Here is a 57671-nt window from a genome sequence, read left to right as displayed (position 1 = left end):
ATAAGTCACAGAACACAAAATTCGCTAAAGGGCTTAAAATTCCTGCTCCCCAAAATAAAAATCACCAGCTTTTACGCTGGCGATTCTTTAGTGGTAGCGGCGCAGGGACTCGAACCCCGGACACAGCGGGTATGAACCGCTTGCTCTAACCAACTGAGCTACGCCGCCGCAATGAGAAGTGTGAGGTGAGAAGTGGGAAGTGAGAATTCAAGGCTGGAATTCGGCTTTGCTGAATTCCTTCTAATCTCACCTCTGACCTCTCGCCTCTCACTTCTCAAACTGGAGCCACTAACCGGGATTGAACCGGTGACCTCGTCCTTACCAAGGACGCGCTCTACCGACTGAGCTATAGTGGCATTGGTTGCGGGGGTAGGATTTGAACCTACGACCTTCGGGTTATGAGCCCGACGAGCTACCAGCTGCTCCACCCCGCGTCGGCAAGTTATATTATAACACAGAACCGGAACTTTTCAAACCCTTTATTTGAAGAAGTCCGGTCCTGAGTATAAGCTGGCATTTGGTGGAGGGGGCAGGATTCGAACCTGCGAAGGCGTCAGCCGGCAGATTTACAGTCTGCTCCCTTTGACCACTCGGGAACCCCTCCGTATGGGATGTGGGAGGTGAGAAGTTGGAGGTGAGATTTTAAGGCTGGAATTCGGCTGCGCCGAATTCCTTCTACTCTTCTCACTTCTAACTTCTCGCCTCTCACTTCTCAGCTGGAGCCGGCGATGGGACTCGAACCCGCAACCTGCTGATTACAAGTCAGCTGCTCTGCCAATTGAGCTACGCCGGCATGGCTCACTTGCTTCAGGCGCAGTTATTATAATAACAGAAAACCCCGGTCGTGTCAATACCCCCACCGCAGCCTTGTCACCGGACTATGATATTGTCACCCTGTAAGCGGACTGAGAAAATGTCACTATGGGAGGAGAAATCTTTTTGAGTGCTAAAGAGTCGCGCAGGGTGTTTGTGATTGAACAGGCCGTCAAAGGCAAGATTACCAACAGGCAGGCTGCTGAGGTCCTGGGCTTAAGTGAACGCCAGGTATACAGGCTAAGTTTAGCAGGTAGCCGATCTTCCCATGAAACACCTTTAAAACATAGTATAGCAAAAGAAGGCTGATGACGGAAGGTGTCGAAATTTTACTATATCAAAGGCCGGAATAATTCCTTATTTCACTGCCCAAGCTAATGCTAAGCACTTTTACTTATAAGGAGGAAAATCCCTTGTCCAGATATGCCAAAGCAACCGTGGCACTTATAATGGCTGTAATTGCCGGTGGATTTTACGCCGGCAAGATGTACCTGGCGACGGACAATCCAAAATCCACTGTCGCTGGGGTCTATTCTTCCCAACCTGCGGGGGAAAAAACAACGGCAAATATCCCCCCTTCACAGGGAGTAAAACCAGCAAGAAATGAGGCAAAGGTTCAAATCCCGGAAAATGTTAATGAAAAGAAAAGTGCCACCGGCGATAAAAAGACCGGCCAGACCACTACTTCCTTGTCCAACGCACGCCGCGGTTGGGGCATTAAACGCAATGACAACCACCAGCAACCGGAAATGCCCAAAGCAATCCGCGACACCCTGGCCCGGTATGACGCCTACTGGATTGGCAGTCCCGGTGAAAAGGTGCTTTACCTGACCTTTGACGAAGGTTATGAAAACGGCTACACGGCTAAAATACTGGACATTCTCAAAGCCAACAACGTCAAAGCCGCCTTCTTTGTGACCGGGCATTACATCAAAAGCCAGCCGGAGCTGGTCAAGCGCATGGTAGCTGAAGGACACATCGTGGGCAACCACACCATGAACCATCCCAGCCTGCCCGACATCAGTGACGATGAGATCAAGAAAGAGCTGCAATCGGTAGAAGAGCTTTACACCAGGCTGACGGGGAAGAAGATGAAATACCTGCGCCCGCCCAAAGGGGAATACAGTGAGCGCACCCTGGCCGTAACCAGACAACTGGGCTATTATAACATTTTCTGGAGCCTGGCCCTGGTGGACTGGATACCCATGCCCGGAGGTCCACAGGAAGCCTACCAGTCGGTAATGGATAACCTGCACAACGGGGCGGTAATATTGCTGCACGCCGTATCCAGGGACAACACCGAAGCCCTGGACCGCATCCTTAAAGATGCCAGGGCCCAGGGGTACACCTTTAAGACGCTGGATGATCTGGTAGCGAAAAAATCTTAGTGATTTGCCGGCACCAAAACAAGGGCCTGGCGTAACTTGAGGATCGCCAGGCCTTTTGTACGGCATTACCGCTTTAGATTCACCTGGTAATCATAGACCATCCGGGAAATCTCCGCGATGCGGGCAAATCCTTTATCAACATCCGTTTCCCCTTTGGACAGCACCACCAGGATGTAAGGGTGTTCGGCAAAAACAATCCCGGCATCGTTGGCCACACCCCAGACATCTCCTTCCTTATGGGCCACCCTTACCTCCGGCGGGAGCCTGCCGGGCAGACCCACGTGGTAAATGGGGTTGGCCATATCATCTAAAAGGCGCTCTCCCAGGGCAGGATGCTTACGGCTGAATTCCAGCACCGCCTCCATATACCGGCCCATGTCCCGGGCAGTGGTGATATTCTCCCCGCCCGGGAACACGGTTTGCCCGCCAAGGTCACGCATAAATTGGGCCACGTTATCCTTACCCAGGTGGCGCACCAGCATGCGGTAGGCAATGTTGTCGCTGATGGTTATGGACAGGTTGGCCAGTATCCGCAGGGAATAGCTATCGCCGTCCCGGGCAGAAAACTGCAGAATCCCGGCTCCCCCTTGATAATCCCGTTTGCTGTCATAAACCACCCGGTCATCCCACTCCAGCCTGCCCTGGGCCACGAGATGGTTCAAGTAGAGGACCACGGGCACCTTTACCGTGCTGGCGGCGGTTATGGGCTCATCACCGTTTATATCAAAGCTGGCCCCGGAGTGCAGGTCCTTAAAGTAGATGCCGTAAACTCCCGGCTGTTGGGCCAGGTAGTCTTTCAGTTGGTTTTGCAGTGGCCGGTAATCCGGTGCCTGCTGAAAAGACGAACCCTTTTCTCCGGTCGCTTGCGCCGGCGAAATGTCCAGGCCCGAACTGTTCCAGGCACCTCCCGTACCCGCGACCAAAAACGGCAGGGCAATTAAGAACATCATTATGCTTAACAAGCGACGTCTTTTCATCATTCACATCCTCCTTCCCGAACGCAAAAAATGAGCCGGCAAAAGCCGGACACACTTTTAAAACTCTTTTGAAGACCTATATTAAAGTATAATGAAAGCATGTTCGCAGGACAATGGCCAATTGATGGGAAGGGTGGTATTGACTTTACGCCTGGATACTTACTGCATGCCGGAGGGGTTTTCCGCTCAAAAAATTGACAATTTCCCCGGCAATTATTTTTGCCGCTCTCATTGGTGCAGCTTCCGTTTTGCCTCCCAGGTGGGGGGTCAGGACGACGTTGGGGAGGGTAAAAAAGGGATGATCCGGCGGCGGGGGTTCCGAAATTAAAACATCCAGCGCCGCAGCCCGGATCCTTTTTTCCTTTAAGGCGCGGTAAAGGGCATCCTCATCCACCAGTTCACCCCGGGCGGTATTGATTAAGCAGGCCGAGTTTTTCATCAGCGCCAGCTGGGGTGCGCCAATTAAACCTATTTTTTCCGGAGCGGGCCGGGTATGGAGGCTGACAAAATCGGAAGCTGACAGGAGTTCTTCCAGAGTCACGGGCCGGCCGCCCGCGGCAAGAATTTCAGCCGGCTCTACCTGGGGACTGTGCACGAGGAGGTTCATACCAAAGGCCTGCGCCCGTACCGCCACCCGCCGGCCAACCTGTCCGAAGCCGATAATGCCCAGGATCTTCCCCGCCAGTTCTACTCCCTCCAGCCGGCTGCGGCAGTCGTACTGCCAGGCGCCGGCCCCCAGGCGGCTTACCAAACGGCAGGTCTCCACCATATTGCGGGCTAGAAAAAGCAAAAGGGCCATGGTTAAATCAGCGGTAGAGTCGGCCGCCCGCCCCGGGGCATGCACCACGGGGATCCCCCGGCTTAAGGCCGCCCGGACATCCACATTCACCGGGTGTGCCCGGGCACAGGCAATCAGGCGCAACCGGGGCGCACTTTCAATCACTTCTTGAGTGACCGGGGCTTTATGCACCACCAGAATGTCGGCCCCGGCCAGCTTACCGGCCAGCTCCGCCGGAGATCCGTAAAACTCTTTGACTCCTTTTTCATGTCCCGGGAGGGGTTCAATACCTTCCTGCCCCAGTCCCATGCTCAGCACTGTTACGGTCACCGGCCACCCGGCCAGCGCCGCCGGCAATTCCCGGCGCAAAGCCCCCGCGGTAAGGGTCCCGTCATCCACAAGATACAGGTGCACGGTTGCGACCTCCCCTTTGATTGCTCCCGGTGTTGGAAATTCGTTTTCCAAATGATAAATCCTGCCAGTATTATTTTGTAGTGAAGTTAAAAAGGCGGCGGGAACCTTCTCCCGCCGCCTCCCTCCGGAGCCGGAAAATTTTTTTAGAACTACGCACTTTAGCAGCCGGTAGCCTTTTCAGCCGGCTGGAGCACTTTTTCTTCCGCAAACAGATTGGGAGTAGAGTCACCTTTGAAGAAGTTGCGTCCGTAGACCAGCAAGCACATGATTATTCCCGCACCGAAGGCGTAAGCTGCTCCCTTAGCCAGTAGCATGCCTCCCACTATGCCTGCAATACCCAGATCCTTGATATTTCTGGATTCTTTAACCCCCACATAAAGGGAAACAAATCCCTGGATGAGCATAGTCAGGGAGAGGGCCACCGGCAGAATTGGTCTTACCAGGCTGACTATAGGTAAAATGAAGTAACCCGTCAGAGTCCCGAACCGGAAAGCTCCCACCCCGCCAATGGAAGAATCCATGGCCGCCCGGCCATTTTTCCATCGTTCATAGGTAACCACGGTCATAGCCGCCCAGATTGGCCCGCACATGGAGATGTCGGGACCGAGAATGCTCATGCCCGTGTTACGAATGCCCACGATGAGGTGCGCCCGGTTGGGGTTATAATCCACCGGATCGTCAGACCGGAATTTTTGAGCATCCCGGATAATGGCCTGGCACTGGACGGCATCTCCAAATATCACTATATAAGCCGCCAAAACAAGGGGAAGAGCTTTAATGTAATAGTCAATTGACGGCCAGCCAAGTTTACCCCAGGGCACCCAATCGGTCCACAGGGTGGCAAAATCGGGCCGGGAAATACCCCACTCAATGGCCGGGAAGCCACTTTCCTTGACCAGAGCTGCTATAAATACCGCGAGCAAGATAGACGGTAAAATACCCAGGTTGGAAATGACACGGGCAATTTTGTTTCTTTCTGCCAGCTTTTTAAAGGATTCGGCATACATCATCCAGAAGGCCAGACCAATGGCGATGGTAATGGTAATGGGGAATTTTTCAAAACGCCCTCCTTTTTGGAAAATCATATAAATAGCTGAAATACCAGCTCCGATAATCACCCCCGATTTAATGGCGGGGGGAATGGAAGCAATTACCCTATTGGCCAGTCCCGTAATGCCTAAAAAGATGCACCATAATCCCAGCAAAAGTTCAAAGGCAATCAACGCGTGCATACGTTCCGGCCCTGCCGGATAGCTTGAAACATAGGCTATGAGGAGTGGTATGGCGGGAGTTACCCACCCGGGTACTACAGGGTCGCCCAACAGGGCATGCAAACAGTATAAGATACCGTTTAACACCACAATGGCCAGGGCTACTTCAAAGGGCATGCCCAGGGTATCCTGCAAAACGGGGATAATGGACAGGCAGACGGCACACATGACCAGTCCTTGAATGTAATCCGCCCACTCCCAGCGGTAGTGCACCCCAGGCAGTCTCATTTTAAAGGGGCCCAAAGGCCAGTACGGCACTTCGACACCATCGGGTCTTATAGCCCGCCAGTTTTTCATCTTTTTATTCCTCCTTTTGTTCTTAAAACTTGAAACTTGATTAGCTCCAACCCGGAGCACGGAGCGACGGGGTGCCCCGCCGCTCAGGCAGTTTTGCGGCAGTATCCACTAACAGAATTAAATGGTACCTTCAAGAGGGCGGCCTTCTTCATCCCACCCGCGCAGGCGGTAGTAATCGGCCAGCATCTGCCTGAAGTTTTCTTCCGGGAGAACATCACCGTTTTCCAGCGGTTCGTTAAAGAAGCGTGGCGGCAGGTTATCGTCATCCCTGGTCAAGCCCTGTAAAAGGTTAAATTGACGGGTGGCCGCAACTATGCGTGTGGCGATGCGGCGCAACTGTTCTTCGTCCACATCCAAACCCGTAGTGGCTTTGACCAGTGTAACCAGGTCCTCCCATAAAACCAGGTCCCGGTAAAAACGGCAGAGAATAAGGGCATCATAAATGGCCAGCCGGTCCTCATAATCAATAAACAGCTCTGCTTTCCCGTGAGTGGTTTTCGGATCGATGATCCCGGCCAGCTCGGGCTTATAAAATGTAGCGCGCAGGTGGCACGCACCCCGGGGAGAGGTAGCGTAGGCCAACCCCATGCCCTGCAACACCCGGGGATCGTAGCCGGCCGGCTCCATCCCTTTAACATGTATGGCGAGACCGGACAGGCCCAGTTTTTCCGCCGCCACCCGGATACCCTCGGCCAGCAGGTCACCCACGCCCTCCCGCCTGGCTATCTGGTGGAGTAACTGCGCAATACTATCTACGTCTCCGTAAGCCACTTTAATGTCCAGCGCTCCTCTTTGTGCCGCCTCTATGGCAAAGGCCGCCATGTTACCCGCACTGATTGTATCCAGGCCGAGCCGGTCGCAGATGTCGTTCAGGTAAATAATTTCGGCCAGGTCGTAGATGCAGCACAATCCGCCGAAAGAATAAATGGTTTCATATTCCGGACCTTCCACCATAAGCCCTTGGTGCCTTCCCCTGGTCACCCGCGTGAGGTTGCCGCAGGCCATGAAGCAGGGGCGGCAGGCCCGGGGCTGCACTTCAAAGTTCTCGATCAGGTAGTCGCCGGTCAGAGACTCCCAACCGGGCAGACTTCCTCTGAACCAGTATTCGGCCGGAAAGGCGCCAACCGAGTTCAATACCGACACAAGCTGGGGCGTACCGTACTTACGGTAGCCAAGCGTCCCGGGGTTATCCCTGGCCTTTTGAGCCAGCTTAGCGACATATTGTTTCAGGCCCGCCGGGTCGGCCAGCTCACAAGCGGCACGACCGTGAAAAACGATGGCCTTAAGTTTCTTCGACCCCATCACGGCCCCCATGCCGGTCCGTCCCGCGGAACGCCAGTAGTTGTTTTCAATGCAGGCATAGCGGACCAGGTTTTCGCCGGCCGGACCGATCACCACCGTCTGGGCATCATTTGCGCCAACCTCCGCCAGTGCTCTGTCTTCGGCAGCGTAGCAATCCAAGCCCCACAATTTCGTACCGTCCCGGAAAGAAACACCCTGATCGGTAACTTCCAATAAGGTAGGATTTTTTGCCTGGCCCTGAATGATAATAGCATCGTAACCGGTTTTCTTCATTGCCGCCCCCACATGGCCGCCTGAGTAGGACTCGCCGTAAAAACCGGTGAGGGGGGACCGGGCAAAGACTCCAAAACGGTTGGAACCCGGCATGGCCGTACCTGTTACAGGGCCGGTGGTAAAAATCAGGCAGTTTTCCGGACCCAGCGGGTCACATCCGGGCGGAATATTTTTGAGCATCAGGTAAGTGGCCAACCCTTTACCGCCCAGGTATGCGGCCAAAACTCCATCTGGAATTTCCTCCGCCTGCCACTGCCTGGTTGACAGGTCAATGCGGAGCAGTCGCCCGTAAAAGCTTTTCATGATTTAAGTCTTCCTTTCCTTGCCTTTAAAATGCCCTTTCGTAGATTTCCCTGATGTCGTCCACCGTGAGCTTCCTCGGGTTGTTGGCCAGCAGGCGGGTCACTTTAATGGCACCCTCGGCCATATCCGGTATGGCTTCGGCAGTTACACCGAGATCACGCAGATGTAAAGGAATTCTAATATCGGTGGACAGCTGCTTAATGGCCTCGATAAATTTATCGGCCGCCTCACGGTCAGGCAGTTCCTCCACCTTTTCACCCATGGCCAGAGCCATAATCTTAAACCTGGGCAGGGCTCCGAGCAGGTTTGATTCCATGACATAAGGCAGCAGGACGGCGTTTGCCACACCATGGGGGATATGGAACTGGGCACCCAGGGGATAGGCTAGCGCATGGACGGCAGCAACACCGGCGTTGGCGAAGGCAATCCCTGCCAGCAGGCTGGCCATGGCCATGTTCTCCCTGGCTTCCATATGCTCACCGTTGGCCACTGCCGTACGCAGGTGCCGGGCAATGAGTCTTATGGCCTCCAGAGCCAATGTATCGGTAATGGTAGTGGCATTAACGGAGATATACGCTTCCACGGCGTGGGTCAGGGCATCCATACCGGTGGCTGCAGTAATGTGGGGAGGCATGGTAACCGTTAGCTCAGGATCCACAATGGCCACTTTGGGGAGAAGGTACGGGCTGACCACTCCCTTTTTCAGCTGTTCATCAACATCGGAAAGGATGGCTATGGGTGTGACTTCGCTACCCGTGCCCGCCGTGGTCGGCACGGCAATTACCGGTATACCCGGATTGGGTACCAGGTTCACGCCAAGGTAGTCTTTAATGGTACCGGGGTTGGTCATCAAAATAGAAGCGGCCTTGGCCACGTCCATGGAACTGCCTCCACCCACCGCCACCAGCAGGTCATAACCGCCTTCTTTAATGGCCTCCTGGCATTTGGTCACCACCTGTAACCGTGGCTCGGGCTCCACTTCACTGAAAAGTCCGATTTCCAGGCCGGTGGGAGCTAGGGCCTCTTTCACCTTGTCCACCAGGCCGGTTTTTAAAAGTACGGGGTCGGTAACCAGCAGGATTTTGGTGGCGCCAAGGTTTTTAACCTCACCGGCAATCCGGCCGAGACTACCCCTACCGGTAATGATTGTGCCTGCCGTCCAGAAATAGGTTACTTTCACATCATGCACCTCCAGAATATTTTCTGTCGGTGCCACAATTTTTCAAAATTCATGCCTGTTTGAAAACTTCTGCTTAAATGGCCGCGAAGCCTTTTAATCTCGCGGCTTGATCCCTACCGCTCTCCCTTATATCCTCTCACACCCGTCTCTGGATGTAGCAAGAGTGCAACAAAAAACGCGCAACTCTGCGCGTTTTAAGAAAAATATTTTTTTATTTTCCGGGCCAGAGTACTCCGGTGAATACCAAGCGCCCGGGACGCCTCCTCTTGCGTGGAATATACCTGCAACGCATGTTTGATAAGGTCCTTTTCAAATGCTTCCAATGCCTTTTCCAGGTTTTCCGGAGTTTTAGGCGAAAGGCTAGTGGTGGATTGCTCCAAATGCGCCTCCAGTTCCCTGGCTACCATGCGGGCAGTAATCGTAACCCCGGAACTGAGAACCACCAGTCGCTCCATCAAGTTCTGCAGCTCCCGCACGTTTCCCGGCCACCGGTAACCAAGCAATTCCCGGCAGGCTTCCGGAGTAAGAATCTTTTTGATGTTGTAGCGATCCTGATAAAGGTTGAAAAAGTGACTGGCCAGGGGAATGATATCCTCCCGCCTGTGGGCCAGGGGAGGAACGTAAATTGGTATGACATTCAACCTGTAGTAGAGATCCTGACGAAAACGTCCCTCACGCATGAGCTGTGCCAAATCTTGGTTCGACGCGGCCACAATGCGTACATCGACTTTTTCCGGCCGCCCTCCGCCCAGAGGGTAGAATTCCTTGTTTTGGATCAACCGCAGAAGTTTCACCTGGGCGGGGAAAGGTACTTCACTAATCTCATCCAGAAACAGTGTCCCTCCCTCGGCTACCTTGACCAACCCGGGATAACCTTCCCGCCGGGCGCCCGTAAAAGCTCCCGGACGGTAACCGAATAATTCCGCCTCAAAAAGTTCCCCCGGAATGGCGGCCGCGTTTATCACCACAAAGGGTTTGTGCTTCCTCGGACTGTATTCATGGATGATCCTGGCCACGACTTCTTTGCCGACGCCGGACTCGCCCTGGATCAAGACGGTGGCGTCGGAATACGCGGCACGAATGGCCCTGTTCACTACCTGTTTCATGGCCTCGCTTTCCGCCACTACCGTCCCGATGCCTTCCAGTTCCACCAGGTGATTTGCCGGGGTCGGCGTGATTTTCTTTCCTTTATTGTTTCGCAACGGTTTCACCGTAGTAACTACCAGAAAAATTTTACCCTCTTCGTCAAAAACGGGATTTCCGGTTACCATCACTTTCTGGCCGGTTTTAAGCACATGCTGGGGAATGGTAACAGGGCGCCCCTGTTCAAGTACCATCAGGGAAACCGACCGGTCGAAGTAGCGGTTATCCACCAGTTCATTCATGTTGCGCCCGAACAGTTCTTCGCCATGCAAGCCGGTTAAACATTCGTAGGCGCTGTTCACGCCCAGGGTATAAGCTTGCCCGTTGGTGTAGTATAAACCGGTCTCAGTATTGGTAACACGCAACGACTTGCCCTGATAATTCCCCTTCCCTTTGCCTGATTCCGAAGCATTCGATTTTAGAAGATTTGTATTATGCAAAGCGAGTAGATGATCGCTTCCATCTTTCCAGCATTCCGGCAGGTAACGAGAAAGGCCTTCTTTGAAAAGCATTTGCTTTCTCCTCCCTCCCCGACAAGTTACGTTAAAATATTTAGACACTTCATGATTTCGACATTGCAATACGATCTCCTCCAGCTCAACCAGCGAAAAACAAAAGGCAGGTTATGCCTGCCTGTGGTCCGTAGATTATAGATGCATCATTTTACCTTCATATCTTCATAAAAGAAGGGAAGACAGGTTGCCGGCCAGAATGAATAGTACCAGAAAAAACCGTGAGGAAAGTAATAAGGTGCAGGTGTTCATAAAGCTTTTGGATTACGTTACGCGATAGTACCTTTGAGGAGGTTGCAAACAATTAAATTATGAATACTGGCTACTTGTTTACACTGATCAACGTGGCCGTATTTCTGGATACCGTGTTGTACGGTATCATCATCCCCGTGGTACCCTATTACGCCACCAGCGCAGGTGCCTCCACCACCGAACTGGGGCTAATTTTTGCCGCCCTTTCCGCCGGCCTCCTGCTGGCCAGCGTACCCGCGGGGCTGGCCTGTGACCGTAACGGCTACAGGCCGGTCATGGTTCTGGGTATGGCCGGCCTGACCATATCCACGCTAATTTTCATAATTTCCCGCTCGGTCTGGCTTCTGGTTATCAGCCGTTTACTCCAGGGAATAGCCGCAGCGGCCACCTGGTCCGCGGGCCTGGCCCTGGTGGCGGCCCTCTACCCCTCGCATTTAAGGGGACAAAAAATGGGGATAGTCATGACCAGCACCGGCCTGGGCACCATTATCGGCCCCGTGCTGGGTGGTACCCTTTACCAGTTCGCCGGTTACGCCTTCCCCTTTCTGGTAACGGCGGGCGCAGGGGCTTTGCTGACCCTTTTGTTGTGGTCTAGCCCCCTGCCCAAAAACAGCACCCCTACCGGTCGGGAGCAGTTGCCGTGGCAGCAGTTTTTATTTGACCGGAATATTTTCTGGGGGGTGGTAATTACCGTCGCGGGTAGCTTCGGCTTTGGCATGCTGGAGCCCCTTCTGCCCATCGACTTTCAAAAACGTTTTGGTCTCGGCAGTGCCGGCGTGGGGCTGCTCTTTGGCGCCTTGAGCCTCTCCTTCGCCCTGTTCCAGCCCCTTTTCGGGATCCTTTCCGACCGGCTGGGACGCAAACCCCTGATCGTGGCCGGATTGCTCGGCACGGCAGCCACTGTTCCGTGGCTGGTCGTGGCACCCAATGTAAAGCTGGTGACTGCGGCTATGGCCCTGCTGGGCCTTACCACCGGGGCCTACTCCACCCCCGCCCTGCCTTTGCTGGCGGAATCCATGGAGAAAATTCACCCCAAACACCCCACTGGCGGAAAGACAGGCCGGGCAAACGGCCTTTACGGCACCACCTACGGCATAGCCAATACCGCCTATTCCGTGGGGCTACTCACCGGTCCCCTGGCAGGCACTTTCCTGGCCCAGCGCTGGGACATCCTCACGGTCATGCTGCTCTACTCCGCCCTGCTGGGGGCCACTGCCATAGGAGTGACGGCCCGGCTGCAGGAAACGCTAAAGGCAAAGAAAATCCTGTCTTAAGCTTTCCAAAAGACTAATTCCCCGGCGGTTCAATGGCGGAAACAATCTCCGGTTTCAACTCGCGGTACTTGGCCAGCCACTGGCGGCGCTCCCGGCGCAGTTCTTCCACCAGCTGCCGGTAAACTTCCGGGCTATAGTAAGTAACGGGGTTATAGCGCTCCAGGTCCAGACCCGGCACCTGTAAAGGCACCTGGTAGCCCCAGTCGGGATCAGTTTGCCAGGTAATGCTGTCCCGGGCAATTTCCCGCAAGATGTGGGTGGAAACGGCAATGGTGATTTTTTCGCCGGGCAAGACGGGCCCAGCGCCCACGCTCCCGGTGTTTAACAGGTAGCATTCCATGTCCGGATTGGCCCGCAGTATTTCCAGCAGGCGGTTGCCTTCCTCTTCTTCAGGACCAATGATAAAGGGATTGGTGCCCACCTCTCTTTTCGATTGTCCGGCACGGGTGGGATCTCCCGCCGACGTTTCAATGGATTCCCCCAGCATAAAATAAGCCGCCGCCTGTTCCGCCGTCAACCTGGCCACGGGAGGGATAATGGTATTCCGGCGGGTGATAAAGATGAGCCGGTGGGCCTTGTCAAGATCAATGCGGTCATCGGTATTGAGCACGTCCCGGCGCAGGATCACTCCCCGGCCGTTGGAAGTAAGCCCGGTATCATCAAATAGAATCCGCCCGTCTTCCAGCACCTTCACGTTTTCAAAAACGGCCCCGGGAGCGGTGGCCGCCCGGTAAAGAACCTGCTGGGACTCATCTAGACCTTCCGTTTTAATATAAAAGCCGTTTTCCGTACCATAACAGTAACCCCGGCCATCCATCATCACCACGTCATCCTGGCGGATGACGACCCCTTCCTCCCCGGTCAAACCGTGATCATGCATGGTGAGGGTGGTTTTCCCTGTACCCGAAAGACCAAAAAGAATAAAACCAACCTCTTGTAACTGGCCGTCCCTGCCCCGCACCCTTAAAACCTTGCTCCCCGCATGCAGGCCCAGCCAGCCCCGCTTTTTCACCGCATACATGGCCATGCGCAAAAAGGATTTCTTGCATTCCCCGAAGTAGTCCGTTCCCAGAATGTAGGTCACACCGGCTTCGGGGTGGCAAAAAATAATCCGTTCAGGCCACTCCGGAACATAAATACTCATTAAATCCGGCTTTTTGTCCGGATCTTCCGGCTCAAAAAGCATCAAACGCCACTGCAGCGGGATGCGGGCATATTCGGCAGTGATATATAAACGGCAGTGCAGGTGGAAACCGGGATGGGTACCCATCTGCCTGTCCAACCGGATGATCGTTTTTTGCCCCAGGTAGGCATGCACCTGGTCCACCAGTTCCAGCGCCCGCTGCCGGGAAATGCCCTGCTGGTCCACCCCCAGCCTCACCCCGTCTTCCACAATATAGGTAAATTTGGCGCTGCGGTTGCGGACCCGGGTGATGTAATTGACGCTGCCATAGAGAGTGACCTGTTCCTCATGGGAGGCCAGTGCCCTTAAAATTTCCGGCGAAGGATTGGCTATTTCCCGGTCTGCTACAACCCTGCGGCGAAACTCTTCCATGCTCAGTCCACCTTCCGGTATTTTTCAAATTTATGTTAATAATTTTATTCAAGTAAATTTTTCATTTTCCTGCATGGTGCATACAAAATACAAAAGAAGATCCATTCGCCTCTATTCAAAATGATTGGTGAAGGTGATATAATATCACCGGCGGCACAACCACAAACGGAAAAGTTAAGGGGGGAAAACCGTGGCCAAAATTCCGTACATTGAATCGGAAGAATGCCTGGCCTGCGGCTCCTGCGCAGACGTTTGCCCGGATGTCTTCCAGATGAATGAAACCCTGGGCTTCGCCGAGGTGATCAATCCACAGGGGGCCAGTGAAGATGAAATTCAGGAAGCCATTGATATGTGCCCTGCCCAGTGCATCCACTGGAAAGAGGAATAGAAAGCATCAAAGCTAAAATCAAGGGGCGCCGGGAAAGGCGCCCCCTTATTTGCTGGAGGAATTGCATATGCGAACCGGAACGGCCAACCTGCCCCTGCACGGAGGGAAATGCCCGCCCTGGCTCTTTGAACGGATGGTCAAAATGAGCCGCGCCTTAATTGAAGTGATGGTGGTGGAAAGCGGCCCGGACGGGATCCTGGCCAGGCTGGCCGACCCCTTCTGGTTTCAAGCCCTGGGTTGCGTACTGGGATTTGACTGGCATTCTTCCGGTTTAACCACCACCGTCTGCGGTGCGTTAAAGGAAGCCCTGCGGGACCGGGCCGGCCAGCTGGGGCTTTTTGTGGCGGGCGGCAAGGGAAAGACTTCCCGCCAGACACCTGGCGAAATCCTGGCCATAGGGGAAAAGTTTCCCCTCGCCCGGGATCCTCAAGAACTGGTTTTTGCGAGCAAGATGGCCGCCAAAGTGGACAACGCCGCCGTCCAGGACGGATACCAGCTCTACCACCATACCTTCTTTTTTACTTCCTCCGGACAATGGGCTATCATCCAGCAGGGTATGAATGAAACTACCCGCTGGGCCCGCCGCTATCACTGGTTGAGCACCACGGTAAAGGATTTTGTCTGTGAACCCCATACGGCGGTATGCTGCGATTACAGGGGTGAAACCCTTAACCTGGTGGCCCTGGAAAGTGACCCCGCCCGGAAGGTGATTGCCGAACTGGCCAGGGAAAAGCCGGAAAACCTGCTCCGGGATCTAACCCGGTTGCAGCAGGATGCCCTCAACCTGCCGGCCAGGCACCGCGTGGAACTGGCCGACCTGAATCCGGCCAGGCTGCACCGGGTGCTCCTGAAAAGTTACGAACGGCAGCCGGAGAACTTCGCCGCCTTGGTGGTCACCGAAGGAGTGGGGCCCAAAGCGCTGCGGGCTCTTTCCCTGCTCTCGGAACTAGCTTACGGAACACCGCCCAGCTTCAGGGATCCCGCCAGGTTCAGTTTTGCCCACGGAGGCAAGGACGGCCACCCTTATCCCGTGGACCGGGCCACCTATGATCACTCCATAGCCTTCCTGGAGAAGGCCCTGGCCGAAAGCCGCCTGGGCCGCCAGGAAAAAATAGAGGCCTTCCGCCGCCTGGGCCGGTGGCCCCGCCACGCGTTTTAGCGCCAGGACACGGCTTGTCCCGGAGATTATTGAAGCCTTTTATTTTATTTCACCAAGTTCTTTCAGGCAGGGCAGGTTGGCGTCGATGGAAACCTCCACGGCACCGGCAGGCGAGGGATTGGCAAGGCGCAATCGAAAGCAGGGTTGTTTTAAGATATGGTGCCACACAGTTTCCCCTTCTTCGACCTCCAGCCTGCCGGTGGTCTCCCATTCCTGCCCGTTGTACTCCTCCACAAAGAGATTCACGATCCCGGTAGTGCGGATGCGAAAGGCAATGTTCAAAAGGGTCGCCCGCGGGCAGTCCAGCTCCACAACCTGACCGGCGCCGAGATTCATCTCCCGGGCCAGGTGAACAATGCGCGGTACAACAATTTTTTGTACATCATAATAAAGACTCATTGCCTCACCCTCTACAAAGAGTTCTCATGGTTTTACCATTGTTCTTTAATATTACACGATTTTTGCTCTAAATGGCAAGAATCCAGGGTTTCTAGAGGTAAGAGATGAAGGACCAGAGTAAGGCAGTCTACCAAATCAAGCGCACCTACGGGAAATGGTTCCTGACGAAAGTGAAACGGGCAATCTACCGGTACTCCATGATCACGGCAGGCGATAAAATTGCCGTAGGCGTTTCGGGGGGCAAGGATAGTTCCGCTCTCCTGTACATAATGTGGCTGCTCAAACACTATTCCCCCCTTTCATTTGACTTTCACGCCGTCTTTCTTGACCTGGGCTGGCCGGTTGATCCTGCACCCCTGGCCTCCTTTTGCCGGGAACGGGACATACCATTTCATGTGGAACAAACGGCCATCGGAGCCATCGTCTTTGAACACCGCCGGGAGGAAAACCCCTGTGCCCTGTGCGCCCACCTGCGCCGGGGCGCCCTCCACGAAGCGGCCCGGCGGCTGGGTTGCAACAAGGTGGCTCTGGGGCATCACCTGGATGACCTCCTGGAAACCTTTCTTTTAAACTGGGTCTATACCGGCCGGCTGGCCACCTTTACGCCGGTAACCCATCTGGCCAGAAGCGGCCTGGTGCTTATCCGCCCCCTTATTTACCTGCCGGAAGCCACCCTGGCCGGTATCACGCGGGCTGAAAATCTTCCCGTGATAGATAACCCCTGTCCTGCCAGCGGTAAAACGAAGCGGGAAGAAATACGCTCCCTGGTCGGCTTGATGGCGAAAGCCTACCCCGATATCCGCGAAAAATTTCTCACCGCCATCGAAAAGGCCGGGTGGTTGGAACCGGGTCCTGACAAATAAACCACCTCCGGAACAATCCGTAGGGCTACACGGAAGTGGTTCACGCCTCGATAGGGCTTGCCTGCCGCGCCTTTCTGGTAACTACCACTGGCTGCATGGTAACAAGCTTGCTTACAGGGTAACATTTTTTGGTTATAATGAAAGCAGCATATGATTTTAAAGTAAGGAGGCGTTTCTTGATGAAGGACTGCCCGGTATGCCATGTACCCCTTAGGGAAGTGCCCCGCTTCGGGGTTTTGCTGGATGTCTGCTCCCGCTGCCACGGGGTGTGGCTCGACGGCGGAGAACTGGAAAAGGTGATTGCCCTGGCCCGGGAGTTCCACGGCGAATTTCAGCACTACAAAGATTACGACGAGCACCACAGCTATCACCATCACGACCACTACGGCCATCACGGCTACCACAAGCACAAAAAGAAACGCAGCATCTTCGAGTTATTTGAAGATCTGTTTGATTAAAAAATCTGGGTGGCGCGTTTCCCGACCACCCTTTTTATTTTGCCGGCCGCCCTTCTTTTTCCCGGACCTCCCCCCGGGCCAGGGAGAAATATACGCCGCCGGCGCAGAGCACGGCAAAGAGCAAAAAGGATATATGCATGCTTTTCAGCAAAAGCGGACTCGCAGCCAGAGTGATGGCCCTGCCCTTCAAATAAAAGCCAAAGAATAAGGTAACCAGGGCCATGCTCAAAGCCTGGCCGACCAGGCGCATGGTACCCAGGGTGGCCGAAGCCACTCCGTAATAGCGTTTCTCCACTGCACTCATTACCGCATTGGTATTGGGCGAAGAAAACAGGGCAAAACCAATGCCAAGCAACACCAGATTTCCCATTATTACCCATAGGGGAGTGGTTTTGTTTATAAGGGAAAAAAGAAAAAGTCCCGCAAAGCTCAAGGCCATTCCCAGGGAAGCAAGCAACCGCGGCTCAACACGGTCGGAAAGCCTGCCGGCCAGCGGGGAAAGAAGGGCCATCAGAATGGGCTGCGCCAGGAGGATAAAGCCGGCAGTCTGGGCATCCAGCCCCCTGACCACCTGCAGGTACAGGGAAAGCAAAAACCCCACCGCAAAGGTGGCGCTGTAGTGAATGAGCGCCGCCAGGTTGGAAAAGGCAAAAACCAGGTTGCGGAAAAGGTTCAGGTTGATCAACGGATAGGGGTAGCGCAGTTCCTGCCGGATAAACAGGGCCAACAAAACCAGACCCAGTGCCAGGACCCAGCGGGCATAGGTGCTGGCGTTGGCCGACGCAATGCCGTACATGAACGCCGCCATGCCCAGGGTGTAAAGGAACGCCCCCGCCGGGTCATATTTTTCACCCCGCACATCCCGCCATTCTCCCTTGAGTTTAAACACGGTGACCAGGACCACAATTAAGCCAAGCAAAAAGTTCAGGTAGAAAATATACCGCCAGCCCAGCTGGTGGGTTAAAAACCCGCCCACCACCGGCCCCAGGGATAACCCCGTATAAACAGCCGCCACGTTGATGCCCAGCACTTTCCCCCGTTCCTGGGGAGGGAATACGCCGGTCAGCATGGCCACGCCGGTACCGAAGATCATGGCCCCGCCAATGCCGTGCAGGATGCGGAAAAGAATCAGCATTTCCCCTGAAGTAGCCAGGCCGCTTAAAAGGGAGAACAAGGTATAAGTAATAATCCCGGCCAGAAAGACCTTTTTCCTGCCGTACAGATCCGCCGCCCGGCCGAAAGGAAGCAAGAAGACAGAGGAGGCCAGGAGATAGGAAGTAACAATCCAGTTGAGCATCAAAGCGTCCAGGTGAAATTCCCGGCCAATGGCCGGAATGGCCAGGTTGACGGCACTGCCCATAAAGGGAGTTAAAAAGGAAGCCAGGGTGGCCGCCAGCAAAACGTATTTTTTCAAGTCCCGCGTGTCATCCATGTCATTTGCAGTCGCAGGGACTGCCCACCCCCCGGGAGTTTATTATTTGGAATTCATTATTATCTTGACATTTCAACGGGTAAAATAAAAATCCTCCCGGGCATAACCAAAAAAATACCTGCCCCATATAATGCGGCAACACAGCTTGGCTAGCAGCTGTATGCCTCCAAGGCCTGTTGCGGTCACCTCGCTGCCCCCATGAGCACGACCAGCACGGTTGAAGCGCATTTTCGAAACCGGGGGTTAACCCGCGCAAGTGTTCTCCCCATCCCTGCCGGAGGCATATTTAGAAAATCGCCCTGACAAAGGCAAGGCGACTTCTGGAACGTGCATTGTGCGATCCCGGCTAAAAAGTGAAAGTGATTCAACTCTCCTTCTCAAACTCCTCTTTGCCCACCCCGCAAACAGGACACGTCCAATCGCCGGGAAGTTTTTCAAAGGGCGTTCCCGGAGGTACACCGTTTTCCGGATCGCCTACTTCCGGATCGTAAACGTAGCCGCAGACAGAACATACGTATTTATCCATTTTTACAGTCACCTCTGCTTGTTTTTGAATAAAGGTGGGAGCGGTTTTAGGAATACTCCCCCTTTTTACCTGGTGATAGTAAGCATAGGTCATGGGAGTACCTTCTATTAACACTTTTGCATCGGTGAGTTCGCCAATAAAAATGGTGTGCGTTCCGGCATCCACTTCCTGAATTACTTTGGCCTCCAGGTAGGCGAGAACATGTTCGGCGGGGTAGGGTAACCCGTTTTGACTGAGTTCATACTTCAGGCCGTTGAACTTATCCACTTCCCTGCCGCTTTTAAAGCCAAAGCGCCCGATTAAGGAAAGAGGGGCCTCCTGGGCTAATACGGAAACCGCAAAAACCCTGCTTTCCTTGATAAACCCGTGGGTCAGGTTTTGCTTGTTAATACTCACGGCAATTGTCGGTGGCTCATTTGAAATTTGAAACACCGTATTGGCAATCTGTCCGTTAAAACGGTCACCTTTTTTAGAGGTGATAACATAAAGACCGTAACTGATCTTGTGCAGGGCTTTGGAGTCCAAAAAGACCATCCCCCTCTGGCATTTAAAAATTTACCTTATTGCCGTCTCTTCCAGGCGTTCCATAACATAACGACCGCCCGCACCCGTTGCTGGTTAAAATAGCTTTCCCCCAGGCACTCACTCTTCAAACGCAGGCCCTTTGTGGCGGGTGCCCTTTACCGGGGGTTTACACTCCAGCTACAGCATCCCCCCACATCAACTAACTTTTCCCGGTCCTGCGGCATGTTCAAGTTTGCACTCCAGCTACAACACCTCCCCCAGCTTACGTCCCATTTCCCGCACCGCTTCCAGTTCGTCCTCACCGGGGATATACTGAAGGTTGACGACATCCAGCGGCACTTCCCAGCCCATCGATTGCATAAACGCCTTTACTTCTTTCGCACCCTGACCACCCCAGCCGTAAGAACCAAAGGCAAACCCGATCCGTTTTTTCGGCCTCAGTCCTTTAAGGTAGGTGAGAAAAGCACTCACGCTGGGCAGCATGCCGTTGTTTAAGGTGGGCGTGCCAATTAAAACGGCTTTTGATACAAGCACGTCGGGCATAATCTCCGAGATGTGGCTGGTCTGCAGGAACCTGACCGTAACGGGAATACCGGCATCCTCCAGGCCGTCCTGCAGGGCCAGAGCAATTTTCTTCGTAGAACCCCACATGGTATCGTATACTATAAGCGCTTTTTTCCCGGTTTCGTGATTGGCCCACCGGCGGTAAACCTGCAAAATCCGGGGCAGGAAGGAGCGCCAGATCACCCCGTGGCTGGGGGCAATTACGTCAATGGGCAGCTGGGAAACAACATCCAGGGCCTTGTTTACCTGGTCGCCGTAGGGCAAAACGATATTGGCGTAGTACTTTGCCGCTTCCTCGTGAACCACATCCCATCCCAGCTCATCATCAAAACGTTCAATGCTGGCAATGTGCTGTCCAAAGGCATCGTTGGGCAAAAGCAGTTTCTCTTCAGGGATATAGGTGACCATTGAGTCGGGCCAGTGCACCATGGGAGTGTGCACAAACTTTAAAGTGCGGGAGCCGATGTTGAGTTCGTCACCGGAATTAACAACCACAAAGTCCCAATTCCTTTTGTAATGCCGCTCCAAACCCTTTTTCCCCTGGGGCGAAGTTACGATTTTGGCACCCGGGGCGAGATCCATTATTTTGGGAACGCTACCGGAATGATCCATTTCCACATGATTGACCACCAGGTAGTCGATTTTGGCCGGATCAACAACTTTTTTGATCCTGCTCAACATTTCATCAAACAGGTAGTGTTTGACCGTATCCACCAGCACAATTTTTTCATCCACAATCAGGTACGCATTGTAGGTGGTTCCCCGCGGAGTGAGATAGCCATGAAAGTAACGCAAGTCCCAATCGATGCCGCCCACCCAGTATATTTTCGTTTTGATTTCCACCGGTTGCATGATTATTGTATTCCCCCTTTGTTGCATAGATGAGCCAGTTAGTTATATCCCACCGCTAAACCGTACAAAGCTACAGCAAAAACGTTTTTGCTTTCTTAATATAGAATTCAAGATTGATAACTGTTTTCCTGTATGCCTGCAAAAATTTTTTGGAAGAACTGGCACGCGGTGAATCAGTGGTGCGTCCCCTCGATGACCTCCACACCTTTGGCCTGGATGGTCTTCTTGATCTGCTCCTTGAAAGGACACCTGGGATAGTCCCCCTCCAAAAGCATGCATGAGCTCAAATGAACATGGGTAAGATCGTAGGGCAGCAATTTTTCCACCAGCCGGGAAACGCGGCGTCCGCAACATCCTCCGCAGGTGAAAAAGCCGATCAGCTCGGCATCGGGGCCGTAGCGGGCAAAGTGCTGTTCCCTTTTGTTGAAGCTGTTAAGACAGCCCACGCCCGGGCAGACCTCGGAAACAATGTTGCAGCGTACCACGGCAATCCTGGGTTTGGCCGGCGGAGGAGCATTGGGGTCCCGGGCGGTCATTTTGCTCCGGGCTTCCATAACCTCGTTCATGGTGATTTCCCCGACCCCTTTTTGCCTGGCCCACTCCTCCACCTTTTTCCTGGCTTTTTCCCGCACAAAAAAGGGGACGTTGTTCATGTACTGCAGGGCCTCTTTGGTCCATTTCATGTGCATCATCCTTTTTTCCCGTTGGTCTGGTACTTATCAGGGCCCATTATAGGAATTTAAATTTGAACGGACAATGAAATAGATCACAAAGGGTGGCGGCAAGTTTCACCTCAAGCATAGGTGCCGTTTTGCTTTTCAGTACCCGCCTCACCCAGGCTGGAACCAACATCCGATGACTCCCCGGCCGGAGGAAGCCCGGCCGCCTTTTTACAACTGTTGAGCTCGCCCCTCAGCTTTTGGACTTCCCCTTCCAGGCGGCGGATATAAAGGTATCTCCTGAAATGCCACCATACACCCAGGAACAGCACTGCCAGGGCCCCCGCCATGGTAGAAAACAGGATCACCAGCACCTTGGAGATGCCGTCCAGGTGCCAGAACAGAAAGTTGATGCTAACCGGTTCGAGATTCTGTACGGCAAATACTGCCACCAGCACGGCCAAAACCAGGGCCAGGACAAAGTAGATCTGCGCCTTACTCATTCTCTTATACCCCTCCTTGCTAATTAATCATATAAATCTGAAACTTTTACGCAGGCCGTGTTCAAACAATCCCGACTTTCCGTAAAAAAGCGCACAGGCGGTACAGGCGGCGGGCAGCGGGGCCGCCGCTTTCCAGAAGCAGGCAGCGGGTGGGCTGCAGGCCCTGCTCGTCCACCTTGGCGTCAGACAGGTACATGGCCAGAAGGCCCTGCACGACAGTCATATGGAAATGAGGATCGGGTAATTCCGCGGCCAGGACCAGGGACCGGTCCACAAAATACTTCAGGCGCCCGGCAGCCTGCTGCCCGTCCCGGTAATAGGAAACAAAGTTTAAGTCGCCCCCTTCCACATCTTCCTGCTGGTCGATAAAGTAATCCAGTAAAATGTGCAACCCGCAGATCCAGGGAAAATAGGCGGCGGTGACTCTTTCCACCTCATCCGCGGTGTAATTCCCCCTGGCCGCCAGGGCGAAGAGGGCAAAGATGCCAATGGTCGAACCGGTGGCTGCAGCCAGTTCCCACCAGTAGAGCCTTTCCGAGAGGCTTTCCAGCAAGGGTTCCAGCCAGGTGGTCAGGCTTTTCACCCGTAGAGGCCACTGGATATGCTTGTACACCTGAAGCTGACAATAGAGTTCGGCCAGCCGGCAGGCCCTTTCCCGCAGCGGCCCGTAGGCGGGCAACCGGGCCAGGGCCTGCTGGCAGGAGCGTACCAGTTCCCGCAGGTACCCGCCGTCCTCCCGGTAGGGATAGAGGGCATAATAATCGCAACCGGACGCCCCGGGGCAAAGGGCGTCCACAAAGGCCCGGTGCAGCCTGTGGAAGGCCTCCCCGTCCTGCACCCCCGCCCGGTCGCACAAATTATCCAGGTAGTCGCTGATAGTCTGCAGGGCCACAATGGCCCGGATCAACTCCCGGCGGTGGTTGCCGGTCCAGGCGCTAAATACGCTGCCCCCCTGGCAGTGAAATGCCTTGGCGCCAATGCTGGCTAGAGCCATCCGGCGCAGGTGCGGCTCAGGGCAACGCGACGCCATCAGCCGCCAGTTTTTCAACTCCCGGGCCACTCCCGGAAAGGCCAGAAAAAGAAAGCGTCCCATTAACCCCAGCCGGGCCGCCACTTCCCATCTGCCCGGGCAGGGCTTTGATGCCTGGTAGGAAAACATGATACCAGCTCCTCCAAAAACGCCTTGTGCATATGGTATTTTTTCGGTCCCGGGCAGGGGTTATGCGGTTAAAACCGGCCGGTTTTAACCGGCGGCCACCGAAGGCTGGAAGGTGGTCCGGGACCGGTTCTTTTCCCGGTGCCTTTCCAGGGCCAGCTCGATAAGCCGGTCCAGCAAATCCTGATAGGGGATGCCGGTGGCTTCCCACATCTTAGGGTACATGCTGGTGCGGGTAAACCCGGGAATGGTGTTGATTTCGTTGATTAGCACCGCCCCGTTGTCCCGACGCAGGAAAAAATCCACCCGGGCCAATCCGGCACAGTCCAGGGCCTTAAAGGCACGGATGGCCAGTCTCTGCAGTTCCAGCATGGTTTCGTCAGGCAACCGGGCCGGTATAACCAGGCGGGATTTTCCCTCCACGTATTTGGCTTCATAATCGTAGAATTCGTTTAAGGGAATAATTTCCCCCGGCAGGGATGCCATGGGATCATCATTGCCCAGAACGCTTACTTCCACCTCCCGGGCATCTGCAAATTCCTCCGCGATAATTTTACGGTCGTAGCTGGCGGCCAGGTCTATGGCCCGCCGCAGTTCCTCCCGGTTCCTCGCCTTGGATATGCCCACACTGGAACCCAGGTTGGCCGGCTTGACAAAGACGGGATAGCCCAGCTGTTCCACCCGGTCCAGTACTGCCTCCGGATCCCGCTCCCAATCACGGCGCAGGAAGTGGCAGAAATGCACCTGGGGCAGGTCGTGCCGGGCAAAGACGGTCTTCATCATCACCTTATCCATTCCCACTGCCGAAGCCATCACCCCCGCTCCGACATAGGGGATATTGGCCAGCTCCAGAAGCCCCTGGACGGTACCATCCTCGCCAAAGGTGCCGTGCAATACCGGAATGGCCACGTCGATGGGGCGCAACTGTTCCACTCTTACGCTTCCATCCCCTACAGGAGCCAGGCCCCCATAAGTGGGGTCTGCCAGCAGAGCGACCCTTTGCCCCAGTTGCTCCGGGTCCTGTCCGGCCAGCATTTGTGCCGGCTCAACACCTGCGAACCATTTTCCTTCCGGAGTAATAGCCACGGGAATAACCTCGTACCTATCTTTATCCAGGGCGCCAATCACCGAAGCCGCCGAGTTTAAGGAGACCTGGTGTTCTCCAGAACGCCCGCCAAAAATGACCGCCACCCGTTTTTTTGCCATCGGCCATCCTCCCACCATAGTTTTGTAATAATCTATTCGAACTTGCTCCTTTTTAGATTTATTTCCCATCAATGATACCGGAATATCATAAGTATACCATAAAAAAGGGCGGGATGGGTTCACACCGGGATTATAACCGGCCGCCGACTTAAAGAAACGAAGAAACCCCAGGGGTAGCAAATCCCCTGGGGTTAATTTACTAAATGCCGGCACTCAAACAAACTGATCCACTGACCAATACCAGTGGAAACCTGAACCTCCGGAGCTTAATCACCAGGTCCCCATCCCGGTAAACTGCCAGGCACCACTCGCTAAAGGGCCATCCGCATGGGCTGGAGAATCCGGTTGAACGGGTTTAAAACCAAACCGAGAATCTCCAGAAATCGAACCTTCCCTGTCCCGGCCACGACATGGCTCCCCCGCAGGGCCGGGCCCACTAATAAAACCAAACCCATTACCCCATATCTGGTATATAATTTAAAGTATACGTTTTGCCTTTCGTGTATCTGGCCAAACCGGTTCAGGCCAGTGCCGGGCCCACCCGCCCTTCGCACCGGCAGAACCATGGCGGGCAAAATTAGAGGCTATGGCTCTTGACGGATGACTGTAGCCACACGGTTTAACGGAGCAGTTACCCCATTTCAATACTGCACTATTCTGGAGGGATTCCTTTGATTTTCTCCCTTTCCTGGCTGGTGGCCGCCCTGGCCGTAACCCTGGCCACCACCCTGCAGGCCGTGACGGGTTTTGGCGCGGCCCTCATTCTCGTCCCCCTGCTGGTGCTGGCCTACAACGCCCACACTGCCGTGGGTATGACCATGGTCATTTCTTTTTGTTCGCTGGCCCTCCTCACGTACCAGGTACGGAAGAACATCATCAAGCCCATGGCCAGAAACCTGTCTCTGGGCGGTCTGGCCGGCATACCCCTGGGAGCCTATGTTTTTATCCACTTCGACGTCACCAGGCTTAAAATCATCATTGCCCTGGTCACTCTGGCCTTTGCCCTGGCCCTCCTCCTGGACTGGGTTCCCCGTAAGTCTTTTGGCTCCTGGACCGAAGCCATAGTGGGAGCTGCGGGCGGCTTTTTAGGGGCCAGTGTGGGCATGCCCGGCCCTCCCGTGGTGCTCTTTTTAAATCACCAGGAAGTGCCCAAGGAGCAGTTCCGAGCCACCACCGCCGCCTATTTCTGCCTGGTTTACCCCGCCAGCCTGCTCCTTCTGCTGGCCGTGCAGGCCCTGGAGCGGCAGACCATCCTGACCGCCCTCTCCCTGGTCCCCTTTGCCCTGCTGGGCCAGGCGCTGGGTTTCGGCATTTTCCCCCGGGTATCCCAGGAACTCTTTCGCCGGGGGGTACCCCTGCTGGTCACCCTGGTAGCCATTTATTCCCTGGCCACGACGTTATTCTAAGGGCCAAAATGGTATACAAAAATACGGCCGGGCCGGAAAGAATAATTAAAAAATAATACTCCGGTATCAACCGCTGCTTGAAAGTTATCATGGGTCCGGTGGTCGTCCTGGAAATATGGGTGCCGGCGGCAAGAATCCAGGAGGCACGGGAGGTTCTCGCCGCCTTTACCGAAGAGGAGGCATAGCCCCCAGCAATAAGGGCCGGGGATCTACGTAATGCTGCTCCAGTCCCAGGCTTTCCCGGGGGAGTTCCAGGGCCACCCCCAGAAGCTGGGTGAAATACAGGACGGGGATTTGGCGAAAGCCGGTGTTTAGCTCCAGGATTTTTTCCTGCAGCCAGTCCAGGTTAAACTGGCACAAGGGGCAACTGGTGATGATTGCTTCCGCCCCTTTGGCAACGGCGGAGTTGAGAATGTCCCGTACCCTTTGCCTCACCAGGTCATTTTCGTGCAGCACCTGGTAGGAGCCACAGCAGGTTGTTTTATGGGGGTATTCCACTACTTCCGCGCCAAGGGCGGCAACCATCTCTTCCATGATGGTGGGGTTCTCCGGATCGTCAAAACCCATCTCCAAAGCAGGCCGCACAAGCATGCAACCGTAATAACAGGCCACCTTAAGCCCTTTCAAGTTACGGCTCGTTTTAGCCTGGATAGCGTTAAACCCCACGTCTTCTTTGCAAATTTCCAGTGGATGGACCACCTGTATTTCCCCGCCATAATTCTCTTCTAAATAATCATTGAGCTTTTGCCTGGCCTCCAGATTATGTTGCATTTCATAATTTACTCGTTTTAGAACGTTATAGCAGAAGGAGCAAACTGTAAGCAGCCTGTCTTCTCCTTCTCCGGCGACACCGGCCAAAATACGCGCCGCTGCGACCATGCCCATGTAATTATCCCGGGCCAGGGGAAATACCGTTCCGCAGCAGGTCCACTGGGGCAGCTCGGCCAGCTCCACCCCCAGAGCGGCCAGGGAGGCCCGGGTAGAATTATCCAGACCTCTTGCTTTATTGTATAACGTACATCCCGGAAAATATGGTATTTTCATATCCCTATGCCCCCCTTTTCAAGCGCTCAGCTTGCGAAAACCACTGGTCAAGGCCATCTGGGGAACCCGGGTGAGCAATTCCACCGGTATTTTCTCTGCAACCAGCACTTCCCTGCCCAAGCGCAGGTTGATTACCCGTAGAGCTTCCATTAACCGGGCCAGATCTATACCCCGCGGGCAGCGGGCGGTACAAAGCAAACAGGTGCTGCAGACCCAAATGGAGCGGCAGTGCAGGGCTTGGGCGTTACCCAACTGGATCAGGCGCATGACCTGCCGGGGTAACAGTTCCATGATCTCCCTGCCCGTACATCCCGCACTGCAGGTGCCGCACTGCATGCATAAATACGGATCCTGCCCGCTAATTTCCTTAATTCGCTCAATGATCTCCCGACTCATTTTGTTTGATAGTTCCATAGCCATTGGCATCGGGCTCCTTTAATTATTTCCGGATACCGTAACCGTCCTTATTTCATGTCAAGCACTGGTGCTCCCTGTTACGCATGTTCTAGCCCCTGCGCGTATAATTAAGCAAACCTCCCGCCAGGATGATCTCCACCTGCCGGGGCGTCACCTGCGCCCGTGCTTTAATGGTAAAATTACGGGTGACATTTTTAACCTCCAGGTCCGCTCCGTCTTGCAGGGCCTGGTGTACCTGATCGATCTGCAGCACATCGTCCTGCTCCAACCTGTCGTAATCTGCAGGCTCAATGAAGGTGATGGGCAGAATACCAAAGTTGATCAGGTTGTCCCGGTGAATGCGGGCAAAGGATTTGGCCAGCACGGCTTTCACACCCAGGTACATGGGAACAAGCGCCGCATGCTCCCGGCTGGAGCCCTGGCCGTAATTTTCCCCGCCCACGATAATCCCGCCCCCGGCCTCCCTGGCCCTGCGGGGGAAAGAAGGATCTACGGCGGCAAAAACATACTCGGCCATGGCCGGGATATTGGAACGCAGGGGCAACACCTTGGCCCCGGCCGGCATAATGTGGTCGGTGGTGATGTTGTCGCCCACCTTAATGAGCACCCGGCCCTGTATGCTCCGGGGTAGAGGTTCGGCCACCGGCAGGGGCTTTATGTTTGGACCGCGCACGATTTCCACGTCATCCGGGTTATCAGCAGGGGGTAAGATCATGCGGTCATCCACATGGAATCTTTCAGGCAGCGCGATTTCCGGAGGGTCACCCAGTTCCCTTGGATCGGTCAGCCTGCCCGTAAGGGCAGTTGCTGCCGCGGTTTCCGGGCTTGCCAGGTACACCCGGGCATCGGCCGTACCGCTGCGTCCCTTGAAGTTCCGGTTAATGGTGCGCACCGAAACCCCGCCGGAAGGGGGGGCCTGCCCCATGCCAATGCACGGCCCGCAGGCGCACTCCAGGATCCGGGCACCGGCGGCCACCAGATCCGCCAGGGCACCGTTTTGTGCCAGCATGGCATATACCTGCCGGGAGCCGGGGGCGATAACGAGACTTACCCGGGGATGCACCACTTTCCCCTTGAGGATGGCCGCAACCTTCATCAAATCCAGGTAAGAAGAGTTGGTACAGCTGCCGATGACCACCTGGTCCACGGCCAGCGGCCCCACCTCGCGCACCGGCTTTACATTGTCGGGGCTGTGGGGGCAGGCCACCAGGGGCTCCAGTGAACTGAGATCAATATCCAGCACTTCATCATATGCGGCATCCGGATCCGGCCCCAGTTCCACCCAGACCTCTTCCCGGCCCTGGGCCCGTAAAAAAGCCCTGGTTACTTCGTCACTGGGGAAAATGGAAGTGGTGGCACCCGTCTCCGCCCCCATGTTGGTTATGGTAGCCCGTTCAGGCACGGTAAGGTATTTGATCCCTTCCCCGCCGTACTCCAGGATCTTGCCCACCCCACCCTTAACGGTAAGGCGGCGTAAAACCTCCAGGATCACGTCCTTGGCCGTGGCCCACGGCGCCAGCCGGCCGTGCAGCCGGACGTTGACCACCCTGGGCATCACCATATGGAAAGGACCTCCGCCCATGGCCACCGCCACGTCCAGGCCGCCAACCCCAATGGCCAGCATACCCAGGCCCCCGGCCGTGGGGGTATGGCTGTCCGATCCCAGCAGGGTTTTGCCGGGTACGCCGAACCTCTCCAGGTGAACCTGGTGGCAGATGCCGTTGCCCGCCCTGGAGAAATAAGCCCCGTATTTAGCGGCCGTACTTTGTAAAAACCGGTGGTCGTCGGCATTTTCAAAGCCAGTCTGCAGGGTATTATGATCCACATAGGATACGGAAAGTTCTGTTTTGACCCGGGGGATCCCCATAGCCTCAAACTGCAGGTAAGCCATGGTACCGGTAGCATCCTGGGTAAGGGTTTGATCTATCTTAATGGCGATCTCCTGACCCGGCTGCAGGGTACCGGAAACCAGGTGATTGAGCAGGATCTTTTGGGTGAGATTGTAGCCCATAAATACCACCTCTTCCGTCCTAAAAATAGCACTTGCCTGCCGTTGACACGCCTCTCCGGTAAAGGCAAATGCTTGTCATCCCAATTATATCATTAATAATTTAACTATAGCGACGCTCTTTAACTTCGGGACGGGTATAATCGGGAAGCAACAGCGGCGAGACGCGCCCCTTTTCAATACCTTCGGCTGCCAGTTCCCGATGATAACGGCGCACGTGTTCCAGCGTAAGCTTTCCAGGTGAAGGACCCTCCCTGACAAAAAGCGCCGCTGCCTGTCCGGCCCGCCGGCCAAAGACAAAAATGTCCACCAGGGAGTTCCCGCCCAGACGGTTCCTGCCCTGCACTCCTCCCGCCACCTCGCCGGCCGCAAAAAGGCCGGGTATATCTGTTCTCCCTTCAGGATCGATCTCGATACCACCATTCTGGTAATGCTGTGTTGGAAAGACAAGGATGGGCTCTTTGTGAACGTCAATGCCGTATTCGCGAAACCGGTGCACTATGCCGGCAAACATCCGGTCCAGTTTTCCCACTCCACCGCGGATATCAATTAGAGGTGTATCCAGCCACACCCCCTCCATACCCGTGGGTGTGCGTACCCCATTTTTCCTGTCCCGTACTTCCCGGATGATGGCCGAAGAGGTTACGTCGCGGGTTTCCAGTTCGTTGATAAACCTTTCCCCGTGTACGTTCACCAACTGGGCACCGTTGCCCCGCAGGGCCTCGGTGATCAGCTGACCCAACATCTGCTCCGGCCAGGCGGCACCGGTAGGATGGTACTGAATGGCGTCCATGTGCAAAAGGCGGGCTCCGGCCCGGTAAGCAATCACCAGCCCGTCGGCAGTGGCACCGTAATGGTTCGTGGTGGGGAATTTATTGGGGTGCAGGCGGCCAATGCCGCCGGTAGCCAGGATAACCGCTCTGGCCCGGACAATGATGTGCTCGCGGGTCTCCAGGTTCATCAAAATGGCCCCCGCACAGCGGCCTCTTTCGTCCAGCAGAAGTTCCACCGCGGGACTGAATTCCAGCACTTCCACCCTTCTGTTCCACAGCTCATCGCGAATAACTCTCATAAATTCCATACCGCTTAAGTCCTTGCAGGAGTGCACCCGGCGGCGGCAGTGCCCCCCGGCAAAGGATACCACCAGATCCCCGTTCGGGTGGGTATCAAACATGGCCCCCAGGTCCTTCAGCCATTCCACGATCAGGGGCGCATCGTGTACCAGCGCCCAGACCAGCTCCCGCTTATTCTGGAACCTTCCTCCACCAATGGTATCCAGAAAATGTAAATAGGGAGAGTCATTGGGCTGGGTGGCGGCGGCAATACCTCCTTCAGCCATCATGGTATTGGCATCGCCCAACCTCAGCTTGGTGGCCAGAAGCACCCGCGCTCCATTTTCGTGGGCAATGAGGGCGGCAGTTGCTCCCCCACCACCCCCGCCCACCACCAGGACATCCACATCGTAATCTATACGGCTGAGATCCACACGATCTGGGTCAATACGGCTGTAGGCCTCCAGGATATCCACCAGTTCATTTTGCATGCGCTGGCCTTTATTGGGGCCTACCCTTACCGACCGCATCCCATCCGGACGGAAGTCGGGGTGGCATTGCTCGAGCAGGCGGGTTTTTTCTTCCGGCGTCAGGCGCGGAATTTCCTGCTGAAGGCGAAAGGCACGGGTAGCTTCCAGCTTGCGAATTGATTCCTGCATTTCTATGGGATAGCCCACCTGAAATCTCCTCCCCGCATTATAGCTTTTCAAATTCCCGTTCTAAATAGAGCTTCTTCAACTCTTCTTCACTGGCAGCGGCAATCCCGGCCAGAGCCTGATCGTGGAGGCCCGCCCGGATTTCGGCCACCCGGTCCTTCAGGTGTTGGGGTTTGGGCCTCATATGTTTGCTGTAGTAACGGCGGACAAAGATGGCAATGTTGTACGGCACCAGCTGGGCCGGACAGCGGGCGGCACAGAGACCGCACATAATGCAATCAAAGGACAGTTCCGCCGCCCGGGCAAAATCCCCCCGCAGCGCCGCCGCCACGTAATACATGGGCTGTAATTTCTGCGGACAAACGCTGGTGCAGGTATTGCACCCCAGGCAGCGGGTGGCTTCGGGGTAAAGCTGCAATAGAGTTTCTAAAGGTGAACCCACCTTGTCAAGGTCATAAATGGCTTTATTGACCGGGAAGTAGGGCAATTGCATGAGGGTCATATGGGGGGTAACCGGCGTCTGGCAGGCCAAACCGACCTGTATCCGGAAGTTGCCGGGCACCCGGTATACCGTGGCACAGGCGCCGCAGAAACCGCCCCGGCAACCACAGCCGCGGATAAGCTGGTAACCTGCCCATTCCAGGGCCTTCATAATAGTAAGTCCTTCGGGTACCTCGTAGCGCTTCCCCATGATGTAGATTGGAACTAACGACTCTCCCACAGGGGACTACCTCCTTACCCGCGCATTTTGTCTACAATGGCCTCGGCCATTTCGGAGGTGCTGGCGCTGCCTCCCAGGTCGTAGGTCACCACACGTCCTTCACGGATGACTTCGGCCAGCGCCCTTTCCACCTTAGCCGCCGCTTCTTTTTCACCCAGGTATTTCAGCATCATGACAGCGGAAAAAATCATGGCTGAGGGGTTTACCTTGTTCTGTCCGGCGTATTTGGGGGCACTACCGTGAACGGGTTCAAAGATGGCTATATCGGTGCCGATATTAGCCCCCGGGGCCATCCCCAGACCGCCCACCAGGCCGGCACAGAGGTCCGATATGATGTCCCCGTAGAGGTTGGGCATCACCAGCACATCGTACAGCTCCGGTTTTTGCACCAGCTGCATGCACATGTTGTCCACAATGCGATCTTCAAATTCAATTTGGGGATAATCCTCGGCTACCTTCCGGGCCACGGCCAGAAACAGGCCGTCGGTGCACTTCATGATGTTAGCTTTATGGACCACAGTCACTTTTTTGCGTCCTTCCCGCACGGCATATTCAAAGGCAAAGCGGATGATCCGTTCCGCCCCCCGGCGGGTGATAATCTTGATGCTTTCGGCCGCATCTTCGCCTACCATATGTTCGATACCGGCATACAGGTCCTCGGTATTTTCCCGGACAACCACCAGATCCACATTATCATAGCGCGATTTAACGCCCTGGTATGTACGGGCAGGACGGAGATTGGCGAACAAATCAAACTCCTTGCGCAGGGCCACATTAACACTGCGGAAACCGGTGCCCACGGGAGTGGTCAGGGGGCCCTTCAGGGCCACCTTGTTTTTTCTGATGGAGGCCAGGGTATCCTCCGGCAAAAGCTCCCCGTACTCCCTCAGGGCGGTTTCTCCGGCCAGTTTTTCCTCCCACTGAATATCCACTCCGGTAGCGGCCAGAACCGTCCTGGTAGCCGCCGTGATATCGGGTCCAATGCCGTCTCCGGGAATCAGGGTAATGCGGTACATGCCAGCCCCTCCTTTTGTGTGCTGTTACCAGTTAAACTTCCGGCCAGAAAATCCGGCGCGGCACATAAACAAAACCATCCATGATGCGGCGGGCCGTCCGGGCCACCGCAGCTTTTTCCAGCCGCGGATTGCCGCCGGCATCGCGGGAAATTTCGATTTCAAATTCCAAAGTGCCCGAAGGATGTCCCAACCTGACCACATTGCCCTGCCGGGCAGATGGGCCCAGGACCTCGCTGACCACCGTCCCCTCCAGCTTGGCTGCCGTCGACGTGCAGATCCCACCCGTTACGGCGAAGGCCTTGTGCATCTTCTGCATGGACATGGTCCGCGCCACCAGGTCAATCTGGCCGGCTTCGATGACCCGGCCGTCGCTGGTTTTATATGCACAGGGCGGAGAGACAAAGACGATCTTGGGTACCGCCGGGCTTTTCGCTGTGGCCTCCAGCCGGTGCGCCAACCCCATCATTTCGGCGGCAATGCTCCGGATCTCTTCGATGCGGGCCAGTAACTGCGGGTCATTGTTGACCACATCCGGCAGTTCCACGCCGGTCAGCCCCAGGTCCGTGGCCTTAAAAAATACCGCCGGGTTGGCGGCATCCACCAGGGACACCGTCAGCCTGGTCCCGTCGGACAGGGTTATTTCATCCTTTAAATTGCCGGTCGGGAGCAACTTTCCCGTTACCGCTCCACCGGAATCCAGGAAGTTCAAAGTGATGCGGGCGCCGGTACCCGGCACGCCGTCAATGGCCAGGTCACCCTCGGTGACCGCCCTCCCATCCTTAACGGGAACTTCCGCCGCAATGATTTTCCCGGTGTTGGTGTTAAAGATACGTACCGTGGTTACGGGCTCCACTGCTTTAACCAGGCCCTCGTCGATGGCAAAAGGACCCACGGCGGAAGAAATATTGCCGCAGTTGCCCTTATAATCCACCAGGGGGGCCGTAATGCTGACTTGCCCGAAGGTGTAATCCACATCGGCGTCGGGCCTGCTGGAACGCCCGATAATGGCCACCTTGCTGGTTAAAGAGTCCGCTCCGCCCAGGCCGTTAATTTGCCGGGGGTCGGGACTGCCAAAGATGGCCAGGATCACCCGGTCCCGTGTTTCAGGATCCCGGGGCAGGTCGTTTTCCAGCAGGAAAACCCCTTTGCTGGTACCTCCCCGGATGATGGCGCAGCGTATTTTTTCAAACTCCCGCACGCCTAAGAAACCTCCTTTTCTCATCCCGTCGGATAAAATGGGTTAAAAAACATAAAGGCAACCAGCATGTAACCGTAAGTTACAACTGGTTGCCTTATCCACTCTTACCGCCCGGTCTGCCCGCACGGTGGTGAATAACCGCAGTTGCACCGAAGTTCCCGGCTATAAAGCTCATCAAAGGGAACTCCTCGAAAAACGGCTTTTAAAATGTATACAAAATACGTGGGTTCAGTTTTTAATTTTAGCGCATTAGCGAGGGCAGGTAAAGGGAAATTTTCGGGAAAAGAATCAAGCATATAAGGGTAAGGATCATAACGGTTATAAAGGGCAGTACGCCCTTGACGACTTCTTCCAGACGCTCCCGGCCAATCCCGCTGACCACAAAAAGGTTCAGTCCCACGGGAGGCGTAATCATGGCCAGTTCCATATTGATGACCATAATGACGGCAAAATGGAGCATATTGATATCCAGGTGTTTGATTATAGGTATCAAAATGGGAAGGGTGATCAGCACAATAGAAACAGCCTCCAGAAAAGTACCCATGACAAAGAACATGGTGTTTACTGCCACCCAGAAGCCAGCCACACCCAAATTGCTACCGGCAATCCATTGAGCAATTTTAGCCGGAATCTGTTCACTGGTTAAATACATGGCAAAGGTCATGGCAGCGGGAATAATCAAGAAGATCATTGAAGTGATGCCAATGGCTTCCCTGAGGATGGAGCGAAACCTGCTCCAGGTCATTTCACGATATATAAAGATGGTTACAAAAAGGGCGTAAAAGACGGACACAATTGAAGCTTCCGTTGGTGTGCAGATACCGCCGTAAATGCTGCCCAGAATGATCACAGGTAGCAAAAAACCGGGGATAGCTTTCCAGGTACATTGCCACCTGGTTTTCCAATCGACCTTAGGCTCACCACCGTAGTTTTTAATCCGTGCATAAATGATGGCTGTACACAGGAGTACACCGCCCAGCAAAATACCCGGTAACACACCAGCCATAAAAAGCTTACCGATGGACTCGTTAGCCGTTACCCCGATGAGCACAAAGGTAATACTGGGCGGGATCAAAATACCCAGGGTACCGGAAGCAGCCACCAGCCCCATGGCGTAACGCTTCTCGTACCCGGCCTCTACCATGGCCGGTATAAGAATGCCTCCGATAGCGGCAGCAGTGGCCGGGCTGGAACCCGAGATGGCGGCAAAGATCATGCAGGCCAGGATGGTTACTACCGAAAGCCCCCCCCGCAGGTGACCGACCCAGGCCCGCAGGGCAGCAATCAGGTACCGGGAAATCCCCCCGTGGGCCATAATGGCACCGGCCAGGACAAAACCGGGAATGGCCATGAGCGGAGGGGACTCCAGGGCGGAAAACATCCTCTGGGCCACCATGTACAGGTTGAAGTCCGTAGTTAAGGCTAAAACCAGGACACTGGAAATGGCCAGGCTCAAGGCAATGGGTACGTGCAAAAGAAACAAAATGATGAAAATACTAAAGAGTAGGGCTGCCTCCATGATGCGACATTACTCCTTTCTGTCCATCCTCGGTTTCCACGGACCCTGCCACCGGCCTGTCCTTTCCCCCATTTTTTAAAAGGTGGTACAACTCTTCAATATACCGGGTACAAAGCATTAAAGCTGCAATGGGAACAAAAAAGTACACCGCCCACAAGGGAAACTGCGTATTTAAGGACCGCTGTCCTGTATGCAGGTACTTGGTTTCCAAAACGTATCCCAGGTAAGTCAGGAACAAGCAGAACAAAATGCTGGCCATGCTGGCAAAGATACTTACATAGTGTTGCACTTTTCGTGGCATATAATTGTATAAAAGACTAACCCGGATGTGACGCCCGTCCCGCTGGGCGATGCTCCAACCCAGAATACACCCCCACACGAGTATATAAGTAGAGATCTCGTCCACCCAAAACAGGGGGTTTTTAAATACATAGCGGCTGATTACCCCGTAAAAGATCAGGGTTACTCCCGCAAAGAAAAAGATACCGGCAATAGCCTCCTCGAAGGCGGAATAAATACGCGGCAGACGTTTCATTTTTGACCCCCTTCGCCCCTGAAAACGGGGGGAACCGGGCACACCGTTTCTGGTGCACCCGAAACTCCCAAACGAAGCCATCTCGGGATTTAATATTTATTGATTTAACCTTTTCGCTTCCTCAAAGAGATCCTTGCCGATAATGGGTTCATACTTGGCCCATACCGGCTGCATGGCCTCCACAAAAGCCTGGCGTTCTTCCGGAGTTAACTCGTGCACCTTGATTTTCTGCTTTAACTTAGCCATGCTTTCCTGGTCCAGCTGATCGGCCAGTTGCCGCTCATATTCCGTCGCTTCTTTCAGGCACTGTTCAACAGTTTCCCGGATATCCGGTGGGAGGCTATCCCAAAATTGTTTGTTTACAATCACGATATAGGAAAGATTGTTGACATTAGCTACAGTAAGATAATTCAGGACTTCGGCATATTTTTCGTTTTCGATGTTGTCAAAGGTAGCAATGGTTCCGTCGACAACTTTTTGTTGAAGGGCGGTATAAACTTCACTAAACGGAATGTTGGCAGTTCCCGCACCCAGTGCCTGGAAGATGTCCACTAAAACGCCGCCAGCGGGAATCCGAAATTTCAGGCCTTTAAAATCTCCAGGGGTTTTCAATTCCTTTTTGCTGTTCATGAACTGCCGCATGCCGTTGGGCCAGGCGGTAAGGCCGACCATACCCTGGCTTTCCAGGCTTTGCAGCAATTTTTTACCTGTTTCGCTATCCCAAAATCTAGCCGCCCCCTGGTTATCTTTGAACAGGAAAGGCATGTCCCCGATCTGGAAGCGCTGGTCGAAGCTGATTAACTTACCGGCAGATGGAGCGATAAACTGGACGTTGTTGGCCTGAAGGGCTTCAAACTCGTCCTTGTCCCCATAAAGCTGGGAGGACGGAAATACCTGAATTTCCACCCGCCCGTTGGTACGCTCCTTTACCAGGTCCGCAAACTTTTGCGCCGCCAGACCCTTAGGTGTGCCCGGAGCAGCAACGTGACTGAACTTGGCCACAATTTTTTCACTGGACTGGTTCTGGGCCGCTTCTTTTTTGCCGCCACAACCTGCCAGTAAAAGTGTGAACAGCGTTAATAAAGCTAACAGGGAAAACAAGTAGTTCCGCTTTCTCATTTGCGATACCTCCTCCTAAAATTATCAAACTTTTTTCTTTGAATTTCCTTTTCCCTAAAATCACCCCCTGTGCGAACATAAGTATAAGTCAAAACCTAAACAAAAGTCCGAAAATAAAAATAGGTAACCGTTGACGCCCGGCGTACAACTGGCTACCTATCTACTCGCACCGCCCGATCGCTCGGTCGATTGTAGATATTACAGTTGACGGACCCTTATTAAAAACACTTCTTTCGCTTTAAAGACGCTTTATTTATTGTTTTCGCTACCTGACCTTTTGACTTGCCTGCCCGGAACCGTTGAGGTAAGTCCGGTACAAGTCCTTAAGGGCGGCAATCAGGGCATTCTGCGCCGCCCCGTGATAGCACTCTTTAATTTGCTGGATGGGTTCCTCTATCCCTTCCAGCAGGCTATGTCCCACCAAAATTGATCTGATATACTCCTGCGCCAGCGGAGTAACCAGTGTACAGGATGCCTGGACAATAACGCCGTACTTGCGGTCAATTTCCGCCACTATGGCCAGGGTACCGTATATACCCTTGGCCGCCATACCCTGGGGAAGGCTGGCATGGCCGGCCACAAACACCGTCTTTTTCACCTTCGGGCCTCCCCCACTGCATGTAAAGTCACTGTTGCAAATTTTTTGAAAACCAGATTGAAGAAAGTATTCGACATAAGTATTTAATTTTCCTCCTGCCCGGAGCTAAAAAATTTTTTGGGTTCCGCCACGGATTTAACCACCCACAGCGCGTTGATCAGCAACAGTGCACCTGTAACCGGGAAAACAGCATGCACACTAAACCGGGCGGCAATCAATCCCCCGGCCAGCGGCCCGGTAAAATTGCCCAAAAAAGTAGCGCTGGAAATTATGCCGTAGGCCTTTCCCCGCTTTTCCTTCGGGAAAAGGTGCCCCACTATGGCATTGGCGGACGGGAAAATGCCGGCCATACAAAAACCAAGAAAAAATCTTAATATGCCCAGTTGCCAGGGGGAACTGGCCAGGGTTTGGGCCATGTACAGGAAACCCGCACCGGTAAGGGACAGCACCAGGGTTAATTTATAGCCGGATCTGTCGCTGCGGCGCCCCAGCACAGGGGCGCCCAGCACATTGGCCACACCCGTGGAAGCAATGATTATCCCGGCGATTAAGGACAGAAAACGCTCATCCTGGTATAAGGATTTAACAAAGATAGGTACCATTGGTTCCACAATACGTACTGATAGCTGGGCAATGAAAATAACGACAAAAACAACCCAGAGAGGGGTTTGCCCGGGGGAAGATCCACTTTCCTCCGCCGGATTGTGTATATCCCGCACGGTACAGCCAGGGTCAGAACTTTCCCTGATCAAGCTATATACCATTACCGCAGCAAAGCCATTTATCAAGGTAATCAGATGAAAAACCTGATGGTATCCGTAAAGGCTGGCTATTATTCCACCGAACAGCGGGCCTGTTATGGTTCCCGCCACCTGGGCCGTTTGCAAAAGCCCAAGGGCATAACCCAGGTGCTGTTCGGGCGTATTTACCGCCACCAGGGCAATGGCCGCCGCATTAAAGCCACTGAAGGCCCCCATCAAAGCCCGAATAGCCGTAAACTGGTAAACATTCTGCGCCAGGCTTAAAAAGACGGCAAATGTCGCCAGGGCAACCAGTGAACGCAGAACCATAATTTTACACCCAAGGCGATCCGTCATATTCCCCCACACCGGGGACATAATGGCCGAAGCCAGAAAATTGGCCGAGGCAATGATACCCGTCCAGACGGTTACGGCTCCCTGTTCTGTGACGCCCAGTTTCTCAATATAGAAGGGGAGAAAAGGCATGATCAGCTGCATTGAAGACATGACCAGAAACTGGGTCAGGCACAGGACGTATAAGTTTTTCTTCCATAGCAATCTTTTTTCCCCCGATGACTCTCGTGGCCCAATTCAACCATAATAAGAAACTGCCGCAAAAGCAGCCGGAAGGAAATCTTTCCCGGACTGGCGACAGTACCTATTACAGTCCTATTCATTCCTTCTGCACCGGGAGCATTTTCCCTCTGGCAGTTTCTAACAGGTAATTAATCTCCCGGAAATATGCTCCCAGCCAAAACAACCATTCTTTCTTTTTAAGCCGGAACCTTTACCGAAGAGGCCTTCGCCATTTCAAATCCCGCTTCCAGGGCCTGCATATTCAAGGTTTCGGTACCTTTGGGGATGCGGGAAAGCAGCGCCTGTTCCAGGGCCTGGCGGGAGACAGCACCGGTCAATCCGGCCAGTATCCCCAGCGCCACTATATTAGCCACCATTTCCTTCCCCACTTTTTCCCGGGCCAGACGGCTGATGGGGAACACGTACACCCGGGCGGGGGTCGGCGGCACATTTTTCACGTACGTGTTGTCCACAATCAGCAGGCCGCCCTTTTTGACTTTCCCGGCATATTTATTGGCCGCATCCTGGCTCATGGCCAGGACTACATCGGGCAAGACCACTTTCGGGTAGTCAATTTCACCTTCACTGATAATCACTTCCGCCTTGCTGGCGCCTCCCCGGGCCTCCGGGCCGTAGGACTGGGCCTGCACGGCGTTCTTGCCCTCCCGGATGGCCGCATCGGCTAAAATAACGCCCGCCAGGATCAGGCCCTGGCCACCTGAACCGCTCAATCTGAATTCTATCGTTCTGAACATTTTACTCATCTCCTTTGCTCTCACTGGGTTTTGCCCTTTGCCCTGGCAATGATTTCTTCGTACATGACGGTGTATTCGGGAGCTTCCCCCCTGTACAACTCACCAATGATTATTTTATCCTGCAGTTCCTCTGGGCTCATTTTTTCCGCCTGTTTCACCGTTACCGCATGTTCCTTCTGCCAGAGAAGCATTTGCAGCCCATTGCCCATTTTGTTGCGCCGCCCGTAACCCACCGGACAGGCGGTGATGGCCTCAATGACGCTGAAGCCCTTGTTTTTGGCTCCGGCCATAATCAATTTTTCCAGCATGGTGGCGTGATAGGTGGTGGCCCGGGCCACATATGTGGCGCCGGCACCTTTAGCCAGTTCGGCAATATCAAAGCTTCGCTCTATATTCCCGTAGGGGGCGGTAGTTGCCCTTTTGCCGGGAGGAGTGAGGGGTGAATATTGCCCCCCGGTCATACCATAGATGCTGTTGTTAAAAATGATGGCCGTGAGGTCTATATTGCGCCTGGCAGCGTGTATAAAGTGATTGCCGCCGATGGCCGTAGCGTCGCCGTCTCCCATCAAGACAAAGACATCCAGTTCAGGCCTGGCCAGTTTGATACCGGTGGCAAAAGCCAGCGCGCGACCGTGGGTGGTATGCAGGGTGTTGAAATCCAGGTAACCCGCCGCCCGGGAGGAGCAGCCGATGCCGGAAACCACCACGGTTTTGTCCGGGTCGCACCCCAGCTCCTCAATGGCCCTGACCAGCGCCGATAGAACTATGCCGTTGCCGCAACCGGGACACCAGATATGGGGAAACCTGTCAGACCGCAGGTGGGATTCAACCTGACTGAGCATCTGTTGTCACCTCCTTGATGGCGGACAGGATTTCGTCGAAGGTGATCAGTTCCCCGTTCAGCCGGTTAACCCCCGTCACCCTCACCCGGCCCTGCACCGCCCGTTCCACTTCTCCCTTGAGCTGACCCAGGTTCATTTCGACCACGATGATGTGCCGCACCCGGCCAGCTAGTTCCGCCACCTCTTTTTCCGGGAAGGGCCAGATGGTTACCGGCCGGAACAGCCCCGCTTTGATACCCGCCGCCCGGGCATCCTTGACCGCCCGTTTAGCCGATCTGGCCACCGCACCATAGGCGACCACAACTACTTCCGCATCCTCCAGTTGATAACCCTCTACGGTAACCACGTCATCCAGATGATCGTAAATTTTCCGGTGCAGCCTCAGAATTAAGCTTTCAGCAACCTGAGGGTCGGTGGTGGGATTGCCTTTTTCATCGTGCACCAGCCCCGTTACGTGGTATCGGTAACCATCTCCGAAGTTGGCCATGGGCGGTACACCATCATCGTCGGGGCGGTAGGGGTAATAATCTTTCGGCTCCACCGCCGGCTTTTTACGCTCAATTACCTCCACTTCCCCGGCCCGGGGCAGTACCACACGTTCCCGCATGTGACCGATCACTTCGTCCATGAGCAGGATCACCGGCACCCGGTACTTTTCCGACAGGTTGACTGCCCGAATGGCCAGCATGTATGCCTCCCGCACCGAGGCAGGGCAGAGGACGATAACCGGGTGATCGCCGTGGGTTCCCCACCTGGCCTGCATTACATCCCCCTGGGCCGGGGCGGTGGGAATACCCGTACTGGGACCCCACCGCTGCACATTGACAATCACGCAAGGAATTTCAGCCATAGCCGCATAGCCGATGTTCTCCTGCTTCAGCGAAAAGCCCGGCCCGCTGGTGGCCGTAAGGGCCTTCACCCCGGCCAGGGAAGCACCGATTACCGCGGCCATACTGGCGATCTCGTCTTCCATTTGGATGAACTTACCGCCCAGCCCGGGCAGGCGTTCGGCCATCAGCTCGGCAATCTCCGTGGAGGGGGTAATGGGGTAACCGGCAAAAAAACGCACCCCTGCCGCCAGGGCTCCTTCCACCACAGCCTCGTTGCCCTGCATCAGGCGGGCCATTTCCACCACATCGCTCATTGTTTCTTCACCTCTATGCCGATGGCAAAGTCCGGACAGTGGATTTCACACCGGCCGCAACCAACGCAGCGGTCGGGATTCACCACCGCAACCTTGCCCGAACCATTCAGGGAGAGCACTTCCTTGGGGCAAAGGGCGACACAAATCCCGCACCCCTTGCACCATCCTTCCCGCACCACTATATGCACAGCCTTTGGAGCGGCTAAAGCATTAGCCATTGCCATCACCTCGCGCGGTTTGGAACCTTTACTAGATTATACACGCAAGAGTTGTGCCAGACCCTATGTAATTGCTGGCGCTCGGGGGAATAAGCGGCAGGACCTTGAAACCATCCCGGCTGCAGAAAAAATAAAGCAGGAAGAAAGCACTTCCTGCGACGGCATTTTTCCGTATTCCATCTCAAAGCGAAACGGGAAGCTATCTCATTCTGCGACGCCGGGGTAAACTTTGGCAGCGTTACCGCCAAATCAGGCACTTCCGGCATTTATCTCAAATTGAGAAGATCAGGCCTCTTTCCCCGTCAGGGCACCCACGGGACAGACTCTGGTACATTCGCCGCAACCGTTACAGCCCGACTGGCCAAGGGGAACATCTCCAAAGGTGGCTATTCTACGCTCGAATCCTCTTCCAGCAAAACCCAGCACTCCGGTGCCTTTTTCCCGGCAGACCCACACACACCGCCCGCAGAGGACACACTTGCCGGGGTCGTAGCGCACTACCGGGCTGGAGTCGTCCACCTGCAGATTCCGTTCCAGCTTTCTCAGCCGCTTCACCCGTAAGGGGAAGCGGCGTTCCCGGGCAATCCGCTGCAATTCGCAGGAGCGGTTGCGGGGGCAGCTGGCGCAGTCCAGGTGGTGATTGGACAAAAGGAGCTCAAAGGCCGTGTGTACCAGGCGATCCACCCGCGGGCTGCGGGTGGACACCACCATGCCTTCGACCACGGGCTCGGTACAGGCGGTCACCGGACGCGGGTAACCCCGGATCTCCACAAAGCACAACCGGCAGGCGGCAGCAGGGTGTTTTACTCCGGGAATGGCGCAGAGGTTGGGAATGTAGATGCCGTTTTCCAGGGCTGCCCAGAGCAGTTTTTCCCCTTCCCGCGCCTGCACGGTCCGGCCATCTATGGTTAAGGTGACTGTTTTCATACCTTACGCCCCCCTTTCGGCCACCAGTTCCGGCGGCGAGAGCTTGATGACCGCTTTATACTGGGGCGGGCATGCCTCCAGGCAGCTGGCGCACTTAACACATTTCTGCTGATCAATAACTTTAATCCGGTCCTCGTTGGGGTAAATGGCCTCCACCGGGCAGCTGCCCACGCAGGCATCACAGGAGCGCTCGCATTTTTCCGGCAGGATGTAGTAGGCAATCAGTTCCCGGCACATCAGCGCCGGGCAACGGCGTTCCTTGATGTGGGCCTCGTATTCGTCCCGGAAATAGCGGATGGTACTTAAAACGGGATTAGGTGCCGTCTTGCCCAGCCCGCACAGCGACCCGGCCTTCACGTCTTCAGCCAGTTCCAAAAGAAGCTCTATATCCCCAGGTTTGCCCTGACCCTTTGTAATTGCCTCCAGGATTTCCAGCATCTGCTTGGTTCCCAGATGGCACATGGTGCACTTGCCACAGGATTCCTTCTGGGTGAAATCCAGGAAAAACCGGGCTATTTCCACCATGCAATCGTCCTCATCCAGGATGACCATTCCGCCGGAACCCATCATGGCCCCGGCCTGGCTCAAAGAATCGAAATCTATGGGCATATCCAGGGCCGTTTCAGGCAGGCACCCTCCCGACGGCCCACCAATCTGCACGGCCTTAAAGGCTTTGCCCCTGGGAATGCCGCTGCCCACATCGTAAACCAGTTCTCTTAAGGTTGTGCCCATGGGCACCTCGGCCAGACCGGTATTGATCACTTTCCCGGCCAGGGCAAAGACAGCCGTACCGGGGCTGCCGGCAGTACCGGTCTCCCTGAACCATTGGGCGCCCCGCTCAATAATATGGGGCACGTAGGCCAATGTCTTTACATTATTAATTACCGTGGGCTTGCCCCAAAGCCCGGCAGTGGCCGGAAATGGCGGCCGGTGGCGGGGCAGGCCCGGTTCCCCTTCCATGGAGGCAATCAGGGCCGTTTCCTCGCCGCAAACAAAGGCCCCCGAACCCTGAAAAACATCCACGTCAAAGCTAAAACCGCTGCCCAGGATATTGATCCCTAAAAGGCCGGCCTGGCGCGCCTGTTCGATGGCCTTTTTCACCCTTTCCACGGCCAGGGGATACTCGGCGCGGATATAGAAATAGCCCTGGCGGGCTCCCACCGCGTAGGCGGCAATGGCCAGCCCCTCCAGCACCTCGTGGGGGTTTGACTCCAGGATGGCCCGGTCCATAAAGGCCCCCGGGTCCCCTTCGTCAGCGTTGCAAATGACATACTTTTTTTCCCCCGGCGCCAAACGGCAGGTTTCCCACTTGCGCCCGGTGGGGAAACCGGCTCCCCCCCTCCCCCGCAGGCCGGAAGCCTTTATTTCTTCAAGTACCCATTCAGGTTCCCGGGTCAGGGCTCCGGCCAGGGCGGCATACCCGCCCAGGGCAATGTAGTGTTCGATTTTAGCCGGGTCAATGAGGCCACACCTATCCAAAATAATGGGTTTTTCAATCATTCCCCGGGGAAAGTCGGTGAGGGCTGGAACCATATCGTTGGTCTCTAGCGCAGCCAGGGCAAATTCCAGGCAGGGGTCGTCACCCCCTAAAAAATCCTGCACCAGCCGAGCGGCAATGCCCTCGGTAACGTAGCCGTAGCTGATGGGTGGGAAACCGGGCTTGTAAACGGTTACCAGGGGTTCCGCATAGCAATGGCCCATGCAGCCCACTTCCAGGACCTGGGCGTCAAGGCCGTGTTTTTCAAGCTCTTCTTTAATTATCTTTAAAATCTCCAGGGCCCCGGCTGCGCGGCCGCAGGTGGCCGTGCCCACCAAAATCAAGGGCCGGTCCCGCAGGCTCTGCCAGGCAGTCCTGGATTTCTGTTGCAATTTTGCAAAAGTTTCTGCCACTATACTACTGCTCTTCAACTGCTTCCCCTTCTTTCTGCTGGCCTTTTAAGATTTTTACGCCAAAGGAAAAGAGCAATCCGTCCACCCGGGTGGGGGTTACCTTGCCATGCACCTCTTCATCGATCACCGTTACCGGTGCCATGGTGCAGCATCCTACGCAGGCCACCCTTTCCAGGCTGAATTCCCGGTCCGGCGTAACCTGGTTAACGTCGATGCCCAGCCGTCTCTTCCAGCAGTCCAGGATGATATTGCCCCCCTTCATGTGGCAGGCTGTACCCATGCATACCTTGATCTGGTGTTTCCCTGGGGGAATGAGGCGAAACTGGTTGTAAAAGGTAGCCACGCTGTAAACGTCCACGGCCGGGATGCCCAGGTGCCGCGCCACTTCCTCCATGGCCACCAGGGGCACATAGCCCAGCTTTTCCTGTACCTGCTGCAAAATAGGAATGAGATTACCCCGTTCACGGGAATAATTTTCCAGGATGTTCCCGGTTTGTTCTAAGGCAACCCTTTTTTCTTCTTCCGTTAAATGCATGGACATCTCTCCTGATTGGCTTATTGAAAAACCGGTCAGTTGCCCGGTTGTCGTGGAAACCTCTCCATAATCATAACGCTAAACATATTAACGGTCAATAATCTTAAAATTATTTTAAGAAAATATTCTGCACTTACTTTAATTAGCAAAAACTAGCGGTACCTGCCCCGGTAGAGGTCTACAGGATACTTCCTGGCATTACCCTCCATTTTTTTCTTTACCGCCCGGGCCAGGTCAATGCCTGCGGTGTTAGCCATGGCCAGGCAGTAAATCAACACATCGGCCAGTTCCTCTTCCACCCGCTCTAAAAGCTCAGGTTCCAGTGCCCGCCCGTCGGACCACTGGAAAAGTTCCATAAGTTCGGCGGCCTCAATGGACACAGACATAGCCAGATTTTTGGGCGTATGAAACTGCGCCCAGTCCCTCTCTTCCACAAAGGCAGCTACCATATTTTTCAAATCCTGCAGCGTGGTTCGGACATCTTCGGACATCCGGGAACACCCCCGTCAACAAACTGCTCTTCTGGTCTCAGGCACCACCAGGTAAGAACCCCGGCGCGCGAAAACATGCCGGATCCAATTTCGACACCTTTTCAGGGGCTACATCAAAAAAATTGTCTTAAAAGCAGGAATGTGTCCTTTCAGGTCGAATTAAAAAACAAAGGGCTACTTTTTAAGTAACCCTTTCCAGCTAATTAATTATTTCGCTTTTCCAGATATCTTTCCAGCTTGCGCTTGACTCGCTGCAAGGCATTGTCGATGGATTTGACGTGGCGCTTTAAATCCTCGGCGATTTCCTGGTAGGACTTACCCTCCAGGTAGGACATCAGCACCTTCCATTCCAGGGAGCTCAGGATCTCGCCCATTTTTTCTTCAATATCATAAAATTCCTCCCGGCTGATGATTAACTCCTCCGGGTCGGCAATCCTGGCGCCGGAGATGACATCCAGAAGGGTGCGGTCGGAATCTTCATCGTAAATGGGCTTGTTCAAGGAAACATAAGAGTTCAAGGGGATGTGTTTTTGCCGGGTGGCCGTTTTGATAGCCGTAATGATCTGCCTGGTAATACAAAGTTCTGCAAAGGCCCGGAAGGACGAAAGCTTGTCTAACCGGAAGTCGCGAATGGCCTTGTAAAGACCGATCATCCCTTCCTGAATGATGTCCTCCCGATCAGCCCCAATGAGGAAGTAGGAACGTGCTTTCGCCCGGACAAAGTTTTTGTATTTATTAATCAAATACTCCAGGGCCGCGTCATCACCTTCGCGGGCGTATTCCACCACTTCCTCATCGTCCATCATGTGATAACAGCTCGCACATTCCCTCTGGACGCTCAGACTCACAATATCCCCCCCGCTTTGTGTGTCCGGCTTTCCCACTTAAAACACTTAAACCAAAAGAAAAAGAAAAGCCTTTTCCGTCGTCAGTCAGAAGTCCGGGGTGATATAGATCCCGACTTTTTTCTTTGAACGGATCAAGGCATTTTCCCGTACCTCTTTCTTTAATTTTGCCTAACTAATTATATCTCAGCCCCGGTAACCCGTCAAGAAAAATTAGGACTTGCTTTCGTTCCACAATCATCCTGGCTATTCTTTTTTTCTTCGCCAGCGTTCAAAAATCAGGCGAATCTCGTCCACCAGGCGGTTTTCTAAATAAGCATCCGCCGGCCGCCCGCTGTCAAAATGCTTTTTTCCTTCCTCCTGCGTGTGCTGTACTTTTTTCCACAGCTCCCTGGGCGTAATCCGGTAGGCACCCCGCCCCAGAATCATCCTCTGTTCGGCCCAGTCGTAGGTAGCCACATACACCGTTCCCCGCCGGGACAGCTCCCCAACCAGTTTCTCGATGACTGCATCGGCAGTTTCTCCCTCGGGGGTATAAATCACCTGCACCCCGTTGACGGTTTCCGACCGGTCCCCGGTGTGCTTCACCTGGTGGGCATCAAAGACCACCACCACGTGATCCCCGGTGAATGCGGCATAATTAACTAAAATATCCACCAGCCGGGTGCGTGCATGCTCCAAACTTGATTCGGAAAGCTGTTCCAGTTCCGGCCAGGCATGAATGATGTTATAGCCGTCAACGATCAGGTACTCGTCCATGGACCCGTCTCCTCTGCCTGACCACCTCGTAAGCCAGCAGGGCTGCCGCCACCGAGGCATTGAGGGAGCCAACCCGCCCGGCCATGGGCAGTCTGACCAACTGATCGCACTTTTCCCGCACCAATCTCCCCAGGCCTTTGTCTTCCCCACCAATGACCAGGGCAAGGGGGCCGTCCAAAGGCACATCCCAGTATATGTCCGGAGCCGTCCCGCAGGCCCCTACCACCCAGAGCCCACGCTGCTGGAGGTAGGTAATGGTCTGGGCTAGATTGGGCACCCGGGCCACCCGGACATACTCCACCGCCCCGCAGGAAGCCTTGACCACCGCCGGGGTAAGGGCTGCCGAACGGTGCCGGGTAATAACCACACCGTGGACCCCGGCGGCATCGGCCGTACGCAAAATGGCCCCCAGGTTGTGGGGATCGGTAATTTCGTTAAGCAGGATTATAAAGGGATCTTCAGGGAGCGCGGCAGCAAGGATGTCATCCACGGAAACGTATTCTTTGGCCGCCGCCACGGCTACAACTCCCTGGTGCGGGGCATCCTTAACCAGCCCGTTCAGGTGGGACCGGTCCACGTACTGGACGGGTATTCCCCGTTCCCGGGCCAGATTGAGGATTTCCTGCAGGGCACCGCTGCCGGTTCCTTTAGCCACCAGGAGCTTGTTAATGGATCGGTTGGCCACAAGGGCTTCTTTTACCGAGTGGCGGCCGGCAATGATATTTTCATAAGCCGCCTTTTCAGCCATCCTTTTCCACCACCTGACGGGCCAGGGCAAGAATTTCTCCCAAGCGCTCGCTTTGCCCCGATAGGTACAGATAACCGACAAGACTTTCCAGCGCCGTACTGTAGCGGTAGCTGATCACATCGGAGCCCCGGGGTGGGTGGCCGCTCCGGGCATTGCGACCCCGCCGGGCAACGGCAGCCTCCACTTCGGTAAGTTCATCTTTTAGGGCATGCATCACCCGGGCCTGTGTATCGGCCCGTACATATTTTATGGTTTCCTGATGCAGTTGATTCACGCAAACGATCCCCCGGGCCACCAGATATTGACGGATGGCCAGTTCATACACGGCGTCTCCAATATAGGCCAGCACCAGGGCCGGCAATTGTTCCGGGTTGGGGATGATCTCCCCTGGTATAATGGACATGGTCAAGGCAAACGGTCCCCTTATCCCTGTCTTTTCCAGCGCACACCGCCGGGCGTGTCTTCCAGAATAATGCCCAGTTCCTTCAGGCGATCCCGGATACGGTCGGCAGTGGCCCAGTCCTTTTTCGCCCTGGCCTGCTGCCGCACTTCCAGCAACAAATCGATCAGGGCTTCCTCAAGGCCACCGCCTTTTGTAGGCCGTCCCTCGATGAGTATGCGCCCGGTCCTTTCATCAACCCGGAAAAGGCCCAGCACTTCGTTAAAAGAGCGGAAAAGGTCCATAGCCTTTTCCAGTGCTGCACGGCAGGGAGAGCCGGCGGCGTTATGCAGGTAAGCATTGACTTCCCGGGCCAGTTCAAAGCAAATGCCCACCGCCAGGGCGGTATTAAAATCGTCATCCATGGCGGCCACAAAATCCTGGTGGTTTTTTTCCAAAGCGGCCATGAATTCCTCATCTCCGGGATTCATTTGCTCCCGGGACGGCTGGTCCAGGGCCTCGGTTAACAGGCGAATGCTGTTTTTAAAACGTTCCAGTCCCCGCCCGGCAGCAGCCATCTTTTCGTCGTCGAAGTCAAGCGGGCTGCGGTAATGGGTGGACAGGAGGAAAAAGCGCACTACCTCCGGGGGGAACTTATCCAGAATTTCCCTTACCAGAAAGAAGTTGCCCAGGGATTTGGACATTTTTTCCTGGTTGACGGTAATGAAACCGTTATGCATCCAGTAGCGTACAAATGGCCGGCCCGTGGCCGCCTCGGCCTGGGCAATTTCATTTTCATGGTGGGGGAAAACCAGGTCAAAGCCTCCACCGTGAATGTCGAAGTTATTCCCCAGGTATTTTAAGGCCATGGCCGAGCACTCGATGTGCCAGCCGGGACGCCCTTTACCCCAGGGGCTGTCCCAGGCCGGTTCGCCGGGTTTGGCCGCCTTCCATAGGGCGAAATCCATGGGGTGTTTTTTGCGGGGATCCACCTCCACCCGGGCTCCCGCCTGCATTTCCTCCAGGGTACGCCCGGACAGCTTGCCGTATTCGGGAAAGGCGCCGATATCAAAGTAAACATCCCCATCCACCACATAGGCAGCCTTCTTTTCGATAAGGGTACTGATGAGATCGATAATTTCCGGGAGGTGTTCGGAAACCTTCGGATGTACATCAGCCGGCCGCACATTCAAAGCCCCTGCGTCCCGGTAGTATTCGTCAATATATTTGCGGGCCAGGGCCAGAGCATCGACACCTTCTTCCCGGGCCCGGTTGATGATCTTGTCGTCGATGTCTGTAAAATTCTGAACATACTTCACCCGGTAGCCCCGGTACTGGAAATACCGCCGCACGGTGTCAAAAAAGACCAGGGGGCGGGCGTTACCCAGGTGGATGAAGTTGTAGGTGGTCGGCCCGCAGACATACATATCCACCCGCCCCGGATGCCGGGGAATAAACTTTTCCTTACGCCTGGTTAAAGTATTGTATATTTCCATGGGACAATCGCTCCTCTAAATCCACGTTATGAGATACTGTCGCATTACTAACTACCCAGGGCGGCGGTCGTCCCCCGTCGCTCCGTGCTACGGGCCGAACGCAAAAGAAGTTCCCCGAAAAATACATGTGTTGCTCCGCAGCGGCAACTGAAATAGTTTGCTCTATTGAAGCCCACCGATGCCGCTGCCATACTTGCCTCGGAGCGAACCTGGCAGCGCTGCATATGCGCCGGAAGTCTCTTCTCCTCATGGATAGTTACAGCATAAGTAGCTCAATCATTCTATCGATACTGTTACCAGCGCGATTCGCGCTGCCGGTTCGCTAACCTCGGCAGCGCCGTATTTCGTATCCGGCCCTCTAGCCCAGCACTCACAGGTTTAGCACTCCTTCGGAGTAACGTGATACACACATGTTCAACGGCTATTCTAAAAGAAAGAGGTGTTTCAGTGAGTGCTGGGTCGCTCCTTAAGGGACGACCGCCGCCCGTTTCGTTTCTGGTTTTGCGACAGTACCTATGTAGCAGCCTGTACGCCGGTCCCGGGCTCACAGCGCTTCGTTTCAGGACCGGCGTACCGCCCCCTCACTCGTTTGGCCGGGAAAATGCGCCCTGCACCAAGGCGTCACAGGACTTTAAGGGTTCGGCCGGCTTGCTGTCCGCCAGCTTTTTCTCCAGTTCCAGGACCCGTTTTTCCAGGCGCTCAATGTTATGCATCAGGCAGTTAATTACTTCCGCCACCGGGTCGGGCAGCAAGTCGTGACGCAGGTCAATATCCGGCGCGCTGGCCGAACCCACCCGCTTGCCGTCCTGGATGACTACCTTGCCGGGCACCCCCACCACGGTGCTGTTTGGAGGTACAGGCTTGAGCACCACCGACCCGGCGCCGATCTTGGAGTTGTCCCCGACGGTAAAGGAGCCGAGAATTTTGGCACCGGCGCTGATGACCACATTGTTGCCTATGGTGGGGTGACGCTTGCCCTTTTCCTTCCCCGTTCCCCCCAGGGTTACTCCCTGGTAGATGGTTACGTTGTCGCCAATTTCCGCCGTTTCCCCGATGACCACCCCGGCTCCGTGGTCAATGAACAGCCCCTGGCCGATCTTGGCCCCGGGGTGGATTTCAATCTGGGTGAGAAAACGGGAGATATGGGAAATCAACCGGGCGATGGTGAAGAGCCGCTTCCGGTAAAAGAAATGGGCTATCCGGTGCATGATAATGGCATGCAGGCCGGGATAGCAGAGCAGCACTTCCAGAAGACTTTTAGCCGCCGGATCCCGTTCAAATACCGCCTGTATGTCGCGCTTGAGCTGCTTGAACATAACCCACCCTCCAAGTGGCAAACCGGAGCATGGATATAATTAACCTGCCCGGGCCAGGCGGGACAGCACCTTTTCCTTGCCCAAAAGGGCGATGACCTGGTAAAGTTCCGGACCGTGAATCCGGCCGGTAAGGGCCACCCGGATGGGCAGGTAAACTTTCCGGGCGCCCAAACCCAGTTCCTTGGGCAGCTTTTTCAACATGCTCCGGGCAGTTTCTTCATTCAATCCATCTGTAGCCTTGATTTTCTCCGCCAGAGCAGCCAGCACGCGGGGAACCTGCTCCCCGGCCAGCACCGAGCGGGCCTCCTCATCTTCCGGCTCTACTTCCGGCGCAAAGAAAATATCCACGTGCTGGTTAATCTCGGACAGGTTGGTCAGGTAATCCCGTACGGCCGCCACCAGTTGTTTCAACCATTGATACTGCTCCGGGGTTACTTCTCCGGAAATATATCCGGCCTTTTGCAAAAAGGGTATGGCCAGATCGGTAACCCGCTCCAGGGGGCTTTGACGAATGTAGTGGCCGTTCAACCAGTTAAGCTTGTCCAGGTCAAAAACTGCCGGATTTTTGGCCACCCGCTCGAGGGAAAACTGCCGTTTTAACTCTTCCAAAGTAAAGATTTCCTCTTCCCCGCCGGGAGACCAGCCTAAAAGGGCCAGGAAGTTGACCAGGGCCTCGGGAAGGTAGCCCATCTCCCGGTACTGCTCGATGGAGGTGGCTCCGTGCCGCTTGCTCATCTTGGTGCGATCCTGGCCCAGAATCAGCGAAACGTGGGCAAATTGCGGCACCGGCCATCCGAAGGCCCGGTAAAGGAGAATCTGCCGCGGCGTATTGGACAGGTGCTCCTCCGCCCGGATGACGTGGGTAATGCCCATGGTATGGTCATCCACCACCACGGCAAAGTTGTAGGTGGGGATGCCGTCAGACTTAACGATAATAAAGTCGCCGATGCCGTCAGCATCAAAGGATACTTCCCCGCGGACCAAGTCCTGCACGATAATGTTTTCCCCGGAGGGGACCGCAAAGCGCAATACCGGCCGGCGCCCCTCGGCTTCCAAACGGCGCCGGTCCTCCTCACATAGGTGACGACATCGGCCGGTATAGCGGGGCATCTCGCCCCGGGCCAAAAGGGCTTCCCGCTCGGCAGCCAGTTCCTCTTCGGTGCAGTAACAGTGGTAGGCCCACCCGGTTTCTAAAAGCTGCCGGGCATAACGCTGGTAAATGGTAAGCCTCTCCGTCTGCCGGTAAGGGCCGTGGGGACCGCCCACTTCGATCCCCTCGTCCCAATCGAGGCCCAGCCAGCGCAATGCTTCCAGGATGTTTTTCTCGGATTCCCGGGAAGAGCGCTCCAGATCCGTATCTTCGATGCGCATAATAAAAGTGCCGCCCTGGTTGCGGGCAAACAGCCAGTTAAACAAAGCCGAACGAGCCCCCCCGATGTGCAACGGGCCGGTGGGGCTGGGGGCAAATCTTACTCTGACGCCGGACAAAAAAGGTCCTCCTCTGCAATTTAAAATTACAAGGCTTTAAAGCACATTATTCGACCCATATTATATCACCGGCCCGGTAGAGAGGCAACTTTTGAATGGAGTCAGGGCCTTGCCGGACCGTTCGCGCGGGGTTAGAATAATGACGTAGAAAAAGCGCTTTTCCCCGGTGCTCGAACACCCGGAAGCGAGATTCATGCCCGGCACGGCCGCCTTCATGGCCGTGACAGGGAAAAAGGACGGTAATGGGAAATGATCGCAGGTCTTACCGGCGGCATTGCCACGGGCAAAAGCACGGTAGCCAGGTTGTTTCAAGAACTGGGGGCCCACGTCATCGATTTTGACATCCTGGCCCACGAGGTAATGCGCCCGGGGTTGAAGGCCTGGGAGGAAATCGTCAAGTTTTTCGGGGTGGAAATTTTAAACCCCGATCAAACCATCAACCGTAAAAAGCTGGGCCGCCTGGTTTTCAACGAACCGGAAAAGCTGGCGCGGTTGAACCGGATCGTTCACCCGGCAGTTTTTAAAGAGGACCAAAAAATTACGGCAGAAATTTTAGCCAGGGATCCCGGGGCGGTGATTATTAAAGAAATTCCCCTGTTGATTGAAGCGGGGGCCGGGCACCTGGTAGAGAAGATCATTGTGGTCTACGCTTCCCCCGAGGTGCAGCTTCAAAGGCTTCTGGCCCGGGGTCTTGACCGGGATGAGGCCCTCAAAAGAATTAACGCCCAGGCTCCCCTGAGCGAAAAAATGAAGTGGGCCGATTTCGTGATTTACAACGACGGCAACCTGGAAGAAACCAGAAGGCAGGTGGAAGAAGTTTATCAGCAACTGGTAAGTTGCGCGTCCGTCGAGGGTCAATAATTACACCTGCCTATTTTACGCCGGCGCATAAACAGCCTGGTTCGGCAATTTTTTCAATTACCCCGGCGGCCAATTCGGCAACAGTCAGTTGACGTATCTCCCCGCTTCCGTAAACGGGTACGGTACTGGTATCCTGCAACAAATACCCGTATTGACCGCTATCCAGTTTCTCGCCCATCATACCGAGAAAACGTAGCGTATATCCCCTCACCACCGGATCGGGATCGTCCACGTAGGGGACCAGCATGGGTATGTATCTCCTCACCAGGTCCGGGCTGACCCGGGCAATTTGTCCTGCCGCCCACATTACTCCGCGGCGCAGCATCTCCTCCTCCACGTGAAAGAGGATGATGGAAGCATAATCCCCATATAGATCCGGCCGGCGGGCAACAATTTCCCCCATGGCTTCCACGGAGGCCCAGCCAATGCCCCCGGACTCCTCGTTAATGGCCCAGAGCAGGTTGCGCAAAATCAACCTCACCGCCTGGGGGTCTTCTTCGGCCAGGCGCCCGGCCACCACACCCATGGCCTCGATGGCCCGCCAGCAGAGGAGCGTACCGGGCTCGTACAGGAGCCTTCTCAAGTACCTGATCTTGGTCCTGTCCCCGGCCACCATTTCGGCGATTTCATCATACTTCCGCTCCTTTAACAGGGTTATCACGAGGTCTTTAGTATTCAACATAGAATCCACCCCTTCGCCGGGTATAAAAGCCATGCCGGTTGCCCCCGGAAGAATTCCGTCCCTGCGCGGTTAATCCAGGGTTCCCGTGGGGAATGGATTCTTCCGTACGACCTCAAGAAGAGACAACGGCGGCCACGGCGTAAGCCGCTATCCCCTCACCGGTACCGGTAAATCCCAGCCCCTCGGTGGTTGTAGCCTTGACGTTAATGCGGCCGGCATCAATATTGAGCGAGCGGGCAATGTTAAATTCCATGCTGGGAATGTATGCGGCCAGCTGGGGTGCCTGGGCCACCACCACGGCATCAATGTTGTTCACGGCAAAACCCTTCTCGGCCAGCAGGCGGCCCACCCGTTCCAACAGCAGAAGGCTGGAAATGCCGGCATACTGGGGATCGCGGTCGGGGAAATGGCGCCCGATGTCCCCCTGCCCGGCTGCACCCAGCAGGGCATCCATAACGGCATGGACCAGCACGTCGGCATCGGAGTGGCCCTCCAGCCCCTGGTCAAAGGGCACGTTTACCCCCCCCAGGATCAGGGGGCGACCGGCAACCAGCCGGTGCACATCATAACCCAAACCCACCCGCAACGGTGCAAAAGGCATGGAAATCCCCCCTTCAATTCCGAGCAGCGCCTCTGCCACGGCTAAGTCCTCGGGGGTGGTGATCTTGATGTTCCGGTAGGAACCGGGCACCAGCTTCACCCGGTGGCCCAGGGCCTCCACCAGGGAAGCGTCGTCGGTGGCCGAAATTTTTTCCGCCTCCGCCCTCTGGTGGGCTTCCCGGAGCAGGGAACACCTGAAGCCCTGGGGGGTTTGGGTCAGCCACAGGGACTCCCGGGGGAGGGTGCGCACCACAAAGCCATCGGTACCGGCTTCTTTTACCGTATCTTTAACAGGCACGGCCAGGGTGGCCGCCCCCCAGCGGGCGGCCTCGGAGGCCACCGCCACCAGCTCTTCCACCCCCACCAGCGGCCGGGCGCCGTCGTGGACGAGCACTATTTCCGCTTCCGCCGGCAGGGCCTCCAGCCCCTTGCGTACAGAATCCTGCCGCCGCTCGCCGCCGGGCACCACCGCCAGCAGCTTGCGGCAGCCCCATTCCCGGCGGGCCAGCCGGGTCACGCGGTCTACCTCCCCTTTGGCCATTACCAGGACATAGCCCTTGACCGGTACGGCCTCTTCAAAAACCCCCAGGCTCCGGGCCAGTACCGGCAAACCGGAAAGGGGCAGGAACTGTTTGTTTACCCCCCCGCCCATCCGTTCGGAACGTCCGGCAGCCACCACAACGGCAAAAACATTATCCAAGGGCGTTCACTCCGTTATACCGCACATTCCCGGCCTCCTGGCGCTGTTCCTGCCGGGGGCGGGCAAAGATCATCCGTCCGGCTGCGGTTTGCAAAACGCTGGTCACCAGCACGCTGATGGTTTGCCCCATATATTTTTTGCCCCCGTCCACCACGATCATGGTGCCGTCATCCAGGTAGCCCACACCCTGGCCGGCCTCCTTGCCGTCCCGCACCACCTGCACGGTCATCTCTTCTCCAGGCAAAACCACCGGCTTGATGGCGTTGGCCAGTTCATTTATGTTGAGCACCTTCACGCCGTGAAGCTCGGCCACCTTGTTCAGATTAAAATCGTTGGTCATTATTTTGGCCCCCAACTTCTGGGCCAGTTTCACCAGCTTGGAATCAACCTCGGCCACATCATCCAGGCCCCGCACGTTGTCGATAATCTGCACCTTCACCGGGGAATTCTTGCGCATCTGGTTTAAGATATCCAGACCCCGGCGGCCGCGGTTGCGCTTCAACACGTCCGGGGAATCGGCGATATGCCGCAGTTCCTCCAGCACAAAGGCGGGGACCAGAAGGGTGCCTTCGATGAAGCCGCTCTCAACCAAATCCGCGATGCGGCCGTCTATGATCACGCTGGTGTCCAGCAGCTTGTAATTGGACTGGCGGTTTTCCGCCCGGGAAACCTTTTCCTTGCCGAAGCGGGGAAAATTGCTAAACAGACCCAGCAATTCTTCCCGCTTTTTTACAGCCACACTCATGCCCAGATAACCCAAAAGCAGCGTACCCAGGATCCAGATTAACCTGCCCAAAGGTCCCAGAACGAAAAGAATTGAACCTAATAAATTAGCAATTATGAGTCCAATAATCAAGCCCACAGAACCCATGACCAAGTCCTGGGTCGGTGTCCTGGAAAGGCGCTGTTCCAGGAAAGAAGTCAAGCGCAGCGCCCCGCGGATAATCGGAGAAGTCAGCACTAATCCCAGAACCAGCCCCACCAGGGTACTCAGGGCCAGGATGCCAAACTTCAGTTGGGGTAAACCAGCCGGAAGGGAAAAAAGACCCTTGTCCAGGATGAGCAAACCCACATAAAAGCCGGATGCCGAAAAGAGGGCGATCAGCAGAAAAAAAATAATGCGCCTGAGCAATCTCTTCACCTCCCTTTCTCTTTTGCTGTTTATTATTAGCACTACTGACACTTATATTATAGTCCCATGGGACAGCCACTTCAACTAAAAAATGGAGAATCTTACCTGTAAAAAAGAAAACACGCCAGTAATCACTGACGTGTATCAGGCGAAAGCGCTGTCCACCAGGGACTGGGCCTTTTCTTCCTCCAGTTCGGTAGCCAGAGCCAGCTCACTGATTAGTATTTGACGCGCATTTTCAAGCATTTTTCTTTCCCCGGAAGAAAGGCCTTTTTCCTTCTCCCGTTTGGCCAGGTTGCGCACCACTTCGGCTACCTCATATATATCACCGCTGCGCATTTTTTCCAGGTTAGCCCGGTAGCGCCGGTTCCAGTTGGAGGACATGGCGGTACTCTTTCCCTTGAGAATATTGATTACCTTGGGAACGCTTGCCCGGTCTATAACCTCCCGCAGGCCAACCTCCCGGCAGTTGGCGATGGGAATCATTACTTTCATATCACCCACGGGTAAGCGCAAAATATAATACTGCTTCTTCTCTCCCAGGACTTCCTTTTCCTCAATGGCTTCGATGATCCCTGCCCCGTGCATGGGGTACACGACTTTATCACCAACTTTAAACAACGCCGGACCCCCTTAAACTAAAACTTTGCACTGCCATAATTATAACACGGGGCCTGGCTTTTGTCAAGAAACTATAATTTTAGCATAGCTGCCATACGGTGTCAACAGCAATTTTGGCAGCTGTCACCGGACTATGATATTGTCACCCTGTAAGCGGACTGAGAAAATGTCACTATGGGAGGAGAAATCTTTTTGAGTGCTAAAGAGTCGCGCAG

Annotated in this window: 56 protein-coding genes and 5 tRNA genes; 9 read left to right on the top strand and 52 right to left on the bottom strand. The window is 55.0% G+C overall.

Features of this window, described 5'->3' with window-relative positions; genetic code table 11:
- Positions 1–91 precede the first annotated feature (91 nt).
- The 5 genes from BUA65_RS18545 to BUA65_RS08150 all read right to left on the bottom strand — a co-directional run bounded on the left by BUA65_RS18545 (position 92) and on the right by BUA65_RS08150 (position 793).
- A tRNA-Met gene (locus BUA65_RS18545) sits at positions 92–168 on the bottom strand.
- A 112-nt stretch (positions 169–280) separates the two neighbouring features.
- Positions 281–356 (bottom strand) — tRNA-Thr (locus BUA65_RS18540).
- 2 nt (positions 357–358) lie between these two features.
- Positions 359–434 (bottom strand) — tRNA-Met (locus BUA65_RS18535).
- An 84-nt stretch (positions 435–518) separates the two neighbouring features.
- Positions 519–604 (bottom strand) — tRNA-Tyr (locus BUA65_RS18530).
- A 113-nt stretch (positions 605–717) separates the two neighbouring features.
- Positions 718–793: transfer RNA gene (locus tag BUA65_RS08150), tRNA-Thr, on the bottom strand.
- 146 nt (positions 794–939) lie between these two features.
- Between BUA65_RS08150 and BUA65_RS08145 the strand changes: the two genes are divergently transcribed.
- Both BUA65_RS08145 and pdaA read left to right on the top strand, forming a co-directional pair.
- Positions 940–1122, top strand: a complete 183-nt coding sequence (locus tag BUA65_RS08145; protein ID WP_072868763.1) for a helix-turn-helix domain-containing protein — start codon at positions 940–942, stop codon at positions 1120–1122.
- Between the two features lie 104 nt (positions 1123–1226).
- Positions 1227–2201, top strand: a complete 975-nt coding sequence (gene pdaA / locus BUA65_RS08140) for a delta-lactam-biosynthetic de-N-acetylase (protein WP_072868761.1) — start codon at positions 1227–1229, stop codon at positions 2199–2201.
- Between the two features lie 65 nt (positions 2202–2266).
- Here pdaA and BUA65_RS08135 read toward each other — a convergent pair whose 3' ends face one another.
- From BUA65_RS08135 to BUA65_RS08110, 6 genes are all read right to left on the bottom strand, one after another.
- Positions 2267–3181 carry a serine hydrolase gene (locus tag BUA65_RS08135; RefSeq protein ID WP_242656263.1) on the bottom strand — a complete coding sequence of 305 codons (915 nt, stop codon included), beginning with the start codon at positions 3179–3181 and terminating at the stop codon, positions 2267–2269.
- Positions 3182–3323: 142 nt separating this feature from the next.
- The gene (locus BUA65_RS08130) at positions 3324–4370 is read right to left on the bottom strand and encodes an NAD(P)-dependent oxidoreductase (RefSeq protein WP_072868757.1); all 1047 of its coding nucleotides are present in this window, start codon (positions 4368–4370) and stop codon (positions 3324–3326) included.
- 158 nt (positions 4371–4528) lie between these two features.
- Complete coding sequence (locus tag BUA65_RS08125) at positions 4529–5938, bottom strand: solute carrier family 23 protein (RefSeq protein ID WP_072868756.1); 1410 nt, start codon at positions 5936–5938, stop codon at positions 4529–4531.
- 117 nt (positions 5939–6055) lie between these two features.
- Positions 6056–7816 (bottom strand): aldehyde ferredoxin oxidoreductase family protein, encoded by a 1761-nt coding sequence (locus BUA65_RS08120; protein WP_072868754.1) that lies wholly within the window; start codon positions 7814–7816, stop codon positions 6056–6058.
- 25 nt (positions 7817–7841) lie between these two features.
- Positions 7842–8996 (bottom strand): iron-containing alcohol dehydrogenase, encoded by a 1155-nt coding sequence (locus tag BUA65_RS08115; RefSeq protein WP_072868752.1) that lies wholly within the window; start codon positions 8994–8996, stop codon positions 7842–7844.
- Positions 8997–9190: 194 nt separating this feature from the next.
- Positions 9191–10651 carry a sigma-54 interaction domain-containing protein gene (locus tag BUA65_RS08110; RefSeq protein ID WP_072868751.1) on the bottom strand — a complete coding sequence of 487 codons (1461 nt, stop codon included), beginning with the start codon at positions 10649–10651 and terminating at the stop codon, positions 9191–9193.
- A gap of 311 nt (positions 10652–10962) precedes the next feature.
- On the opposite strand from BUA65_RS08110, the gene BUA65_RS08105 reads away from it, so the two are divergent.
- Positions 10963–12177, top strand: coding sequence for an MFS transporter (locus tag BUA65_RS08105; RefSeq protein ID WP_072868749.1), 1215 nt, complete (start codon positions 10963–10965; stop codon positions 12175–12177).
- A 13-nt stretch (positions 12178–12190) separates the two neighbouring features.
- On the opposite strand, the gene BUA65_RS08100 is transcribed toward BUA65_RS08105, so the two are convergent.
- A complete protein-coding gene (locus BUA65_RS08100; RefSeq protein WP_072868747.1) occupies positions 12191–13732 on the bottom strand; it encodes a phosphoenolpyruvate carboxykinase (ATP) in 1542 nt (513 codons plus the stop codon).
- Between the two features lie 190 nt (positions 13733–13922).
- Between BUA65_RS08100 and BUA65_RS08095 the strand changes: the two genes are divergently transcribed.
- Together BUA65_RS08095 and BUA65_RS08090 are read left to right on the top strand one after the other, a co-directional pair.
- Complete coding sequence (locus BUA65_RS08095; RefSeq protein ID WP_072868745.1) at positions 13923–14120, top strand: ferredoxin; 198 nt, start codon at positions 13923–13925, stop codon at positions 14118–14120.
- An 88-nt stretch (positions 14121–14208) separates the two neighbouring features.
- Positions 14209–15279, top strand: coding sequence for a DUF763 domain-containing protein (locus BUA65_RS08090; RefSeq protein ID WP_439328936.1), 1071 nt, complete (start codon positions 14209–14211; stop codon positions 15277–15279).
- Positions 15280–15318: 39 nt separating this feature from the next.
- Here BUA65_RS08090 and BUA65_RS08085 read toward each other — a convergent pair whose 3' ends face one another.
- Complete coding sequence (locus BUA65_RS08085; protein ID WP_072868742.1) at positions 15319–15678, bottom strand: hypothetical protein; 360 nt, start codon at positions 15676–15678, stop codon at positions 15319–15321.
- A 104-nt stretch (positions 15679–15782) separates the two neighbouring features.
- On the opposite strand from BUA65_RS08085, the gene BUA65_RS08080 reads away from it, so the two are divergent.
- Together BUA65_RS08080 and BUA65_RS08075 are read left to right on the top strand one after the other, a co-directional pair.
- Positions 15783–16541, top strand: coding sequence for a tRNA lysidine(34) synthetase (locus tag BUA65_RS08080; protein WP_072868740.1), 759 nt, complete (start codon positions 15783–15785; stop codon positions 16539–16541).
- Between the two features lie 179 nt (positions 16542–16720).
- Positions 16721–16999: a TFIIB-type zinc ribbon-containing protein gene (locus tag BUA65_RS08075; protein ID WP_027356961.1), complete on the top strand. Its 279-nt coding sequence runs from the start codon at positions 16721–16723 to the stop codon at positions 16997–16999.
- A gap of 34 nt (positions 17000–17033) precedes the next feature.
- On the opposite strand, the gene BUA65_RS08070 is transcribed toward BUA65_RS08075, so the two are convergent.
- From BUA65_RS08070 to BUA65_RS18525, 8 genes are all read right to left on the bottom strand, one after another.
- The gene (locus BUA65_RS08070; protein WP_072868738.1) at positions 17034–18431 is read right to left on the bottom strand and encodes an MFS transporter; all 1398 of its coding nucleotides are present in this window, start codon (positions 18429–18431) and stop codon (positions 17034–17036) included.
- A 364-nt stretch (positions 18432–18795) separates the two neighbouring features.
- Positions 18796–19491, bottom strand: coding sequence for a rubredoxin (gene rd / locus BUA65_RS08065; RefSeq protein ID WP_072868737.1), 696 nt, complete (start codon positions 19489–19491; stop codon positions 18796–18798).
- A gap of 234 nt (positions 19492–19725) precedes the next feature.
- Positions 19726–20898, bottom strand: coding sequence for an FprA family A-type flavoprotein (locus tag BUA65_RS08060; RefSeq protein WP_072868735.1), 1173 nt, complete (start codon positions 20896–20898; stop codon positions 19726–19728).
- Between the two features lie 173 nt (positions 20899–21071).
- Positions 21072–21581 (bottom strand): CGGC domain-containing protein, encoded by a 510-nt coding sequence (locus tag BUA65_RS08055; RefSeq protein WP_072868733.1) that lies wholly within the window; start codon positions 21579–21581, stop codon positions 21072–21074.
- A 110-nt stretch (positions 21582–21691) separates the two neighbouring features.
- Positions 21692–22060 (bottom strand): LapA family protein, encoded by a 369-nt coding sequence (locus tag BUA65_RS08050; RefSeq protein WP_072868732.1) that lies wholly within the window; start codon positions 22058–22060, stop codon positions 21692–21694.
- Between the two features lie 61 nt (positions 22061–22121).
- Positions 22122–23219 (bottom strand): tetraprenyl-beta-curcumene synthase family protein, encoded by a 1098-nt coding sequence (locus BUA65_RS08045; RefSeq protein ID WP_072868730.1) that lies wholly within the window; start codon positions 23217–23219, stop codon positions 22122–22124.
- A gap of 84 nt (positions 23220–23303) precedes the next feature.
- Positions 23304–24422 (bottom strand): D-alanine--D-alanine ligase, encoded by a 1119-nt coding sequence (locus tag BUA65_RS08040; RefSeq protein ID WP_072868721.1) that lies wholly within the window; start codon positions 24420–24422, stop codon positions 23304–23306.
- 311 nt (positions 24423–24733) lie between these two features.
- Positions 24734–24871, bottom strand: coding sequence for a hypothetical protein (locus tag BUA65_RS18525; protein WP_207543873.1), 138 nt, complete (start codon positions 24869–24871; stop codon positions 24734–24736).
- A gap of 222 nt (positions 24872–25093) precedes the next feature.
- Here BUA65_RS18525 and BUA65_RS08030 point away from each other — a divergent pair, with 222 nt between their 5' ends.
- Positions 25094–25828 (top strand): sulfite exporter TauE/SafE family protein, encoded by a 735-nt coding sequence (locus BUA65_RS08030; RefSeq protein ID WP_072868718.1) that lies wholly within the window; start codon positions 25094–25096, stop codon positions 25826–25828.
- A 165-nt stretch (positions 25829–25993) separates the two neighbouring features.
- Here the strand turns inward: BUA65_RS08030 and BUA65_RS08025 are convergent, their stop codons facing one another.
- The 27 genes from BUA65_RS08025 to gltX form a co-directional block, all read right to left on the bottom strand.
- The gene (locus BUA65_RS08025; protein WP_072868716.1) at positions 25994–26872 is read right to left on the bottom strand and encodes a CoB--CoM heterodisulfide reductase iron-sulfur subunit B family protein; all 879 of its coding nucleotides are present in this window, start codon (positions 26870–26872) and stop codon (positions 25994–25996) included.
- Between the two features lie 18 nt (positions 26873–26890).
- Entirely contained in the window at positions 26891–27292 is a 402-nt protein-coding gene (locus BUA65_RS08020; protein WP_084062172.1) for a 4Fe-4S dicluster domain-containing protein, read from the bottom strand.
- Between the two features lie 85 nt (positions 27293–27377).
- A complete protein-coding gene (locus tag BUA65_RS08015; protein WP_072868715.1) occupies positions 27378–29300 on the bottom strand; it encodes an aconitate hydratase in 1923 nt (640 codons plus the stop codon).
- A gap of 100 nt (positions 29301–29400) precedes the next feature.
- Positions 29401–31026: an FAD-binding protein gene (locus BUA65_RS08010; protein ID WP_341349612.1), complete on the bottom strand. Its 1626-nt coding sequence runs from the start codon at positions 31024–31026 to the stop codon at positions 29401–29403.
- 19 nt (positions 31027–31045) lie between these two features.
- Entirely contained in the window at positions 31046–31726 is a 681-nt protein-coding gene (locus BUA65_RS08005) for a 4Fe-4S dicluster domain-containing protein (RefSeq protein WP_084062170.1), read from the bottom strand.
- Positions 31727–31740: 14 nt separating this feature from the next.
- The gene (locus BUA65_RS08000; RefSeq protein WP_072868713.1) at positions 31741–32742 is read right to left on the bottom strand and encodes an isocitrate/isopropylmalate dehydrogenase family protein; all 1002 of its coding nucleotides are present in this window, start codon (positions 32740–32742) and stop codon (positions 31741–31743) included.
- 31 nt (positions 32743–32773) lie between these two features.
- A complete protein-coding gene (locus BUA65_RS07995; RefSeq protein ID WP_114281479.1) occupies positions 32774–33940 on the bottom strand; it encodes a 2-methylaconitate cis-trans isomerase PrpF family protein in 1167 nt (388 codons plus the stop codon).
- 241 nt (positions 33941–34181) lie between these two features.
- A complete protein-coding gene (locus tag BUA65_RS07990) occupies positions 34182–35459 on the bottom strand; it encodes a TRAP transporter large permease (RefSeq protein ID WP_072868711.1) in 1278 nt (425 codons plus the stop codon).
- Complete coding sequence (locus tag BUA65_RS07985) at positions 35437–35994, bottom strand: TRAP transporter small permease (protein WP_072868709.1); 558 nt, start codon at positions 35992–35994, stop codon at positions 35437–35439. Before BUA65_RS07985 ends, BUA65_RS07990 begins: the two co-directional genes overlap by 23 nt.
- A gap of 96 nt (positions 35995–36090) precedes the next feature.
- The gene (locus tag BUA65_RS07980) at positions 36091–37113 is read right to left on the bottom strand and encodes a TRAP transporter substrate-binding protein (protein ID WP_072868708.1); all 1023 of its coding nucleotides are present in this window, start codon (positions 37111–37113) and stop codon (positions 36091–36093) included.
- A gap of 265 nt (positions 37114–37378) precedes the next feature.
- Entirely contained in the window at positions 37379–37711 is a 333-nt protein-coding gene (locus tag BUA65_RS07975; RefSeq protein WP_072868706.1) for a DUF3870 domain-containing protein, read from the bottom strand.
- A gap of 83 nt (positions 37712–37794) precedes the next feature.
- The gene (locus BUA65_RS07970; RefSeq protein WP_084062167.1) at positions 37795–39009 is read right to left on the bottom strand and encodes an MFS transporter; all 1215 of its coding nucleotides are present in this window, start codon (positions 39007–39009) and stop codon (positions 37795–37797) included.
- 215 nt (positions 39010–39224) lie between these two features.
- A complete protein-coding gene (locus BUA65_RS07965) occupies positions 39225–39782 on the bottom strand; it encodes a 2-oxoacid:acceptor oxidoreductase family protein (RefSeq protein ID WP_072868702.1) in 558 nt (185 codons plus the stop codon).
- Between the two features lie 20 nt (positions 39783–39802).
- Entirely contained in the window at positions 39803–40624 is an 822-nt protein-coding gene (locus BUA65_RS07960) for a 2-oxoacid:ferredoxin oxidoreductase subunit beta (RefSeq protein WP_072868700.1), read from the bottom strand.
- Positions 40608–41768 (bottom strand): 2-oxoacid:acceptor oxidoreductase subunit alpha, encoded by a 1161-nt coding sequence (locus tag BUA65_RS07955; RefSeq protein WP_072868699.1) that lies wholly within the window; start codon positions 41766–41768, stop codon positions 40608–40610. The genes BUA65_RS07960 and BUA65_RS07955 overlap by 17 nt, the downstream gene beginning before the upstream one ends.
- Positions 41765–41986, bottom strand: a complete 222-nt coding sequence (locus BUA65_RS07950) for a 4Fe-4S binding protein (RefSeq protein ID WP_072868697.1) — start codon at positions 41984–41986, stop codon at positions 41765–41767. The genes BUA65_RS07955 and BUA65_RS07950 overlap by 4 nt, the downstream gene beginning before the upstream one ends.
- A 285-nt stretch (positions 41987–42271) precedes the next feature.
- A complete protein-coding gene (locus BUA65_RS07945) occupies positions 42272–42913 on the bottom strand; it encodes a 2Fe-2S iron-sulfur cluster-binding protein (protein ID WP_072868695.1) in 642 nt (213 codons plus the stop codon).
- A gap of 3 nt (positions 42914–42916) precedes the next feature.
- The gene (locus BUA65_RS07940; RefSeq protein WP_084062166.1) at positions 42917–44821 is read right to left on the bottom strand and encodes an NADH-quinone oxidoreductase subunit NuoF; all 1905 of its coding nucleotides are present in this window, start codon (positions 44819–44821) and stop codon (positions 42917–42919) included.
- Positions 44808–45338, bottom strand: a complete 531-nt coding sequence (gene nuoE / locus BUA65_RS07935; protein WP_072868693.1) for an NADH-quinone oxidoreductase subunit NuoE — start codon at positions 45336–45338, stop codon at positions 44808–44810. Before nuoE ends, BUA65_RS07940 begins: the two co-directional genes overlap by 14 nt.
- Positions 45339–45490: 152 nt before the next feature.
- A complete protein-coding gene (locus BUA65_RS07930) occupies positions 45491–45829 on the bottom strand; it encodes a nucleotide pyrophosphohydrolase (protein ID WP_072868692.1) in 339 nt (112 codons plus the stop codon).
- 203 nt (positions 45830–46032) lie between these two features.
- Positions 46033–46677, bottom strand: a complete 645-nt coding sequence (gene sigH, locus BUA65_RS07925) for an RNA polymerase sporulation sigma factor SigH (protein WP_072868690.1) — start codon at positions 46675–46677, stop codon at positions 46033–46035.
- Positions 46678–46920: 243 nt separating this feature from the next.
- The gene (locus tag BUA65_RS07920) at positions 46921–47433 is read right to left on the bottom strand and encodes an NYN domain-containing protein (RefSeq protein WP_072868818.1); all 513 of its coding nucleotides are present in this window, start codon (positions 47431–47433) and stop codon (positions 46921–46923) included.
- Complete coding sequence (rlmB, locus tag BUA65_RS07915; RefSeq protein ID WP_072868688.1) at positions 47411–48181, bottom strand: 23S rRNA (guanosine(2251)-2'-O)-methyltransferase RlmB; 771 nt, start codon at positions 48179–48181, stop codon at positions 47411–47413. Before rlmB ends, BUA65_RS07920 begins: the two co-directional genes overlap by 23 nt.
- Positions 48174–48584 (bottom strand): Mini-ribonuclease 3, encoded by a 411-nt coding sequence (locus BUA65_RS07910; protein ID WP_072868816.1) that lies wholly within the window; start codon positions 48582–48584, stop codon positions 48174–48176. The genes rlmB and BUA65_RS07910 overlap by 8 nt, the downstream gene beginning before the upstream one ends.
- Positions 48585–48604: 20 nt before the next feature.
- Complete coding sequence (gene cysS, locus BUA65_RS07905) at positions 48605–50056, bottom strand: cysteine--tRNA ligase (RefSeq protein WP_072868686.1); 1452 nt, start codon at positions 50054–50056, stop codon at positions 48605–48607.
- Between the two features lie 581 nt (positions 50057–50637).
- Positions 50638–51372 (bottom strand): serine O-acetyltransferase, encoded by a 735-nt coding sequence (gene cysE / locus BUA65_RS07900; protein WP_072868685.1) that lies wholly within the window; start codon positions 51370–51372, stop codon positions 50638–50640.
- A 39-nt stretch (positions 51373–51411) separates the two neighbouring features.
- Entirely contained in the window at positions 51412–52860 is a 1449-nt protein-coding gene (gene gltX / locus BUA65_RS07895) for a glutamate--tRNA ligase (RefSeq protein WP_072868683.1), read from the bottom strand.
- 249 nt (positions 52861–53109) lie between these two features.
- Between gltX and coaE the strand changes: the two genes are divergently transcribed.
- Positions 53110–53721, top strand: coding sequence for a dephospho-CoA kinase (gene coaE, locus BUA65_RS07890; RefSeq protein WP_072868681.1), 612 nt, complete (start codon positions 53110–53112; stop codon positions 53719–53721).
- 10 nt (positions 53722–53731) lie between these two features.
- Here the strand turns inward: coaE and BUA65_RS07885 are convergent, their stop codons facing one another.
- The 4 genes from BUA65_RS07885 to BUA65_RS07870 form a co-directional block, all read right to left on the bottom strand.
- Positions 53732–54436: a DVU0298 family protein gene (locus tag BUA65_RS07885; protein WP_084062164.1), complete on the bottom strand. Its 705-nt coding sequence runs from the start codon at positions 54434–54436 to the stop codon at positions 53732–53734.
- 79 nt (positions 54437–54515) lie between these two features.
- Entirely contained in the window at positions 54516–55703 is a 1188-nt protein-coding gene (locus tag BUA65_RS07880) for a bifunctional 2-C-methyl-D-erythritol 4-phosphate cytidylyltransferase/2-C-methyl-D-erythritol 2,4-cyclodiphosphate synthase (RefSeq protein ID WP_072868680.1), read from the bottom strand.
- Positions 55696–56835 carry a PIN/TRAM domain-containing protein gene (locus tag BUA65_RS07875; RefSeq protein WP_072868678.1) on the bottom strand — a complete coding sequence of 380 codons (1140 nt, stop codon included), beginning with the start codon at positions 56833–56835 and terminating at the stop codon, positions 55696–55698. Before BUA65_RS07875 ends, BUA65_RS07880 begins: the two co-directional genes overlap by 8 nt.
- Before the next feature lie 144 nt (positions 56836–56979).
- On the bottom strand, positions 56980–57456 hold the full coding sequence (locus BUA65_RS07870; protein WP_013824152.1) for a CarD family transcriptional regulator: 477 nt from the start codon (positions 57454–57456) through the stop codon (positions 56980–56982).
- Positions 57457–57671: the final 215 nt, after the last annotated feature.

Origin of the sequence: Desulfofundulus thermosubterraneus DSM 16057, from assembly GCF_900142025.1 — a bacterium.
Taxonomy (GTDB): Bacteria; Bacillota; Desulfotomaculia; order Desulfotomaculales; family Desulfovirgulaceae; genus Desulfofundulus; species Desulfofundulus thermosubterraneus.
The sequence above is the reverse complement of the archived record's forward strand: the minus strand, read 5'-3'. Positions and strand labels throughout refer to the sequence as shown.

What these genes read in the sequence shown, in the direction of transcription:
- BUA65_RS08135 (WP_242656263.1), bottom strand. Translation starts at nt 3,181, where the DNA reads ATGATGAAAAGACGTCGCTTGTTAAGCATAATGATGTTCTTAATTGCC.
- BUA65_RS08125 (WP_072868756.1), bottom strand. Translation starts at nt 5,938, where the DNA reads ATGAAAAACTGGCGGGCTATAAGACCCGATGGTGTCGAAGTGCCGTAC.
- BUA65_RS08120 (WP_072868754.1), bottom strand. Translation starts at nt 7,816, where the DNA reads ATGAAAAGCTTTTACGGGCGACTGCTCCGCATTGACCTGTCAACCAGG.
- BUA65_RS08110 (WP_072868751.1), bottom strand. Translation starts at nt 10,651, where the DNA reads ATGCTTTTCAAAGAAGGCCTTTCTCGTTACCTGCCGGAATGCTGGAAA.
- BUA65_RS08105 (WP_072868749.1), top strand. Translation starts at nt 10,963, where the DNA reads ATGAATACTGGCTACTTGTTTACACTGATCAACGTGGCCGTATTTCTG.
- BUA65_RS08100 (WP_072868747.1), bottom strand. Translation starts at nt 13,732, where the DNA reads ATGGAAGAGTTTCGCCGCAGGGTTGTAGCAGACCGGGAAATAGCCAAT.
- BUA65_RS08085 (WP_072868742.1), bottom strand. Translation starts at nt 15,678, where the DNA reads ATGAGTCTTTATTATGATGTACAAAAAATTGTTGTACCGCGCATTGTT.
- BUA65_RS08080 (WP_072868740.1), top strand. Translation starts at nt 15,783, where the DNA reads ATGAAGGACCAGAGTAAGGCAGTCTACCAAATCAAGCGCACCTACGGG.
- BUA65_RS08075 (WP_027356961.1), top strand. Translation starts at nt 16,721, where the DNA reads ATGAAGGACTGCCCGGTATGCCATGTACCCCTTAGGGAAGTGCCCCGC.
- BUA65_RS08070 (WP_072868738.1), bottom strand. Translation starts at nt 18,431, where the DNA reads ATGGATGACACGCGGGACTTGAAAAAATACGTTTTGCTGGCGGCCACC.
- rd (WP_072868737.1), bottom strand. Translation starts at nt 19,491, where the DNA reads ATGGTCTTTTTGGACTCCAAAGCCCTGCACAAGATCAGTTACGGTCTT.
- BUA65_RS08060 (WP_072868735.1), bottom strand. Translation starts at nt 20,898, where the DNA reads ATGCAACCGGTGGAAATCAAAACGAAAATATACTGGGTGGGCGGCATC.
- BUA65_RS08055 (WP_072868733.1), bottom strand. Translation starts at nt 21,581, where the DNA reads ATGAAATGGACCAAAGAGGCCCTGCAGTACATGAACAACGTCCCCTTT.
- BUA65_RS08050 (WP_072868732.1), bottom strand. Translation starts at nt 22,060, where the DNA reads ATGAGTAAGGCGCAGATCTACTTTGTCCTGGCCCTGGTTTTGGCCGTG.
- BUA65_RS08045 (WP_072868730.1), bottom strand. Translation starts at nt 23,219, where the DNA reads ATGTTTTCCTACCAGGCATCAAAGCCCTGCCCGGGCAGATGGGAAGTG.
- BUA65_RS08040 (WP_072868721.1), bottom strand. Translation starts at nt 24,422, where the DNA reads ATGGCAAAAAAACGGGTGGCGGTCATTTTTGGCGGGCGTTCTGGAGAA.
- BUA65_RS08025 (WP_072868716.1), bottom strand. Translation starts at nt 26,872, where the DNA reads ATGAAAATACCATATTTTCCGGGATGTACGTTATACAATAAAGCAAGA.
- BUA65_RS08020 (WP_084062172.1), bottom strand. Translation starts at nt 27,292, where the DNA reads ATGGCTATGGAACTATCAAACAAAATGAGTCGGGAGATCATTGAGCGA.
- BUA65_RS08015 (WP_072868715.1), bottom strand. Translation starts at nt 29,300, where the DNA reads ATGGGCTACAATCTCACCCAAAAGATCCTGCTCAATCACCTGGTTTCC.
- BUA65_RS08000 (WP_072868713.1), bottom strand. Translation starts at nt 32,742, where the DNA reads ATGTACCGCATTACCCTGATTCCCGGAGACGGCATTGGACCCGATATC.
- BUA65_RS07990 (WP_072868711.1), bottom strand. Translation starts at nt 35,459, where the DNA reads ATGGAGGCAGCCCTACTCTTTAGTATTTTCATCATTTTGTTTCTTTTG.
- BUA65_RS07985 (WP_072868709.1), bottom strand. Translation starts at nt 35,994, where the DNA reads ATGAAACGTCTGCCGCGTATTTATTCCGCCTTCGAGGAGGCTATTGCC.
- BUA65_RS07980 (WP_072868708.1), bottom strand. Translation starts at nt 37,113, where the DNA reads ATGAGAAAGCGGAACTACTTGTTTTCCCTGTTAGCTTTATTAACGCTG.
- BUA65_RS07965 (WP_072868702.1), bottom strand. Translation starts at nt 39,782, where the DNA reads ATGTTCAGAACGATAGAATTCAGATTGAGCGGTTCAGGTGGCCAGGGC.
- BUA65_RS07960 (WP_072868700.1), bottom strand. Translation starts at nt 40,624, where the DNA reads ATGCTCAGTCAGGTTGAATCCCACCTGCGGTCTGACAGGTTTCCCCAT.
- BUA65_RS07955 (WP_072868699.1), bottom strand. Translation starts at nt 41,768, where the DNA reads ATGAGCGATGTGGTGGAAATGGCCCGCCTGATGCAGGGCAACGAGGCT.
- BUA65_RS07950 (WP_072868697.1), bottom strand. Translation starts at nt 41,986, where the DNA reads ATGGCTAATGCTTTAGCCGCTCCAAAGGCTGTGCATATAGTGGTGCGG.
- BUA65_RS07945 (WP_072868695.1), bottom strand. Translation starts at nt 42,913, where the DNA reads ATGAAAACAGTCACCTTAACCATAGATGGCCGGACCGTGCAGGCGCGG.
- nuoE (WP_072868693.1), bottom strand. Translation starts at nt 45,338, where the DNA reads ATGCATTTAACGGAAGAAGAAAAAAGGGTTGCCTTAGAACAAACCGGG.
- BUA65_RS07930 (WP_072868692.1), bottom strand. Translation starts at nt 45,829, where the DNA reads ATGTCCGAAGATGTCCGAACCACGCTGCAGGATTTGAAAAATATGGTA.
- BUA65_RS07920 (WP_072868818.1), bottom strand. Translation starts at nt 47,433, where the DNA reads ATGGACGAGTACCTGATCGTTGACGGCTATAACATCATTCATGCCTGG.
- rlmB (WP_072868688.1), bottom strand. Translation starts at nt 48,181, where the DNA reads ATGGCTGAAAAGGCGGCTTATGAAAATATCATTGCCGGCCGCCACTCG.
- BUA65_RS07910 (WP_072868816.1), bottom strand. Translation starts at nt 48,584, where the DNA reads ATGTCCATTATACCAGGGGAGATCATCCCCAACCCGGAACAATTGCCG.
- cysS (WP_072868686.1), bottom strand. Translation starts at nt 50,056, where the DNA reads ATGGAAATATACAATACTTTAACCAGGCGTAAGGAAAAGTTTATTCCC.
- cysE (WP_072868685.1), bottom strand. Translation starts at nt 51,372, where the DNA reads ATGTTCAAGCAGCTCAAGCGCGACATACAGGCGGTATTTGAACGGGAT.
- coaE (WP_072868681.1), top strand. Translation starts at nt 53,110, where the DNA reads ATGATCGCAGGTCTTACCGGCGGCATTGCCACGGGCAAAAGCACGGTA.
- BUA65_RS07885 (WP_084062164.1), bottom strand. Translation starts at nt 54,436, where the DNA reads ATGGCTTTTATACCCGGCGAAGGGGTGGATTCTATGTTGAATACTAAA.